At 70.2% G+C, this 57,671-nt stretch carries 37 protein-coding genes, 1 tRNA gene and 3 pseudogenes (2 of these 41 running past the window's edge); 20 read left to right on the top strand and 21 right to left on the bottom strand.

What is annotated here, in order from left to right; translation table 11 throughout:
• Window positions 1-13 (top strand) — tRNA-Thr (locus SGFS_RS18450); it begins 63 nt to the left of the window's first position.
• 46 nt (window positions 14-59) lie between these two features.
• On the opposite strand, the gene SGFS_RS18445 is transcribed toward SGFS_RS18450, so the two are convergent.
• Window positions 60-2,807 (bottom strand): SpoIIE family protein phosphatase, encoded by a 2,748-nt coding sequence (locus SGFS_RS18445; RefSeq protein WP_286251665.1) that lies wholly within the window; start codon window positions 2,805-2,807, stop codon window positions 60-62.
• Between the two features lie 413 nt (window positions 2,808-3,220).
• Here SGFS_RS18445 and SGFS_RS18440 point away from each other — a divergent pair, with 413 nt between their 5' ends.
• From SGFS_RS18440 to SGFS_RS18405, 8 genes are all read left to right on the top strand, one after another.
• Complete coding sequence (locus SGFS_RS18440) at window positions 3,221-8,710, top strand: HAMP domain-containing protein (protein ID WP_286251662.1); 5,490 nt, start codon at window positions 3,221-3,223, stop codon at window positions 8,708-8,710.
• Between the two features lie 297 nt (window positions 8,711-9,007).
• Window positions 9,008-9,691, top strand: coding sequence for a response regulator (locus SGFS_RS18435; protein ID WP_286251660.1), 684 nt, complete (start codon window positions 9,008-9,010; stop codon window positions 9,689-9,691).
• Between the two features lie 147 nt (window positions 9,692-9,838).
• Window positions 9,839-12,559: an FtsK/SpoIIIE family DNA translocase gene (locus SGFS_RS18430; RefSeq protein ID WP_434027408.1), complete on the top strand. Its 2,721-nt coding sequence runs from the start codon at window positions 9,839-9,841 to the stop codon at window positions 12,557-12,559.
• Between the two features lie 269 nt (window positions 12,560-12,828).
• Window positions 12,829-13,698: a helix-turn-helix domain-containing protein gene (locus tag SGFS_RS18425; RefSeq protein ID WP_286251657.1), complete on the top strand. Its 870-nt coding sequence runs from the start codon at window positions 12,829-12,831 to the stop codon at window positions 13,696-13,698.
• A gap of 155 nt (window positions 13,699-13,853) precedes the next feature.
• Window positions 13,854-15,338: a 30S ribosomal protein S12 methylthiotransferase RimO gene (gene rimO / locus SGFS_RS18420; RefSeq protein ID WP_286251655.1), complete on the top strand. Its 1,485-nt coding sequence runs from the start codon at window positions 13,854-13,856 to the stop codon at window positions 15,336-15,338.
• Entirely contained in the window at window positions 15,335-16,165 is an 831-nt protein-coding gene (gene pgsA / locus SGFS_RS18415; protein ID WP_286251653.1) for a CDP-diacylglycerol--glycerol-3-phosphate 3-phosphatidyltransferase, read from the top strand. The genes rimO and pgsA overlap by 4 nt, the downstream gene beginning before the upstream one ends.
• On the top strand, window positions 16,162-16,707 hold the full coding sequence (locus SGFS_RS18410; protein ID WP_286251651.1) for a CinA family protein: 546 nt from the start codon (window positions 16,162-16,164) through the stop codon (window positions 16,705-16,707). The genes pgsA and SGFS_RS18410 overlap by 4 nt, the downstream gene beginning before the upstream one ends.
• 109 nt (window positions 16,708-16,816) lie before the next feature.
• Window positions 16,817-17,191, top strand: coding sequence for a helix-turn-helix domain-containing protein (locus SGFS_RS18405; RefSeq protein ID WP_286251650.1), 375 nt, complete (start codon window positions 16,817-16,819; stop codon window positions 17,189-17,191).
• An 839-nt stretch (window positions 17,192-18,030) separates the two neighbouring features.
• Here the strand turns inward: SGFS_RS18405 and SGFS_RS18400 are convergent.
• The 3 genes from SGFS_RS18400 to SGFS_RS18390 all read right to left on the bottom strand — a co-directional run bounded on the left by SGFS_RS18400 (window position 18,031) and on the right by SGFS_RS18390 (window position 24,864).
• Window positions 18,031-18,795, bottom strand: a complete 765-nt coding sequence (locus tag SGFS_RS18400) for an SDR family NAD(P)-dependent oxidoreductase (protein ID WP_286251647.1) — start codon at window positions 18,793-18,795, stop codon at window positions 18,031-18,033.
• A 70-nt stretch (window positions 18,796-18,865) separates the two neighbouring features.
• Window positions 18,866-19,726: an Fpg/Nei family DNA glycosylase gene (locus SGFS_RS18395; RefSeq protein WP_286251645.1), complete on the bottom strand. Its 861-nt coding sequence runs from the start codon at window positions 19,724-19,726 to the stop codon at window positions 18,866-18,868.
• Window positions 19,727-19,968: 242 nt separating this feature from the next.
• A complete protein-coding gene (locus tag SGFS_RS18390) occupies window positions 19,969-24,864 on the bottom strand; it encodes an ATP-dependent helicase (protein WP_286251643.1) in 4,896 nt (1,631 codons plus the stop codon).
• Between the two features lie 147 nt (window positions 24,865-25,011).
• On the opposite strand from SGFS_RS18390, the pseudogene SGFS_RS18385 reads away from it, so the two are divergent.
• Together SGFS_RS18385 and SGFS_RS18380 are read left to right on the top strand one after the other, a co-directional pair.
• Window positions 25,012-25,529: pseudogene (locus SGFS_RS18385) on the top strand (AraC family ligand binding domain-containing protein); the annotation flags it as partial.
• Window positions 25,530-25,533: 4 nt separating this feature from the next.
• Window positions 25,534-25,656: pseudogene (locus tag SGFS_RS18380) on the top strand (AzlD domain-containing protein); the annotation flags it as partial.
• A gap of 144 nt (window positions 25,657-25,800) precedes the next feature.
• On the opposite strand, the gene SGFS_RS18375 reads toward SGFS_RS18380, so the two are convergent.
• A complete protein-coding gene (locus SGFS_RS18375) occupies window positions 25,801-26,745 on the bottom strand; it encodes a hypothetical protein (RefSeq protein ID WP_286251641.1) in 945 nt (314 codons plus the stop codon).
• 79 nt (window positions 26,746-26,824) lie between these two features.
• Here SGFS_RS18375 and SGFS_RS18370 point away from each other — a divergent pair, with 79 nt between their 5' ends.
• Window positions 26,825-27,019 carry a DUF3046 domain-containing protein gene (locus tag SGFS_RS18370; RefSeq protein ID WP_286259966.1) on the top strand — a complete coding sequence of 65 codons (195 nt, stop codon included), beginning with the start codon at window positions 26,825-26,827 and terminating at the stop codon, window positions 27,017-27,019.
• Between the two features lie 201 nt (window positions 27,020-27,220).
• Complete coding sequence (locus tag SGFS_RS18365) at window positions 27,221-28,420, top strand: AI-2E family transporter (RefSeq protein WP_434028204.1); 1,200 nt, start codon at window positions 27,221-27,223, stop codon at window positions 28,418-28,420.
• Window positions 28,421-28,444: 24 nt separating this feature from the next.
• Here SGFS_RS18365 and SGFS_RS18360 read toward each other — a convergent pair whose 3' ends face one another.
• Window positions 28,445-29,191 carry a hypothetical protein gene (locus SGFS_RS18360; RefSeq protein ID WP_286251638.1) on the bottom strand — a complete coding sequence of 249 codons (747 nt, stop codon included), beginning with the start codon at window positions 29,189-29,191 and terminating at the stop codon, window positions 28,445-28,447.
• 355 nt (window positions 29,192-29,546) lie between these two features.
• Here SGFS_RS18360 and recA point away from each other — a divergent pair, with 355 nt between their 5' ends.
• Genes recA through SGFS_RS18340 form a run of 4 tightly spaced genes read left to right on the top strand, consistent with a single transcriptional unit; the run spans window position 29,547 to window position 32,598 of the window.
• Entirely contained in the window at window positions 29,547-30,674 is a 1,128-nt protein-coding gene (gene recA, locus SGFS_RS18355; protein WP_350284004.1) for a recombinase RecA, read from the top strand.
• Between the two features lie 3 nt (window positions 30,675-30,677).
• A complete protein-coding gene (recX, locus tag SGFS_RS18350; RefSeq protein ID WP_286251636.1) occupies window positions 30,678-31,604 on the top strand; it encodes a recombination regulator RecX in 927 nt (308 codons plus the stop codon).
• Between the two features lie 48 nt (window positions 31,605-31,652).
• Entirely contained in the window at window positions 31,653-32,168 is a 516-nt protein-coding gene (locus SGFS_RS18345; RefSeq protein ID WP_286251634.1) for a hypothetical protein, read from the top strand.
• Between the two features lie 52 nt (window positions 32,169-32,220).
• Window positions 32,221-32,598, top strand: coding sequence for a VOC family protein (locus tag SGFS_RS18340; protein WP_286251633.1), 378 nt, complete (start codon window positions 32,221-32,223; stop codon window positions 32,596-32,598).
• A gap of 63 nt (window positions 32,599-32,661) precedes the next feature.
• Here SGFS_RS18340 and SGFS_RS18335 read toward each other — a convergent pair.
• From SGFS_RS18335 to SGFS_RS18295, 10 genes and pseudogenes are all read right to left on the bottom strand, one after another.
• Window positions 32,662-32,999, bottom strand: a pseudogene (locus tag SGFS_RS18335) (rhodanese-like domain-containing protein); the annotation flags it as partial.
• A gap of 94 nt (window positions 33,000-33,093) precedes the next feature.
• A complete protein-coding gene (locus SGFS_RS18330) occupies window positions 33,094-33,642 on the bottom strand; it encodes a cupin domain-containing protein (RefSeq protein ID WP_286251632.1) in 549 nt (182 codons plus the stop codon).
• 83 nt (window positions 33,643-33,725) lie between these two features.
• Entirely contained in the window at window positions 33,726-33,773 is a 48-nt protein-coding gene (locus SGFS_RS51830) for a hypothetical protein (protein WP_309506048.1), read from the bottom strand.
• A gap of 147 nt (window positions 33,774-33,920) precedes the next feature.
• Window positions 33,921-35,609, bottom strand: a complete 1,689-nt coding sequence (locus SGFS_RS18325) for an FAD-dependent monooxygenase (RefSeq protein ID WP_286251630.1) — start codon at window positions 35,607-35,609, stop codon at window positions 33,921-33,923.
• A gap of 443 nt (window positions 35,610-36,052) precedes the next feature.
• Window positions 36,053-36,412 carry a hypothetical protein gene (locus SGFS_RS18320; RefSeq protein WP_286251629.1) on the bottom strand — a complete coding sequence of 120 codons (360 nt, stop codon included), beginning with the start codon at window positions 36,410-36,412 and terminating at the stop codon, window positions 36,053-36,055.
• Between the two features lie 976 nt (window positions 36,413-37,388).
• Window positions 37,389-38,159: a transposase gene (locus tag SGFS_RS18315; RefSeq protein WP_286251627.1), complete on the bottom strand. Its 771-nt coding sequence runs from the start codon at window positions 38,157-38,159 to the stop codon at window positions 37,389-37,391.
• 848 nt (window positions 38,160-39,007) lie between these two features.
• Entirely contained in the window at window positions 39,008-39,934 is a 927-nt protein-coding gene (locus SGFS_RS18310) for an amino acid ABC transporter permease (RefSeq protein WP_286251626.1), read from the bottom strand.
• The gene (locus SGFS_RS18305) at window positions 39,931-40,608 is read right to left on the bottom strand and encodes an amino acid ABC transporter permease (RefSeq protein ID WP_286251625.1); all 678 of its coding nucleotides are present in this window, start codon (window positions 40,606-40,608) and stop codon (window positions 39,931-39,933) included. Before SGFS_RS18305 ends, SGFS_RS18310 begins: the two co-directional genes overlap by 4 nt.
• Window positions 40,609-40,729: 121 nt before the next feature.
• The gene (locus tag SGFS_RS18300; protein WP_286251624.1) at window positions 40,730-41,584 is read right to left on the bottom strand and encodes a glutamate ABC transporter substrate-binding protein; all 855 of its coding nucleotides are present in this window, start codon (window positions 41,582-41,584) and stop codon (window positions 40,730-40,732) included.
• Window positions 41,585-41,664: 80 nt separating this feature from the next.
• Window positions 41,665-42,441, bottom strand: a complete 777-nt coding sequence (locus SGFS_RS18295) for an amino acid ABC transporter ATP-binding protein (protein WP_286251621.1) — start codon at window positions 42,439-42,441, stop codon at window positions 41,665-41,667.
• Between the two features lie 334 nt (window positions 42,442-42,775).
• On the opposite strand from SGFS_RS18295, the gene SGFS_RS18290 reads away from it, so the two are divergent.
• Both SGFS_RS18290 and SGFS_RS18285 read left to right on the top strand, forming a co-directional pair.
• The gene (locus SGFS_RS18290) at window positions 42,776-43,462 is read left to right on the top strand and encodes a response regulator transcription factor (protein ID WP_286251619.1); all 687 of its coding nucleotides are present in this window, start codon (window positions 42,776-42,778) and stop codon (window positions 43,460-43,462) included.
• A 9-nt stretch (window positions 43,463-43,471) separates the two neighbouring features.
• Complete coding sequence (locus tag SGFS_RS18285) at window positions 43,472-44,884, top strand: sensor histidine kinase (RefSeq protein ID WP_286251618.1); 1,413 nt, start codon at window positions 43,472-43,474, stop codon at window positions 44,882-44,884.
• Window positions 44,885-44,951: 67 nt separating this feature from the next.
• Here the strand turns inward: SGFS_RS18285 and SGFS_RS18280 are convergent, their stop codons facing one another.
• Both SGFS_RS18280 and SGFS_RS18275 read right to left on the bottom strand, forming a co-directional pair.
• Entirely contained in the window at window positions 44,952-45,950 is a 999-nt protein-coding gene (locus SGFS_RS18280) for a TAXI family TRAP transporter solute-binding subunit (protein ID WP_286251616.1), read from the bottom strand.
• Between the two features lie 135 nt (window positions 45,951-46,085).
• Window positions 46,086-47,261: a peptidoglycan recognition protein family protein gene (locus SGFS_RS18275; protein WP_286251615.1), complete on the bottom strand. Its 1,176-nt coding sequence runs from the start codon at window positions 47,259-47,261 to the stop codon at window positions 46,086-46,088.
• Window positions 47,262-47,385: 124 nt separating this feature from the next.
• Here SGFS_RS18275 and SGFS_RS18270 point away from each other — a divergent pair, with 124 nt between their 5' ends.
• Window positions 47,386-47,802: a pyrophosphohydrolase domain-containing protein gene (locus SGFS_RS18270; RefSeq protein ID WP_286251614.1), complete on the top strand. Its 417-nt coding sequence runs from the start codon at window positions 47,386-47,388 to the stop codon at window positions 47,800-47,802.
• A 21-nt stretch (window positions 47,803-47,823) separates the two neighbouring features.
• On the opposite strand, the gene SGFS_RS18265 is transcribed toward SGFS_RS18270, so the two are convergent.
• From SGFS_RS18265 to SGFS_RS18255, 3 genes are all read right to left on the bottom strand, one after another.
• A complete protein-coding gene (locus SGFS_RS18265; RefSeq protein ID WP_286251612.1) occupies window positions 47,824-48,711 on the bottom strand; it encodes a hypothetical protein in 888 nt (295 codons plus the stop codon).
• A gap of 87 nt (window positions 48,712-48,798) precedes the next feature.
• Window positions 48,799-51,468: a right-handed parallel beta-helix repeat-containing protein gene (locus tag SGFS_RS18260; protein WP_286251610.1), complete on the bottom strand. Its 2,670-nt coding sequence runs from the start codon at window positions 51,466-51,468 to the stop codon at window positions 48,799-48,801.
• Window positions 51,465-57,671, bottom strand: partial view of an actin cross-linking domain-containing toxin gene (locus SGFS_RS18255; RefSeq protein WP_286251608.1) — the 3' end only. 7,473 nt of this gene lie beyond the right edge of the window; the window shows 6,207 of its 13,680 coding nt (coding positions 7,474-13,680); the start codon falls outside the window, past its right edge; it ends in the stop codon at window positions 51,465-51,467. The genes SGFS_RS18260 and SGFS_RS18255 overlap by 4 nt, the downstream gene beginning before the upstream one ends.

Here is a 57,671-nt window from a genome sequence, read left to right as displayed (position 1 = left end):
TTTGGGGGCTCCAGCGAAAGGCCCCGCCCATCCGGGCGGGGCCTTTTTCATGCCCTCTTTCAGTCCTTCTGGAGGCCCGGTACCCGCATCGCGAGGATCGCCATGTCGTCGGACGGAGCGTCGGAGGCAAAGCGTTCGACCGCGCGCATCACACGGGCCGCCACTGCGCCCGCCGTCAGGCCCGTACAGGTCGTGAGGACCTCGGTGAGGCCGTCGTCGCCCAACATACGGGTGCCCTCGCGGCGTTCGGTGACGCCGTCCGTGACACAGAGGAGGACGTCACCCGGGGCGAGGGTGACCGTCTGCTCGTACAGCTCCAGGTCCTCCATGACGCCGAGCAGCGGCTGCGGTTCGGCGGCGGGCTCGACCGTGCCGTCCTGGCGGAGGCGGAGGGGTAGCGGGTGCCCGGCGCAGACGACCTTCAGTTCGGCGCTGCCGTCCTCCTGCGGCCACAACTCGCCGTACAGAAGCGTCAGGAAGCGGCTGCGGGCGCCCTCGTCGATGATCGCGGAGTTGAGGCGCTCCAGGACCGCCGGGCCGCCGTAGCCCTCTCGGGCCAGCAGGCGCAGGGCGTGGCGGGCCAGGCCGGTGACCGCGGCGGCCTCCGGGCCCGTGCCGCAGACGTCGCCGATGGCGAAGCCGTACGCGCCGTCGCGGATGGGGAAGAGGTCGTAGAAGTCGCCGCCGACCTCGTTGCCCTCGCCGGCCGCGCGGTAGATGACCTCGACCTCGACGCCGTCGATCTCCGGGAGCTCGGGCGGGAGGAGGCTGCGCTGGAGGGACTGGCTGATGGCCGTGCGCTCCGAGTACAGACGGGCGTTGTCGAGGGCCAGGGCGGCCCGGCGGGAGAGGTCCTCGGCCAACTCCAGGATCTCCTGGCGGAAGTGCTCGTCCGTCGGCTTGCCGAGCGTCAGCATGCCGATGACGCGGTTGCGGGCCACGAGCGGCAGGACGACCGTCTCGCCGCCCACCGCCGAGGCCGTGGCCAGGGTCGTGCCGATGCCCGAGCTGACCGTCGCCGGCTCGCCGAGGCCCAGGCTGCGCATGGACGTGCGCAGGGCCGCGCGGTGGGCCGCCTCGGCGGGGGCCGTCCAGACGCGGGCGCCCGGCGTGGGGATCGGCTCCGGCGGCGGGATCTTGACGAGGAGCGCCTTGAGGCCGTCGATGAGGTCTTCGTCCTCGTGCAGGACGTAGGAGAGGTAAGGATCCGAGGCCTGGTCGGCGATCGTGTAGACCGCGCACCAGGTGGCGAGGGTCGGGATCGTCATCTGGGCCATCAGGGCCAGGGTCTGATCGCGGTCCAGGGTGCCCGCCAGGAGGTCGGAGGCCTCGACGAGGAAGGACAGGGAGCCTCGGCGGAGGCGTTCCAACTCGCCCAGGCGGGCGGATTCGACCGCCAGTGCGATGCGGTCCGCGGCGAACTGGAGGCGAAGCGCTTCTTCGTTCGAGTAGCGGCCCGACGACTCGGCGGCGACGCCCAGGGAGCCCGTGAGGCGGCCCTCGACCTTGAGGGGGACCGTCACGACCGAGCGCATGCCTGTGCCGCTCAGCAGGGGTACGGCGCCGGGGACGGCCGTGAGGTCGTCGTGGACGGCGGGCATGCGGGCCGAGCCGTAGCGGCCGGGGCCCGCCTCCACGGGGACGCGGGCGAAGCGCTGGCGGGCCGAGGGGAGGCCGGTGGAGGCCCTTACCTCCAGTTCCGTCTCGTCGTCGGTCGCGAGGAGCAGGAAGGCGGAGTCGCCGTCGAGCATGTCGCGGGCGCGCTCGACCGTGCGCTGGAGGAGACCGTCGAGGTCGTCCGGGGCCGGGGAGCCGATGAAGACCTCGAAGGGGTCCGTGGCCTGGCCCTCGCCCGAGGACTTCGAGTCGGCGGAGGGGACGCGGATCGGGGTCTGGAGGACAGCTCGTTCGTGGTCCCGTACGAGGAGGCAGACTGTTGACGGCTCGCCGGCCGTGTCGCGTACCCGGAGGTGGGAGGCGTAGACCGGGGTCACGCGGCCGTTGGCGCCGCGGATGCCGTAGCTGCCCTCCCAGCGGGAGAGTTGAAGGGCCTCGGCGACGCCTGTGCCGGTGCCGGGGGTGTGCGGCCAGGCGGCGAGGTCGGCGAGGGGCTTGCCGATGACCTGGTCGGGGCCGTAACCGAAGAGTTCCTCGGCGTCCTCGTTCCACGCGCCGATCGCGCCCGCGCGGTCGATCTGGACGACCGCGACGCGGACCCGGCCGTCGGCGAGCGGGAGCAGGTCGGGGGGAAGGGCCGGGCCGGCCGTGCGCGTGCCCACCGGGCGGTCGGGGAGGTCGAGTTGGAACCAGACCTGCTTGTGCGTCGGCGTGTACTCGACGCCCCAACGGGCCGCCATGGCCGCGCACAGCTGGAGGCCGCGGCCGCCCTCGCGGTCGGGATTGCCCATGTTGACGGGCGTGATCTGCAGGGGGATCTCGCGCTCGGGGTATCTGTCGGCGACCTCGATGCGGACGCCGTCGTCGGCGCGCAGACACAGGACGTCGGCCGAGGTGCCCGCGTGGACCACCGCGTTGGTGACCAGTTCGCTGGTGAGGACCACGGCGTCGTCGACGATGTCGGCGAAGCCCCAGCCCTGGAGGGTGTCGCGGACGAAGGAGCGGGCGATCGCGACGGACCGTGAGACGGGGTCGAAACTGGCGGCCGCGCGCGCGGTGATCACAGAACTCCTCGTCCGGTTCTCGACGTGCGGGGACTCGTGGCCGACCAGCTCCTGCCGAGGCAGTGGCTGGTTCCCCGTCGGCCGAGGATCCTGGGGGACTTCCCCAGGATGCAGTCCGGTCGTCATGGTGCGGCCGCCCCTCCGATGCCTGCCCGCTCGTGCTCGTGCGTCACCGCCCAGGCCGGACCGAACCGGCATGGCTGGACAGCCGCATGCAAGGTTACTTACCTTCGCCGTCCATGCTGATGCCGGTCGTCTGTGATTCCGCCCGGAGGTGTGCGGACCGTGTGCGAAGCTGCCGAACTGTTATGGCCTGGTTCAGGCATGGTGAAACACTGGGCAGGCTTCCGGGAGAAGGTCCCGGCAGCTGAGTGGGCTTCCGAGTGCGCCGCGCGCCGGGGAATGGCACCCGGTGAGCCGAGCAGAAGTATCCGGGTACGCGGCAGTACGAGTGGTACGAGCAGTGTGAGCAGTACGAAGCGTCCGAGTGCGGCGAAATACGCCGGGCAGGAACGGTCGACCCTTGCGGGAGGGACACAGTGGAGTCTGGCGCAGCGACGCGGGGCACTAAGACGCGCGCGAAAGGCGGACAGTCCCTGAACGAGCAGCGCAAACCACGCAAACCGCGCAATGGCACCACCACGGTGGACGCCGCTGCTCTGAGTCGGCTGTTGACGGCCCTTGAGGCGATGCGGGACGGCAACTTCCGCAAGCGGCTGACCGTGTCCGGCGACGGCGTCATGGCCGAGATCGCCGCGGTGTTCAACGAGGTCGCGGACCGTAATCTGCATCTGACCGGTGAGTTGTCTCGGGTGCGGCGCGTGGTCGGGCGTGAGGGCAAGCTCAGCGAGCGGTTGGAGACGGGCGCCTTCGAGGGGGCCTGGGCGACCGCGATCGACAACTCCAACGCGCTGGTCGACGACCTCGTACGGCCTGTCGCCGAGGTCAGCAGGGTGCTGTCCGAGGTCGCGGAGGGCGATCTGTCGCCGCGTATGGAGTTGCGGACGCCGGCGGGGGAGGGGAGCGGGCATCCGCTGCGGGGTGAGTTCCTGAAGGTCGCGCGGACCGTCAACAACCTGGTGGATCAGCTGTCGACGTTCACCGACGAGGTCACGCGGCTGGCCAGCGACGTCGGCACCGAGGGCAAGCTGGGCGGGCAGGCCAAGGTGCGCGGTATGTCCGGTTCGTGGAAGGACCTCACGGACTCGGTCAACACCATGGCGTACCGGCTGACCGCGCAGGTGCGGGACATCGCGCTGGTGACGACGGCGGTGGCGAAGGGTGACTTGTCCCGGAAGGTCACGGTTCATGTGGCCGGCGAGATGCTGGAGCTGAAGGAAACCGTCAACACGATGGTGGACCAGCTCTCCGCGTTCTCCTCCGAGGTGACGCGAGTCGCCCGTGAGGTGGGTACGGAGGGGCAGCTCGGTGGTCAGGCCGAGGTGCCCGGGGTGGCCGGGGTGTGGAAGGAACTCACCGATTCGGTGAACACCATGGCCGGCAATCTCACTCTCCAGGTGCGGGGGATCGCCCAGGTCACCACCGCTGTCGCCAACGGCGATCTGTCGCAGAAGGTGACCGTGCCGGCGCGCGGCGAGGTCGCCAAGCTCGCCGAGACCATCAACCAGATGACCGAGACGCTGCGGATCTTCGCCGACGAGGTCACGCGGGTGGCCAACGAGGTGGGTGCCGAGGGCCGGCTGGGTGGTCAGGCGCAGGTGCCGGGCGCGGCCGGGACCTGGAAGGACCTCACCGATTCGGTGAACACGGTCTTCCGGAACCTGACCATCCAGGTGCGGGACATCGCGGCGGTGACGACGGCGGTGGCCGACGGTGACCTCTCGCAGAAGGTCACCGTGGACGTGGCCGGCGAGATGCTGGAACTGAAGAACACCGTCAACGGAATGGTCGACCAGCTCTCGTACTTCGGTGCCGAGGTCACGCGGGTGGCCAACGAGGTGGGTGCCGAGGGCCGGCTGGGTGGTCAGGCGCAGGTGCCGGGGGCGGCCGGGACCTGGAAGGACCTGACGGACTCCGTCAACACGGCGTTCCGGAATCTCACCGGACAGGTGAGGAACATCGCGGCGGTCACCACCGCCGTGGCCAACGGCGACCTCTCGCAGAAGGTCACCGTCGATGTCGCGGGCGAGATGCTCGAGCTGAAGAACACCGTGAACACGATGGTGGACCAGCTGTCGTCGTTCGCCGACCAGGTGACGCGGATGGCCCGGGACGTGGGCACGGAGGGCCGCCTCGGCGGTCAGGCGCGCGTGGACGGCGTCTCCGGCACCTGGAAGGAACTCACGGACTCCGTCAACTCGATGGCCGGCAACCTCACCTCTCAGGTGCGGAACATCGCGCAGGTGACGACGGCCGTGGCCCGCGGTGACCTCTCCCAGAAGATCGACGTCGACGCGCGCGGCGAGATCCTGGAGTTGAAGAACACCATCAACACGATGGTCGACCAGCTGTCCTCCTTCGCGGACCAGGTGACCCGGGTCGCCCGGGACGTGGGCACGGAGGGCCGGCTCGGCGGTCAGGCGCAGGTGCCCGGCGTCGCCGGTGTGTGGCGCGACCTCACCGAGTCCGTGAACGGCATGGCCGGCAACCTGACCGGCCAGGTGCGGAACATCGCGCAGGTCGCCACGGCGGTGGCCCGCGGTGACCTCTCCCAGAAGATCACCGTGGACGCGCGCGGCGAGATCCTGGAGCTGAAGAACACGCTGAACACGATGGTCGACCAGCTGTCGTCGTTCGCGGAGGAGGTCACCCGGGTGGCCCGCGAGGTGGGTACGGAGGGCCAGCTCGGCGGTCAGGCCGAGGTGCAGGGCGTCTCCGGCACCTGGAAGGACCTCACGCAGTCGGTGAACTTCATGGCGAACAACCTGACGATCCAGGTGCGTCAGATCGCCGAGGTCACCACCGCCGTCGCCAAGGGCGACCTGTCGAAGAAGATCACCGTCGACGCGAAGGGCGAGATCCTCGAACTCGTCACCACCGTCAACACGATGGTCGACCAGCTGTCCTCCTTCGCCGAGCAGGTGACCCGGGTGGCCCGCGAGGTGGGCACCGAGGGCATCCTCGGCGGCCAGGCGCATGTGCCGGGCATCACCGGCATCTGGAAGGACCTCAGCGGCAACGTCAACCTGATGGCCAAGAACCTCACCATGCAGGTGCGGAACATCTCCCAGGTCGCGGCGGCCGTCGCCAACGGTGACCTGACCCGTACGGTGACGATCGAGGCGCGCGGTGAGGTCGCGGAGCTCGCCGACACCTTCAACAGCATGGTGAAGACGCTGAGTTCGTTCGCCGACCAGGTCACCAAGGTAGCCCGCGAGGTGGGCACGGACGGCATCCTCGGCGGCCAGGCGCACGTACCGGGTGTGGCCGGCACCTGGAAGGACCTCACCGAGTCCGTGAACTCGATGGCGTCCAACCTGACCGGCCAGGTCCGCAACATCGCCATGGTGACGACCGCCATCGCCAAGGGCGACCTGACCAAGAAGATCGACATCGACGCGCGCGGCGAGATCCTGGAGCTGAAGACCACCATCAACACGATGGTCGACCAGCTGTCCTCCTTCGCCGAGGAGGTCACCCGGGTCGCCCGCGAGGTGGGCACCGAGGGTCAGTTGGGCGGTCTGGCGCGCGTACGCGACGTCGACGGCACCTGGCGGGACCTCACGGAGTCGGTGAACGAGATGGCCGGGAACCTGACCCGGCAGGTCCGCGCCATCGCGCGCGTGGCCACCGCGGTGACCCGGGGCGACCTGAACCTCAAGATCGACGTCGACGCGTCGGGCGAGATCAAGGAGCTGCAGGACTACATCAACAAGATGATCGCCAACCTGCGCGACACCACGATCGCCAACCAGGAGCAGGACTGGCTCAAGGGCAACCTCGCCCGCATCTCCGCCCTGATGCAGGGCCGCCGGGACCTCGACGACGTGGCCTCGCTGATCATGAGCGAGCTGACGCCGGTGGTGTCCGCGCAGCACGGCGCGTTCTTCCTCGCGCTGCCGCTGGTCGACGGCACGGACCTGGCCCCGGACGGCGAGGACCAGTACGAGCTGCGCATGCTCGGGTCGTACGGCTACTCGATGGGCTCCATGCCGACGTCGTTCCGGCCAGGTGAGGCGCTGGTCGGGACGGCCGCGATGGAGAAGCGCACGATCCTGGTGGAGAACGCGCCGAGCGGCTATCTGAAGATCTCCTCCGGGCTCGGGGAGGCGCCGCCGACGCAGGTCATCGTGCTTCCGGTGCTCTTCGAGGGGAAGGTGCTCGGTGTCATCGAGCTGGCGTCGTTCAACTCGTTCACGCACATCCAGAAGGACTTCCTGAACCAGATCGCCGAGATGATCGCGACGAGCGTCAACACCATCTCTGTCAACACCAAGACCGAGGTGCTGCTGAAGCAGTCGCAGGAGCTGACCGAGCAACTGCGCGAGCGGTCCGACGAGTTGGAGAACCGGCAGAAGGCCCTCCAGGCGTCCAACGCCGAACTGGAGGAGAAGGCCGAGCTGCTGGCCCGGCAGAACCGCGACATCGAGGTCAAGAACACCGAGATCGAGGAGGCTCGGCAGGTCCTGGAGGAGCGTGCCGAGCAGCTCGCGGTGTCGATGCGCTACAAGAGCGAGTTCCTGGCGAACATGTCGCACGAGCTGCGCACCCCGCTCAACTCGCTGCTGATCCTCGCCAAGCTGCTCGCCGACAACGCAGAGTCGAATCTGACGCCCAAGCAGGTCGAGTTCGCCGAGACGATCCACGGGGCGGGCTCCGACCTGCTCCAGCTGATCAACGACATCCTGGACCTGTCGAAGGTCGAGGCGGGCAAGATGGACGTCTCGCCGACCCGTATCGCGCTCGTCCAGCTCGTCGACTACGTGGAGGCCACCTTCCGGCCGCTGACCGCGGAGAAGGGCCTCGACTTCTCCGTACGGGTCTCGCCGGAGCTGCCCGCCACGCTGCACACGGACGAACAGCGCCTGCTCCAGGTGCTGCGGAACCTGCTGTCCAACGCGGTGAAGTTCACCGACTCCGGGGCCGTCGAGCTGGTCATCCGGCCCGCCGGAGCGGACGTACCGGTGGCCATCCGCGAGCAGTTGCTGGAGGCGGGGTCGCTCAGCGATCCGGATGCCCCCATCATCGCGTTCTCGGTGACGGACACCGGCATCGGCATCGCGGCCAGCAAGATGCGGGTGATCTTCGAGGCGTTCAAGCAGGCGGACGGCACCACGAGCCGCAAATACGGCGGTACGGGGCTGGGGCTGTCCATCTCGCGGGAGATCGCCCGGCTGCTCGGCGGCGAGATCCACGCCCAGAGCGAGCCCGGACGCGGTTCCACCTTCACCCTGTATTTGCCGCTGCACCCGAGCGAACTGCCCCCGCAGGGCTACGCGCACAACGCTCCCGCCGCGCTGGAGGCCGGGGAGTTGCTGGCCTCCGAGGCCGAGCTGAGCGAGCGGACCGAGACGCCGGCCGAGGTGAAGTCGTACCACGAGACCCAGAACGGGGCCGCGGCGCTGTTCCGGCGGCGCCGCAGGTCGGTGTCGAACGGCTTCTCCGCCGTGCCCGGGCAGGGCGCTCAGGTGCAGGAGCCGTGGATGCAGGTGCATCAGGAGCCCGTGCCGCAGCCGCGCAGGGTGGGCAGGTTCGACGGCGAGAAGGTGCTCATCGTCGACGACGACATCCGTAACGTCTTCGCGCTCACCAGTGTCCTGGAGCAGCACGGCCTGTCCGTGCTGTACGCCGAGAACGGCCGTGAGGGCATCGAGGTCCTGGAGCAGCACGACGACGTGACGGTCGTGCTGATGGACATCATGATGCCCGAGATGGACGGATACGCGACGACGACGGCGATCCGCCGGATGCCCCAGTTCGCCGGGCTGCCGATCATCGCGCTGACCGCCAAGGCGATGAAGGGCGACCGGGAGAAGGCGATCGACTCCGGGGCCTCCGACTATGTGACGAAGCCGGTCGATCCCGATCATCTGCTGTCTGTCATGGAGCAATGGATGCGAGGCGAGTGACGCGTGGGGCGTTGGATGGTCACAACCCGGTGACCATGCCGAGCAGTTGCTGACTGAGTGTGGCCGAGGCCGTGTAGAAGCGCGGTATTCGGGGAACCTTCTGGTCCCCCGCTGCGTTTCTGCTACGAGCACAGTGACATCACGGTGACAGGGTGTGGCGACGGGCGGGGTGCGGCTACGATGACCGGCACAAGGACGGGCGGCGCAAGGGAGTCGTCCCCTGGGGTGATGCCACTCGGTGTCACCTCGAGTCCTGAGGACAGGGGAGGCCCCAAGCCGGGGCGAGGAGGGCGGGCCATGGTGCAGAAGGCCAAGATCCTCCTGGTCGATGACCGGCCGGAGAATCTGCTGGCGCTGGAGGCCATCCTCTCCGCGCTCGATCAGACGCTGGTGCGGGCATCGTCCGGGGAGGAAGCGCTCAAGGCGCTGCTGACGGACGACTTCGCGGTCATTCTGCTGGACGTCCAGATGCCGGGAATGGACGGTTTCGAAACGGCCGCGCACATCAAGAGGCGCGAACGGACCCGGGACATTCCGATCATCTTCCTCACCGCCATCAACCACGGTCCCCACCACACGTTCCGTGGCTATGCGGCGGGTGCGGTCGACTACATCTCCAAGCCGTTCGACCCGTGGGTGCTGCGTGCGAAGGTCTCGGTCTTCGTCGAGCTGTACATGAAGAACTGCCAGTTGAGGGAGCAGGCGGCCCTGCTGCGGCTGCAGTTGGAGGGCGGCGGCAAGGGCGCGGTGGGCGGCTCCAAGGAGCCCTCCGGCGGCATCCTCGCCGAACTGTCCGCGCGGCTCGCAGCCGTCGAGGAGCAGGCCGAGGCCCTCTCCAAACAGCTCGACGACGACTCGGCGGACGCGGCCGCGGTGGCCACGGCCGCCCATCTGGAGCGCAAACTCACGGGTCTGCGCCGGGCACTGGACGCACTGGAGCCGGGCACGGGCGGCGCGCCTTCGCTGCCGTCGCAGAACTGAGCGGGACCCGGGCGGAGTTGGGTGACAGGCTCTCGGAACGAGGGCCTGTCCGCCCTCGTCAGCTTTGGCGCTCGAGGCGCGCGACACGAACGGGTGAAGCAGTAGGCACACGTGTCCGCTGTCGTCTCCACCGGTAACCTCACCCCCATGGCCTCACGTCAGTCCGCAGCGAAGAAGCCGCCCGCCAAGAAGGCAGCCGCTCCGACGAAGGCTCCGGCGAAGAAGGCCCCCGCGAAGAAAGCCGCAGCCAAGAAGACTGCGGCGAAGAAGACGGCCCCTCCGAAGCCGGCGCCCAATCCGACCGGAGGCGTGTACAGACTCGTACGCGCCGTCTGGCTCGGTGCCGCGCACGCCGTCGGCGCCGTCTTCCGCGGCATAGGGCAGGGTGCGAAGAATCTCGACCCGGCGCACCGCAAGGACGGCGTCGCACTGCTGCTGCTCGCACTCGCACTGATCGTGGCCGCCGGCACCTGGTCCAACCTGCGCGGCCCGGTCGGCGACCTCGTCGAGATGCTCGTGACCGGCGCCTTCGGCCGGCTCGACCTGCTGGTGCCGATCCTGCTCGCGGTCATCGCCTTCCGGTTCATCCGCCACCCCGAGAAGCCGGACGCCAACGGCCGTATCGTCATCGGCCTCTCCGCGCTCGTCATCGGCGTGCTCGGCCAGGTCCACATCGCCTGCGGGGCGCCCGCGCGCAGCGACGGCATGCAGCGGATAAGGGACGCCGGTGGCCTCATCGGCTGGGGCACGGCCACCCCGCTGACGTACACCATGGGCGAGGCGCTCGCCGTGGCGATGCTTGTGCTGCTCACCGTCTTCGGCCTGCTCGTCGTCACCGCCACCCCGGTCAACGCCATCCCGCAGCGGCTACGGCTGCTCGGCCAGAAGCTGGGGATCGTCGCGGACGACGAGGATGAGGAGGCGTACGGCGAGGACGACGCGCGCTACGACGAGCAGTGGCGCGAAGCGCTGCCCGCGCGCTCCCGCAGGCGCGGATCCGCCCCTAAGGACTACGACCCCGACGGTGCCGAGCAGGAGGCCCTCACCCGGCGCCGCCCCCGCCGCTCCGCAGTGCGGCAGCCCGACCCGGACCGGCCCATGGACGCCGTGGACGTGGCGGCTGCCGCCGCTGCCGCGCTCGACGGGGCCGTACTGCACGGCATGCCGCCGTCGCCGGTCGTCGCCGACCTCACCCAGGGGGTGAGCGTGGGGGAGCGGGAGGAGACCACCCCCGTGCCGGCCGCGCGCACGAAGGGGGCCGGGCAGGAGCCCCCGGGGGCCCGGCCGCCCAAGGGTGCCAGGCAGGAAGCCCTGGTGCCCGACCTCACCAAGCAGGCGCCCGACGCACCCCGCGACCTGCCCCCGCGCGCCGAACAGCTCCAGCTCTCCGGCGACATCACCTACTCCCTGCCCTCGCTCGACCTGCTGGAGCGGGGCGGACCCGGCAAGACCCGCAGCGCCGCCAACGACGCCATCGTCGCCTCGCTCACCAACGTCTTCACCGAGTTCAAGGTCGACGCCTCCGTCACCGGCTTCACCCGCGGGCCGACGGTCACGCGCTACGAGGTCGAGTTGGGCCCGGCCGTGAAGGTCGAGCGGATCACCGCACTGACGAAGAACATCGCGTACGCCGTCGCCAGCCCGGACGTACGGATCATCAGCCCGATCCCCGGCAAGTCGGCCGTCGGCATCGAGATCCCCAACACCGACCGCGAGATGGTCAACCTCGGTGACGTACTGCGCCTCGCGGACGCCGCCGAGGACGACCACCCGATGCTGGTGGCGCTCGGAAAGGACGTCGAGGGCGGCTATGTGATGGCCAATCTGGCGAAGATGCCGCATGTGCTCGTCGCGGGTGCGACCGGTTCCGGCAAATCGTCCTGCATCAACTGCCTGATCACGTCGGTCATGGTCCGCGCCACCCCCGAGGACGTCCGCATGGTCCTCGTCGACCCCAAGCGGGTCGAGCTGACCGCGTACGAGGGCATCCCGCACCTGATCACGCCGATCATCACCAACCCCAAGCGGGCCGCCGAGGCGCTGCAGTGGGTCGTGCGCGAGATGGACCTGCGCTACGACGACCTGGCCGCGTTCGGCTTCCGGCACATCGACGACTTCAACGAGGCAATCAGGAACGGCAAGGTCAAGCTGCCCGAGGGCAGTGAGCGCGAACTCCAGCCGTACCCGTATCTGCTGGTCATCGTGGACGAGCTGGCCGACCTGATGATGGTCGCCCCGCGTGATGTCGAGGACGCGATCGTGCGCATCACGCAACTCGCGCGTGCGGCCGGCATCCATCTGGTGCTCGCCACACAGCGGCCGTCGGTCGATGTCGTGACCGGTCTGATCAAGGCGAACGTACCGTCGAGGCTCGCCTTCGCCACCTCCTCGCTCGCCGACTCGCGGGTCATCCTCGACCAGCCCGGCGCCGAGAAGCTCATCGGCAAGGGTGACGGGCTTTTCCTGCCGATGGGGGCCAACAAACCCACCCGTATGCAGGGCGCGTTCGTGACGGAGGACGAGGTCGCGGCGATCGTCCAGCACTGCAAGGACCAGATGGCGCCCGTCTTCCGGGACGACGTCACCGTGGGCACCAAGCAGAAGAAGGAGATCGACGAGGAGATCGGCGACGACCTCGACCTGCTGTGCCAGGCGGCCGAACTCGTCGTCTCCACACAGTTCGGCTCGACGTCCATGCTCCAGCGCAAGCTGCGCGTCGGCTTCGCCAAGGCCGGACGGCTGATGGACCTCATGGAGTCCCGGGGCATCGTCGGGCCGAGCGAGGGCTCCAAGGCACGTGACGTTCTCGTGAAACCCGACGAGCTGGACGGGGTGCTGGCCGTGATCAGGGGGGAGACTGGGGAGTAGCGCGCCTCAGGTTCGGAAGGGCCGAGTGGCACTACGGCATCCGGGTATTCGAACGTGACTCACCCGTAAGGAAATGGTGAGCAACCGTTTCCCTTCGGCGTACGTCAAGTTGGAGGAAGGGACAGCCGTATGTCCCGGCGTCACCGCCATCAGTGTGTCCGGCCATGCTGATGGCGTACAAAGTCCCACCGCCCGGTTGCCCCACCCTTTCGTACCCCCCCTAGACTGAACTCCCAGCACAGGTGGCTACACGCTCGAAAGGCGCCCCCGTGTCCATCGGCAACTCCCCTGACGGCAACTCCCCCGAAGACGAGCGTCCGTTCGAAGACGTGCGTGACGAACGCTCGGCGGATCGTGTCTCGATCGGTCGTGCCCTCCAGCAGGCCCGCATCGCGGCCGGGCTGACCGTCGACGACGTCAGCAACGCCACCCGGGTCCGCATCGCCATCGTGCACGCGATCGAACATGACGACTTCACTCCCTGCGGCGGTGACGTCTACGCGCGCGGTCACATCCGCACCCTCGCGCGTGCGGTGCGCATCGATCCCGCGCCGCTGCTCGCGCAGTACGACGAGGCGCACGGCGGGCGTCCCGCGCCGACTCCGGCGGCACCGCTGTTCGAGGCCGAGCGGATCCGCCCCGAGCGGCGCGGGCCCAACTGGACCGCCGCCATGGTCGCCGCGATCGTCGCGGTGATCGGCTTCGTCGGCTTCACCGCGTTCGACAGCGGCGGCGACAAGGCCGGCAGCAGCTCGCAGGCGGTGGAGGGCTCCACGCCCACCGCCAGCAAGCCCGCCTCGCCGACACCCAAGACCGACAAGCCCGACGCCGACCCGAAGCCCGACCCCACCGACAGCGCGATCGCCGCGGCGCCCCGCGACAAGGTGACCGTCCAGGTCAGCGCCACCGACGGACGCAGCTGGATCTCCGCCAAGGACCACAGCGGCCAGCTGCTCTGGGACGGCCTCCTCAAGCAGGGCCAGTCCAAGACCTTCCAGGACAGCTCCAAGATCGACCTCGTCCTGGGCGACGCCGGCGCCATCCAGCTCTACGTCAACGGCAAGAAGATCGAGGACGACTTCCAGTCCGGCCAGGTCGAGCGACTGACGTACACGAAGGGCGACCCCGAGGTCGGGTGATCGCGCTCTGCGGCCGCGGGTGGCGCAGGACACGCACGAGGGCATGTGCAAGGGCACGTACAAACGGCCCAAAGAGAAACAGGTGCGCGGGGTTGGCCAAGATCGGCCAACCCCGTCGACGTGGGCTGTCAGTGGGACGAAGTAGTCTTGAGCCCATGCCTGAACGCCGTACCGTCGCACTTGTCACTCTTGGCTGCGCCCGTAACGAGGTGGACTCGGAGGAGCTCGCAGGCCGCTTGGAGGCGGACGGCTGGGAGCTCGTCGAGGACGCCGAGGACGCGGACGTCGCGGTCGTCAACACCTGTGGCTTCGTCGAGGCCGCCAAGAAGGACTCCGTCGACGCCCTCCTCGAGGCCAACGACCTCAAGGGCCATGGCAGAACCCAGGCCGTCGTGGCGGTGGGCTGCATGGCCGAGCGCTACGGCAAGGAGCTGGCGGAAGCGCTGCCCGAGGCCGACGGCGTACTCGGCTTCGACGACTACGCGGACATCTCCGACCGCCTCCAGACCATCCTCTCCGGCGGCATCCACGCCGCCCACACCCCGCGCGACCGGCGCAAGCTGCTGCCGATCAGCCCGGCGGAGCGGCAGTCGGGGGCGGAGGACGTGGCCCTGCCCGGGCACGGAGCCCCGGTCGACCTGCCCGAGGGGCTCGCGCCCGACTCCGGGCCCCGCGCCCCCCTGCGCCGCCGGCTCGACGGCTCGCCCGTCGCCTCGGTGAAGCTCGCCTCCGGCTGTGACCGCCGCTGCTCCTTCTGCGCCATCCCCTCGTTCCGCGGCTCCTTCATCTCGCGCCGGCCCTCGGACGTGCTGAACGAGACGCGCTGGCTGGCCGAGCAGGGCGTCAAGGAGATCATGCTGGTCTCCGAGAACAACACGTCGTACGGCAAGGACCTCGGCGACATCCGTCTGCTGGAGTCGCTGCTGCCCGAGCTGGCCGAGGTCGACGGCGTCGAGCGGGTCCGTGTGAGCTATCTCCAGCCCGCCGAGATGCGGCCCGGGCTGATCGACGTGCTCACGTCCACACCCAAGGTCGTGCCCTACTTCGACCTGTCCTTCCAGCACTCCGCCCCCGCGGTGCTGCGCTCGATGCGCCGCTTCGGCGACACCGACCGCTTCCTGGAGCTGCTCGACACCATCCGGAGCAAAGCCCCCGAGGCCGGCGTGCGATCCAACTTCATCGTGGGCTTCCCCGGCGAGACCGAGGCCGACCTCGCCGAGCTGGAGCGCTTCCTGAACGGCGCTCGGCTCGACGCGATCGGCGTCTTCGGGTACTCCGACGAGGAGGGCACCGAAGCGGCCACGTACGAGAACAAGCTGGACGAGGACGTGGTCGCCGAGCGCCTCGCGCGCATCTCGCGGCTGGCCGAGGAACTGGTCTCGCAGCGCGCCGACGAGCGGGTCGGCGAGACCGTCCGCGTGCTCGTCGAGTCGGTCGACGGTGAGGAGGGCGCGTACGGCCGCGCCGCGCACCAGGCACCCGAGACGGACGGGCAGGTGCTGTTCACGAGCGGCGAAGGCCTGAGTGTCGGCCTTATCGTCGAGGCCAAGGTGGTCGGTACGGAAGGTGTCGACCTGGTGGCCGAGCCACTCCCGGGCTCGCTCGGCTCGCCCGCATGTACTGAGGAGGCGGCCAGATGACGGGAGTCCCGGCATCCGCGGCGGGCGGCCCCTCCGGCGCCAAGGGCGCCCCGAGCGCCCCCGGCGTTCCCGGAGCCGCCGGTTCTGCCGCCTCTGTCGGGTCCGTGGATGTCTCTGAGGGTGTCCCTGCGGGCGCCTCCGGGGGTGACTCCGCGGGTACTTCAGGCGGTGCTTCCGTCGGTTCTTCCGAGGGGGCGCGGCCCGTGCGTGGTGGAAAGCTGGGCGCCGCCGCCGTCAACCAGGCCAGCCTCTGGAACATCGCGAACATCCTGACCATGGTCCGGCTGGTCCTCGTACCGGGCTTCGTCATGCTGATGTTCATGGACGGCGGGTACGACCCGGTCTGGCGGGCCTGGGCCTGGGCCGCCTTCGCCGTCGCCATGATCACCGACGTCTTCGACGGCCATCTGGCCCGGACGTACGACCTCGTCACCGACTTCGGGAAGATCGCCGACCCCATCGCCGACAAGGCGATCATGGGCGCGGCGCTGATCTGTCTGTCCTACCTCGGCGATCTGCCGTGGTGGGTGACGGGTGTGATCCTCGGCCGGGAACTGGGGATCACGCTGCTGCGTTTCCTTGTCATCCGGTACGGAGTCATCCCGGCGAGCCGCGGCGGCAAGCTGAAGACCCTCACGCAGGGCACGGCCGTCGGCATGTACGTCCTGGCGCTGACGGGCCCGCTGGCCACTCTGCGGTTCTGGGTGATGGCAGCGGCGGTCATTCTGACCGTCGTCACCGGACTCGACTACATAAGACAGGCCATTGTGCTGCGCAGGCGCGGAATCGCCGAGCGCGAGGCCGCGTCGGAGGGAGCGGAACGGTGACGTCCACGGCCGCCGACGTGCTGCGACTACTGACAGTGAGAGGCGAGACGCTCGCCGTCGCCGAGTCGCTCACCGGTGGTCTGGTGGCCGCCGAGATCACGGCCGTGTCCGGAGCCTCCAAAGCTTTCGTGGGATCGGTCACCACCTACGCCACCGAGCTGAAGCATCGGCTGCTCGGCGTCGACGCCACCCTCCTGGACCAGCGTGGAGCGGTGGATCCGCAGGTCGCGGCCCAGATGGCGGCCGGCGTACGCAAGGCGCTCGATGCGGACTGGGGGATCGCGACCACCGGAGTCGCGGGCCCCGACACCCAGGACGGACACCCCGTCGGCACGGTGTACGTGGCCGTCGACGGGCCCTTCGCCGCGGATTCCGATTCATCTGGTGGCGGAAAAGTGGCCTCGCTGCGGTTGAACGGCGACCGGACGGAAATTCGTATGGAGAGTGTACGGAGCGTACTCGCACTGCTCCTGAAGGAGCTTGCGGGCGAACAGACCGGGAATGAGCGGGCACAGGATACGGAACAGAACGGGGGGACTTGATGTTTGCAGCCCTGAGTGAACACAACAGCGCTCCCCGCACGGCCGCGGCGCAAGGCGGTACGGTGGGGCGTGAAGGATGCGGCTACGCGGTCCGAGGAGGGAGCCACCGATGATTCTGCTCCGTCGCCTGCTGGGTGACGTGCTGCGTCGGCAGCGCCAGCGCCAGGGCCGTACTCTGCGCGAAGTCTCCTCGTCCGCCCGAGTCTCACTCGGCTATCTCTCCGAGGTGGAGCGGGGGCAGAAGGAGGCTTCCTCCGAGCTGCTCTCCGCCATTTGCGACGCGCTGGACGTACGGATGTCCGAGCTCATGCGGGAAGTGAGCGACGAGCTCGCCCTTGCCGAGCTGGCCCAGTCCGCAGCGGTCACCGAACCGGTGCCAGCACCAGTGCGTCGACCCATGCTCAACTCCGTATCGGTGGCCGGTGTGCCACCGGAGCGGGTCACGATCAAGGCGCCCACCGAGGTGGGCGTCGTCGCGGCCTGAGGGTCGTACGGTTCGAGGTTTCGGTTCGAAGATTGTCGGGAGCCCCGGGCGGGGCCTTCCAGGGAGACCTGGGGGGTGTCGGCCGGGGCTCTTGTGTTGTTCGGGTTCGGGTGTGGTTCGGTCTTGGGCGGGTGGGATTTCCGTCGAGGGGTGCGGGGTGGGCTCCCGTTTGCCGGGGTGCTGGTGTGGGGCCATCGTGGAGGGTGCGATCGGGGTACGGGTGAGGCTCGTGCCATGTCCTCCGCCTCGGTTCGGCCGGTGCGCTCATGTGCCGTGTGTGCGCCCTCCCTGTGGATGAGGGCGGGTTCTAGCGTCGGGCTGGAGGTAGGGGCCATGGCGATACCGGCGAGGCGAATAGTGCGCTGGGGGGCGGCGCTGGGCCTTGGTGCGCTGTGGTGGTGGGGAGCTCTGCGGCTTGCGCTGGCGCCGGATGCCGGGATGGTGGAGGGGGCGGTTGTGGCTGGGGGGTGGGGGCTGAGTCTGTTGCCGGTGCATTGTGTGCCGGGGAGAAGAAGGCGGGGGGAGGGCGTGCGGGGGTGTTGAGGGGGGCGGGCGCCTGGTGCCGGTGCTGCAGGGGTGACGCTGCTGCTGTGAGTGGCGCCCGGAGACCGTTGCTGGGCGGGGGTGGGGCGCGCGGCCCGGCGCTTTCGGGGTGTCGCTGAGCCCACGCGCGCCGTCCCCGGCGGCAGGAGTGCTCGCGGACATGTTGGACAGGCGGAGTTCCCGGTGTCGTCTGCTGGGGTGTGTGCGTCGTCCCATGGTGGCGGCTGTGACCAGGGTCAGCCGGGGTGGGCCCCGCGGTGACAGGAGTGGGGGGTGGCGGGTGTTCCGGTGGGTTGTCACCAGGGCATGGCGACGCCGCCGTTCGGGCGGAGGATCTGGCCTGTGGTAAAGGCCGCGGCGTCGGAGGCGAGGTGGAGTACGGCGTGGGCGATGTCGTCGGGTTCGCCGACCCGGCCCAGTGGTGACAGCCGTGACATGTGCGACTCCGTGCGGGCCTGCGCCTCGTCGTCGTGGCGGTCGGTCATGGGCGTTCGGATCCAGCCGGGGGCGACCGCGTTGACGCGGATGCCGTGCGGGCCGACCTCTGTCGCGAGAGTCTTCGTCAGCTGGACCACGGCCGCCTTGGTCACGCCGTAGCAGAGCAGACCGGGGCCGCCGGTGTCGACCGCGCCGGACGCCATGGTGACGATGCTGCCCCTGGTGGCGTGGGCGATCATCAGGCGGGCCGCCTCCTGACAGGCGTACAACACCCCCTTGAAGTTGACGCTCCACACCCGGTCGAGGTCCTCGTCGCGGGTGTCCAGCACCGGGCTGCTGTGCATGATCCCGGCGATCGCGGCCATGACGTGGAGTCGCCCGCAGGCCGCCACGGCTTCCCGGAGGCGGGTGCGGTCGGTGACGTCGAGGTGGTGGGTGTGGGCGCTGCCGCCCTCGGCCTTGATCAAGGCCGCGGTCCCGTGCAGGCCCTGTGCGTCGCGGTCCGCGCAGTGCACGTCGGCTCCCGCCTCGGCGAGGAGGACGGCCGTGGCCCTGCCGATGCCGCCGCCGGCGCCGGTGACGAACGCGGTGCGGCCGGTGAGGTCGTACGCGGTGACGGGCATGAAAGGACCGTACGAGTGTTTCTGACGGAGCGTCAATTGGTCGTACGGGAGTTGGGGTCGGGGGTGTTGCTCAGGTGGGGCGGGGCCGCGTGGGTGTGCCCGGGCGGGGGCGTGGGGACCGGGAGGCGCCCGGGGCCGGGGCGGGGCCCGTCTGGCAGGTCGGGCACCAGTAGGTGGGGCGTTCGCGGGAGCCGTCGCCCTGGTCGGCGTTGCGGATCGAGGTGTGGCAGCGCAGGCAGGGGCGGGGAGCGCGGCCGTAGACGAAGAGGTTCTGGTCGCGGTGGCCGGTGGTGGTGCGGGGGGCCGGGCGGTCGCGGTTGGCTTCGAGGAGCTTCTTGGCGAGGGCGGGGAGTCGAGCTGCCATGTCCTGCGGGAGTTCGCCGACGGGGAGCCAGGGGGTGACCCGGAGGAGGAAGCAGAGTTCGCTCTTGTAGACATTGCCGATGCCGGCGAGGTTGCGCTGGTCGAGGAGGGCCTCGCCGAGGGGGCGCGCGGGGTCGCTCAGGAGGTTGGCCAGGGCGAGGTCGGGGTCCCAGTCCGGGCCGAGGAGGTCGGGGCCGAGGTGGCCCACGGCGCGGTGCTCGTCGGTGGTGCGGAGGAGTTCGAGGACGGGGAGACGGTAGCCGACGGCCGTGCGGTCGGGGGTGCCGAGGATCGCGCGGATCTGGTGGGCCGGGCCGCCGGTCCATCGCTGGTCGTTTGCGTATACCTTCCAGGAACCGTCCATCCGCAGGTGCGAGTGGAGCGTCAGGCCGCCTTCGATGCGGGTCAGGAGGTGCTTGCCGCGGGGGGTGACGTCCAGGACGGTGCGGCCGGTGAGGTCGGCCGTGGCGTACTTCGGTACGCGCAGGTCGGAGCGGGTCAGCACCTTGCCCGCGAGGGCGTTGTGCAGGCGTTTCGCGGTCTGCCAGACGGTGTCTCCTTCGGGCATGGGTCAAGGGTGGCATGGGGGTGGGGTCGGCTGCGCTGAGATCGGTGGGTGCGGGTGCGGGTGCGGGTGCGGGTGCGGGTGGGGGTGCGGGTGGGGGTGCGGGTGGGGGTGCGGGTGGGGGTGCGGGTGGGGTCGGGGTTTGGGTTTGGGTTTGGGTTTGGTTGAGGGTGGGGGCGGCTGGGCTTGCGGTTCGCCGCGCCGCTGTCGGGGCGCAGCCCCTCCCCGGGGCGGAGGGCGAGTGCTCAGGCCCGGATGCGCAAGCCACGGGGGGTCGCGATGAAACCCGCTCCTTCCAGGAGAGTGCCGTACGGGGAGGTGAGGGCGGAGGTGCCGTTCACCCGTTCCACAGTGACCGTGCCGAGGGAGCCCGCCCGGGCTGCTGACGCCAGGGCTTCGGCGGCCGGGCGGAGGCGTGGGTCGTCCATGGGGCTGTCGTCCGGGGCGGCGGGCCAGGCCAGCAGGGTCTTTCCGCCACGCTCCATGTAGAGGGTCAGTTCACCGTCGACCAGGACGACCAGGGAGCCTGCCTTGCGGCCCGGTTTGTGTCCGGCCTCGGTGGGCGGCTCGGGCCAGGGGAGGGCAGCGCCGTAGGCGTTCGCCGGGTCCGCGGCGGCCAGGACGACGGCTCGGGGGGAGGGGGTGGGGCGGGGGCGCGTACGGCTGCCTTGGCGGCCGTACGAGTCGTGATCGCCGTAGCTGCCGTAGCTGCCGTAGCTGCCGTCGGGGGTGGAGGCAGGGGTGGAGGTGGTCGGAGTGTCGAAGCCCGAGGGGTCGGGGCTGTGGAGGTCAGGGGCGTCGGGGAAGGCGTCCCAGGCAGCCGGAGACGGGGTCGGGTTCGGCGCTGAGCCATGGCCCCCGGCGAGGCCGTTCGAACTTACGATCGACAGAGGCTCGCCCCGCTCGCGTGCGTTGGCCACCGCTCGCAGTCGGTCCACCGCGCCGTCCATCGCGAACTGTGCCGCGCCAAGCCCTTCGACCACATAGCCGCGCCGTGCCTGGCCGCTCTCCTCGAAGACGGACAGGACGCGGTATGTCGCGGAGAAGCCCCCTTCCACGCCCTCGGCGGCCACGGCGCCTCGGGTGACGACGCCGTGCCGGTCCAGGAGTGTGCGGGCGAGAGCGTGGGCACGGACGGTGGGGTCGGGCTCGTTGGCCGGCAGCAGGGACCAGCGGCCCGCGACGGTGGGTGGGCCGGTACGGGACTGGGGGCGCGCGGCGGCGGTCAGGGAGCCGTACCGGCCGCGCGGGATCGTGCGCTTGGCGCGGTGGGCCGTGGAGCCGGCCGTGCGGCCCGAGCCGAGCAGGGAACGCATGGGGGTGAGCGTGTCGTTGGTGAGTCGGCCCGACCAGGCCAGGTCCCAGATGGCGTCGGCGAGTTGGGGGTCGGTGACCTCGGGGTGTGTGGTGGCCCGGATCTGGTCGGCGATCTGACGGAAGAACAGGCCGTAGCCCCCGGAGAGGGTGTCGAGGACGGACTGGTGGAGGGCCGTCAGTTCGAGCGGATGCGGGGGCGGGAGGAGCACTGGGGCCGCGTCCGCCAGGTACAGCGAGACCCAGCCGTCCTTGCCGGGGAGGGCTCCGGCGCCCGCCCACACGACCTCGCCGGTGGCCGTGAGTTCGTCGAGCATCGACGGCGTGTAGTTGGCGACCCTGGACGGCAGGACCAGCTTCTCCAGAGCGGACGCGGGCACCGAGGCACCCTGGAGCTGTTCGATCGCGCGCACCAGACCGTCGATGCCACGCAGCCCGTGGCCGCTGCCCACGTGCTGCCATTGGGGAAGGAACTGTGCGAGCGCGGCGGGCGACACCGGCTCCAGCTCGTGCCGCAGGGCCGCCAGGGAGCGGCGGCGCAGACGGCGCAGCACGGCGGCGTCGCACCACTCCTGGCCGATGCCCGCAGGGTGGAACTCACCCTGGACGACTCGGCCGCTCGCCGCCAGCCGATGGAGCGCGCCTTCGGTGACGGCCGTGCCGAGGCCGAAGCGGGCGGCCGCCGCGACCGAGGTGAACGGGCCGTGCGTGCGTGCGTATCGGGCGAGGAGGTCGCCGAGCGGGTCCTTGACCGGCTCGGTGAACGCCTCCGGGACACCGACGGGCAGGGCCGTACCGAGCGCGTCGCGCAGGCGGCCCGCGTCCTCGATCGCCGCCCAGTGGTCGGTGCCGGCGATCCGGACCCGGATGGCGCGGCGGGCCCCGGCCAGTTCCCCGGCCCACTGCGGCTCGGCGCCGCGCTCGGCCAACTCGGTGTCAGTGAGGGGGCCCAGAAGCCGCAGCAGGTCGGCGACACCCTCCATGTCCTTGACCCGCCGGTCCTCGGTGAGCCATCGCAGCTCCCGCTCCAACTCGACGAGCACCTCGGCGTCGAGCAGCTCGCGCAGCTCCGCCTGGCCCAGCAGCTCCGCGAGCAGCCGGGAGTCCAGCGACAGGGCGGCGGCGCGGCGCTCGGCGAGCGGGGAGTCGCCCTCGTACAGGAACTGGGCGACGTAGCCGAAGAGTAGGGAGCGGGCGAAGGGGGAGGGCTCCGGGGTGGTGACCTCGACGAGGCGGACCTTGCGGGACTCGATGTCGCCCATCAGCTCAGCGAGGCCGGGGACGTCGAAGACGTCCTGGAGGCATTCGCGGACCGCCTCCAGGACGATCGGGAAAGAGCCGAATTCGCTGGCCACCTGGAGCAGATGGGCCGCCCGCTGCCGCTGCTGCCACAAGGGCGTGCGCTTGCCTGGACTACGGCGGGGGAGCAGTAGCGCGCGGGCGGCGCACTCACGGAAGCGGGACGCGAACAGCGCGGAGCCACCGACCTGGTCGGTGACGATCTGGTCGACCTCTCCCTTGTCGAAGGCGACGTCGGCCGCGCCGACCGGGGCCTGTTCGGCGTCGTACTCCATGCCCGCCTTCATGGGCTCCTGGTCGAGCAGGTCCAGGCCCATCAGGTCGGCGTCGGGCAGGCGCAGCACGATGCCGTCGTCGGCGTGCATGACCTGGGCGTCCATGCCGTAACGCTCGGAGAGGCGGGCGCCCAGCGCGAGTGCCCACGGGGCGTGGACCTGGGCGCCGAACGGGGAGTGGACGACGACCCGCCAGTCACCCAGCTCGTCGCGGAAGCGTTCGACGACGATGGTGCGGTCGTCGGGGACGTGGCCGCAGGCCTCGCGCTGTTCGGCCAGGTAGGACAGGACGTTGTCCGCGGCCCAGGCGTCAAGGCCTGCCGCCACCAGACGCAGACGGGCGTCCTCCTGGGACAGGGAGCCCACCTCGCGCAGGAACGCGCCCAGCGCACGGCCCAGTTCGAGCGGCCGTCCGAGCTGGTCGCCCTTCCAGAAGGGGAGTCGGCCCGGGACACCCGGCGCGGGGGAGACCAGCACCCGGTCGCGTGTGATGTCCTCGATGCGCCACGAACTGGTGCCCAGGGTGAAGACGTCCCCGACCCGGGACTCGTACACCATCTCCTCGTCCAGCTCGCCGACGCGGCCACCGCCCTTCTTGGGGTCGGCACCGGCGAGGAAGACCCCGAAGAGGCCGCGGTCCGGGATCGTGCCCCCGGACGTGACCGCCAGGCGTTGGGCGCCGGGACGCCCGGTGATCGTGCCGGCGATCCGATCCCACACCACGCGCGGGCGCAGCTCCGCGAAGGCGTCGGACGGATAGCGGCCCGCGAGCATGTCGAGGACGGCCGTGAACGCGGACTCCGGGAGCGAGGCGAAGGGCGCGGCGCGGCGGACGGCGGCGAGCAGGTCGTCCACCTGCCAGGTGTCCATCGAGGTCATGGCGACGAGCTGCTGTGCCAGCACGTCCAGGGGGTTGGCGGGGACCCTGAGGGACTCGATGGAGCCGCTGCGCATCCGCTCGGTGACGACCGCGGCCTGGACCAGATCGCCGCGGTACTTGGGGAACACCACGCCCGTGGAGACCGCGCCCACCTGGTGTCCCGCGCGGCCCACGCGCTGGAGCCCGGAGGCCACGGAGGGCGGGGACTCGACCTGGATGACGAGGTCCACCGCGCCCATGTCGATGCCCAGTTCGAGGCTGGAGGTGGCGACCACGGCCGGCAGCCGGCCCGCCTTGAGATCCTCCTCGACCAGGGCGCGCTGCTCCTTGGAGACCGAGCCGTGGTGGGCCCGGGCGAGCACCGGGGGCGCGCCCTGTGCCGCGCCCGAGCCGCCCATCAGCTCCGCCGGGGCGTGGTGCTCGTCCAGGGGCTCGCCGGTGGCCCGCTCGTACGCGATCTCGTTGAGCCGGTTGCACAGGCGCTCCGCGAGGCGGCGGGAGTTGGCGAACACGATCGTGGAGCGGTGTGCCTGCACGAGATCGGCGATCCGCTCCTCGACGTGCGGCCAGATCGACGGTCGCTCCGCGCCCTCGTTGCCCTCGGCGACCGGGGAGCCGCCCAGCTCGCCCAGGTCCTCGACCGGGACGACCACCGAGAGGTCGAACTCCTTGCCGGACGGGGGCTGCACGATCTCCACCTTGCGCTGCGGCGAGAGATAGCGCGCGATCTCGTCGACGGGACGCACGGTTGCGGAGAGGCCGATGCGGCGCGCGGGCCTGGGCAGGAGCTCGTCGAGCCGCTCCAGGGAGAGGGCGAGGTGCGCGCCACGCTTGGTGCCGGCGACCGCGTGCACCTCGTCCAGGATCACCGTCTCCAGGCCTGTGAGCGCGTCGCGCGTGGCCGACGTCAGCATCAGGAACAGCGACTCCGGGGTGGTGATCAGGATGTCCGGGGGGCGCGTGGACAGCGCGCGGCGCTCGGCGGCCGGGGTGTCACCGGAGCGGATGCCCACCTTCACCTCGGGCTCGGGCAGCCCAAGGCGTACGGACTCCTGACGGATGCCGGTGAGCGGACTGCGCAGGTTCCGCTCCACGTCCACCGCGAGGGCCTTCAACGGTGACACGTACAGCACCCGGCAGCGCTTCCTCGGGTCGGCCGGGGGAGGGCTCGACGTCAGCTGGTCCAGCGCGGCGAGGAACGCGGCCAGGGTCTTGCCGGAACCGGTCGGGGCGACCACCAGCACGTCCGAGCCCTCGCCGATGGCTCGCCACGCCCCGGCCTGGGCCGCGGTGGGCGCGGAGAACGCCCCCGTGAACCAGCCGCGGGTCGCGGGCGAGAAGCCCTCGAGGGCTCGATGTGCGGAGCTGACCATGCCCCCATCCTGCACCCGACCACTGACAATGGGCCTGAGCTGCGGAAACGTACGTCTTCCCGGCACCAACACCGGCCCGGCCCGGCCCCGCAACCTGACCCGGCTTCGCGCAGCGACCCGCACGGCCCGCGACGCAGAAGGGGTCGCATGGCAGGTTCGGCGGAGCGAGCACGGCATTGGCGGTACGCGGAGTTGCCGGGTGTCGATCTGGTGCGGGCCCGCTGTGTCGAGATGCCGAGAAGAGGTTCGTGCGGCACACCCACGAGAACTTCGTGATCGCGGCCATCGCCGACGAGGTCGAGGTCTTCCACCACGGCGGCTCCGAACAGTACGCGGGCCCGGGCACCCTGGCTCTGGTCAACCCCGACACCGCGCGCACGGGCCGCGCGGGTGTACCCGAGGGGCGGCGGTACGGGGCGGTCCACTCGGCGCCGGACCTGGTGGCCGAGACAGCCGCCGAGACCACCAGGATCCGTGGCATCCCCGGCTTCATCAGCCCCGTACTCGACGACCCGTACGCCGCCCGTCCGGTCCACCAGGTGCTGCGGGCCGCCGACGAGGGCAACGCGCTCGCCGCCGGCACCCTGCTCCGCGTCGCCGTGACCCGGCTGCTGCGCCTCAATGGCGGGCCGCAGCCGCAGCGCGGCGCCGTCCAGACGGTCGGCGTCGGTCATCCACGCGAGGGCCGCGGGGCTCGCGGCCGCCACCGTCGCGCTGCTGCGCGCCCCGTTCCTGGTCGTCGTGGCCGCGGCGGTGATCGTGACGGCCGGGGTGCGGGCGCTAACCGGCTGAGAGGTGGCCTGACAGCCGTACGCACACGCGAGCGTGCCCCTGCGGCCGTACACGCGCGAGCCTGCCCTGCGGGCGTACGGCGGACGTACACACGCGACCCACGTGTGTGCCCGGCCGCCGTACGCCCGCAGGGCACAGCCGCGTTCAGTCGATCGGCCGCCCGTACGCGCGCAGGGTGCGCAGCGCCCCGATCGTCACGATGGGGCGGCTCTCCAGGGCCGTGCCGGGGGCCCACTGGCGCCAGCGGATCGGCCAGCCGCCGTCCTCCTGCTGCTCGCTCGTCAGATGGTCCAGTGAGCGGGCCATCTCCTCGTCGGTGAACCACGCGCGCGCGAGGGACTCCGGAGTGCGCGCGAAGTCGTACGGGAAGTGGTGCTCCCCGGGCGCGTAACCGGCGGACACCGGGTACTCCTCCGGCCGACCCGGGTCCAGCACGGCCAGCCGGTGCTCGCGCACCAGGCGGCCCAGCCGGTCGGCGGCCACCCGCGCGCGCGGGCGGTCGGGCACGGAGTCGAGGAACGCCACCGCGGCCTGCACCTCGTAGGGGTGCGACTTCTCCAGGGACTCGACCGCCTGCCAGCAGAAGTCGGTGGCCCGGAACAGCCACGCGTGCCACACCGCGTTGCGGTGCAGCAGGCCCACCACCGGACCGGTGGCCAGCAGATCACTGGGCGGATCGTCGACGATCGGCACGAACGGTGCCGCCGGATAGCCGCGCTGGCTGGGACGCACCGCGGGCAGAGCGCCGTCGGAGGTCGACACTGAGGTCAGATAGCGGCACACGCGTTCCACCCGCTGCCCGCCGCAGCGCCCGATCGAGTCCAGGACGCGCAGCGCGTGCCCGGTGTGCAGGGGCTGGCTCACCGGACCGCGCAGATCGGGTTCGAGCGCGTGGCCGTACCCCTCGTCCGTGTTCCGATAGGCGGCCAGCGCGGTCTCCACCGCGTCGGCGTTCCCGTCGAGGAAGTGGTACGCGAAGCGGCGCTGCTCCAGCACGCGCGCGGTCAGCCAGATGAACTGCTCGGCGCGGGAGAGCGGGGGCTGCGCCGAGGGCGTCGGGGGGAGTGGGGATGCTCCAGTTTCGGCCATGCGTCAGACCGTAGGGCGGAAAGCGGTCTCGGCAAGCCGTCACGGCAAGGCCCACCCCCTGGGGCGGGATACTGGAGTCATGCGGTTGACGGTCTTCTGGCAGCGGATGGCGGATCACTTCGGCGAGGCGTACGCCGACACCTTCGCGCGCGATCATGTGATGTCCGAGCTCGGCGGACGCACCATCCACCAGGCGCTGGACGCCGGCTGGGAGGCGAAGGACGTGTGGAGAGCGGTGTGCGCGAGCATGGACGTTCCCTCCGAAAGCCGCTGAAACGCAACGGACTTCGGGTGACGCCGCCGAGCGCCGGGCATGAAGACCCGGGGGCGGGGGCCGATTGTCAGCGGCGTGGGCGAAACTTGGTCCGTGGCCCCCACTGACGAGACCGCGGAAGTCGATCACCAGCCGTCCCCGTTCGGCACGACGCCGCCCACCGGACCTCCGGTCGGGCCCGGCGCCGAGCCGAGCGGGCGCATGCCACGCTGGCTGCCGCGCGCCATGGTGCTGGCACTCGCGCTGGTGGCCGTCTTCCAACTGGGCAGCTGGGCGTTCCACCAGCTCATCGGGCTGCTTATAAACATCCTCATCGCGTTCTTCCTGGCGCTCGCGATAGAGCCCGCGGTGAGCTGGATGGCGTCGAAGGGCCTGCGCAGAGGGTTCGCCACGTTCCTGGTCTTCCTGATCACGCTGATCGCGGTCGCCGGATTCGTCACCCTGCTCGGCTCGATGCTCGCCGGCCAGATCATCAAGATGGTCGAGGACTTCCCGGCGTACCTCGACTCCGTCATCAGCTGGATCAACACGACCTTCCACACCGAGCTGAAGCGCGTCGACATCCAGGAGGGGCTGCTCCGCTCCGACTGGCTGAAGAAGTACGTGCAGAACAGCGCCACGGGCGTCCTGGACGTCTCCGCGCAGGTCCTGGGCGGCCTCTTCCAACTGCTGACGATCGCCCTGTTCTCGTTCTACTTCGCCGCAGACGGGCCCCGACTGCGACGCGCCCTGTGTTCCGTGCTTCCGCCCGCCCGGCAGGCCGAGGTGCTGCGCGCGTGGGAGATCGCCGTCGACAAGACCGGCGGCTATCTGTACTCGCGCGGCCTGATGGCACTGATCTCCGGCATAGCGCACTACATCCTGCTGGAGTACCTGGACGTGCCCTACGCGCCCGCGCTGGCGGTCTGGGTCGGCCTGGTCTCGCAGTTCATCCCCACCATCGGTACCTACCTCGCCGGTGCCCTGCCGATGCTGATCGCCTTCACGATCAACCCCTGGTACGCGCTGTGGGTCCTCGTCTTCGTGGTGGTCTACCAGCAGTTCGAGAACTACATGCTCCAGCCCAAGCTGACCGCGAAGACCGTGGACATCCACCCGGCCGTCGCCTTCGGCTCGGTCATCGCGGGCACCGCGCTCCTCGGCGCGGTCGGCGCCCTCATCGCCATCCCCGCGATCGCCACACTCCAGGCCTTCCTGGGGGCATACGTGAAGCGGTACGACGTCACCGACGATCCCCGGGTGCACGGCCACCGCAGTCGCGGCTCGGGGAACCTCCTCGCGCGCGTGCGCAGGCGGCTGGAGGAGCAGGTGCAGCAGTTCGAGCGGAAGCGGGGCGCGAAGCCGACGGACGACTCCGCGAAGCGGGACCGGGGCCAGGGGCCCGACGACGGCACCTCGTAGCCCGCCGCTCGTCGGGAGCACCGTTCAACGACCCACGACCGCCCACACCCCGGCGCCGAGCACGGCCACCGCGTAACAGGCGACCGCGGCGCGCGTCAGTCGCAGCTTGGCGGCGTCGCTCCAGGAGGTCCCGGACAGCGAGCGGGCCAGCAGCGGCAGTACCAGCACGGCATGCAGACTCACCCCGTGCAGGGGCTTGAGCGGGGCTGTCGAGTGGTACGCCGCCTCCTGGTGACCGGTCCGGGCGAGGACCACACCGCGCGCGATCATCGCCACCCCCGACGCCAGGGCCACGAGCAGGATCGCGAAGCCGGAGCGCAGCGCGAGCGGCATCCCCGGCGGACCGGAGGGCCGGCGCCGGAACGAGGCGACGGCGAACACCGTGAGCAGTATCACGAGAACACCGCCACCCACGGCGAGCGTCATGGACACCGTCGTGTCGAAGGCCGTCTCCATGTCCAGGTGCGAGGGCACCCCGCGCCACGCCTGAAGGGTGATCCCGCCGACCTCCGTCACACAGTCGACGGCGAACACCACGAGCAGGGCGTCACGCGGCCGTGCACCGATCCGCAGGTACGACGTGACCCACGTGACCGCGATCAGCGTGAGTCCGAAGGAGAGCCCGAAGGTGACGGGCTTGCGCCAGGAGACGGGCCCGTCCCAGGGACCGCCGTCGATGGCGAACACCATCAGGTGCGCGAGCCCGGAGAGCACCAGGACGGCACCGGTCGCATGGCAGAGGCGCTCGGTTCTGCTGTTGTGGCTGAGCATGGGTTCAGCGTCGAGGGCCGGGGCCGCGTGGTCGTCGTACGGGCGAAGACACCTGCCGTACGACGTGGGAAGCAGGCCTGCCGGGCGCCGGGCCGGGGCGCCGGGGCCCGGCATCCGGCCGTTGTCAGTGCGCGAACGTAGTCTCGTGGGAGCCGAGTGGTGCGCTTGACACGAAAATCGAACATCCATTCTTATGGAGGCTCCGGCGGGACCTGAGGCGGCTTTTTCCACAGGGTTTTCGTGGAGAAGTGCCCGAGTTATCCACAGGCTGGGCGGGCGTCGGGGCCCATTGTCAGTGGCAGGCGTTAGCGTCTTTCACGTGAAGCGATCGACTCAAGCAAATCGGGTGGAACCCATGGCAGGAACCGACCGCGAGAAGGCGCTCGACGCCGCGCTCGCACAGATTGAAAGGCAGTTCGGCAAAGGCGCGGTGATGCGTCTTGGCGAGCGGCCGAACGAGCCCATCGAGGTCATCCCCACCGGATCGACCGCCCTCGACGTCGCCCTTGGTGTCGGCGGTCTGCCGCGCGGCCGAGTGGTGGAGGTCTACGGCCCGGAGTCCTCCGGCAAGACGACCCTGACCCTGCACGCGGTGGCGAACGCGCAGAAGGCCGGCGGTCAGGTGGCCTTCGTGGACGCGGAGCACGCCCTCGATCCCGAGTACGCGAAGAAGCTCGGCGTCGACATCGACAACCTGATCCTGTCCCAGCCGGACAACGGCGAGCAGGCCCTGGAGATCGTGGACATGCTGGTCCGCTCCGGCGCCCTCGACCTCATCGTCATCGACTCCGTCGCCGCGCTCGTCCCGCGTGCGGAGATCGAGGGCGAGATGGGTGACAGCCACGTCGGTCTGCAGGCCCGTCTGATGAGCCAGGCCCTGCGGAAGATCACCAGCGCGCTCAACCAGTCCAAGACCACCGCGATCTTCATCAACCAGCTCCGCGAGAAGATCGGCGTGATGTTCGGCTCCCCGGAGACCACGACGGGTGGCCGGGCGCTGAAGTTCTACGCCTCGGTGCGACTCGACATCCGCCGAATCGAGACCCTGAAGGACGGCACGGACGCGGTCGGCAACCGTACCCGCGTCAAGGTCGTCAAGAACAAGGTCGCGCCGCCCTTCAAGCAGGCCGAGTTCGACATCCTCTACGGCCAGGGCATCAGTCGCGAGGGCGGCCTGATCGACATGGGCGTGGAGCACGGCTTCGTCCGCAAGGCCGGCGCCTGGTACACGTACGAGGGTGACCAGCTCGGCCAGGGCAAGGAGAACGCGCGCAACTTCCTGAAGGACAACCCCGACCTGGCCAACGAGATCGAGAAGAAGATCAAGGAGAAGCTGGGCGTCGGCGTACGACCGGAGGAGCCCACCGTCGAGGCGGGCGCCGACGCGGCGGTCTCGGCCGCGCCGGCGGACGACGCCTCGAAGACGGTGCCCGCCTCCGCTGCCAAGACACTCAAGACCAAGGCCGCGGCGACCAAGAGCTGATCCGTGACACGCAGAACGGACTGGGCGGAGTACGCCTACCCCAGTGCCCCTGAAGGCAGGGGGCGCGGGGGTGCGGGGCGGCCCGCCGAGGGCGAATACGGGCCGTACGACGACGCGGCGGGGTACGGCACGGACGGGCCCTACGGCGGCGAACCGTACGGCGACGGCCGACCGGAGGAAGGCCGGCCGGAGTGGGCTCGGCCCGACGACGGCTCGCGCCCGGGCGAGGGGGTGCCCGGCGGTGGCCGACGACGGGGCGGCGGAGTCTCGCGCGGGGGCGCGGGCGGTGACGGGCGTCGCGGCAGCGGGGGTCGCGGCGGTCGCCGACGCGGCTTCGGGGGGTCGGACGACGGCCCGGAGGCCGAGGGCGGGGGGTCGGAGAACGGGGGTTCGTCTTTCTCGTCGAGGGCCGAGAAAGGGGAACCCTCAGGGGACCCGGCTGAGCGGGCACGGGCGATCTGTCTGCGCCTGCTCACCGGGACCCCGCGCACCCGGAAGCAACTCGCCGACGCCCTGCGTAAACGCGAGATCCCCGAGGACGTGGCGGACGAGGTGCTGTCACGGTTCGAGGAGGTCGGGCTGATCAACGACAGCGCGTTCGCGGACGCCTGGGTGGAGTCCCGGCATCACGGCCGGGGCCTGGCCAGGCGGGCCCTCGCCCAGGAGCTGCGGACCAAGGGCGTGGACTCGGCGCTGATCGAGGAGGCCGTCGCCCAGCTCGACACCGAGCAGGAGGAGGCCACCGCCCGCGACCTGGTCGCCCGCAAACTCCGCTCGACGAGAGGGCTCGACCGCGACAAACGCCTCCGCCGCCTCGCGGGCATGCTCGCCCGCAAGGGCTACTCCGAAGGCATGGCTCTGCGGGTGGTCCGGCAGGCACTGGAGGAGGAGGGGGAGGAAACGGAGGGGCTGGAGGAGGGGGCCTACTGACGACAGAAGGAGGCGGGGTGCATCCAGGCCCTTGGGCATGCTGGACGGGTGCGGGTGCGGGTGCGGGTGCGGGTGCGGGTGCGGGTGCGGGTGCGGGTGCGGGTGCGGGTGCGGGTTCGAGGTGTCTGGAGCGATGTGCCTGTGCACGGTGATGACCAGGTTGATGAGGGCGTTTCCGCGGAGCTCGCGGCGCTGCTGCGCGGTGCCGTCGACGACCGGCCGGTGAAGATCTCTTCGTGCGTGTGCGGTGACTGTGCCGGACGCGTCTTCTCCCTGCGGTTCGACGACGTCGAGGGCGGTGCCGAACGGGAGTGTTCCGGCTGCGGGGCCCAGGCGTTTATCGCGGACAGCGCGGAGTACTGGGAGGAAGCGGATCCTTGCGTGCTCGAGTGCCCATGTGGAAGCGAGGAGTTCGAGGTGGCCGTCGCGTTCACGTTGTCCGCCGACGGGTCGGTCCGTTGGGTGACGGTGGGTGCGCGATGCCCGGAGGACGGGGCCCCGGGAGTCTGTGCGGACTGGAAGATCAACTACATACCCACGGATCATCTGCTGAGCATGGTCTAGGTTCGGGCAGGATCACCGGAGCGGTCGTGTGGCCGCGCCCTAGGATCCGACCATGATCGCTGATCTGCAGTGTGTGGTGTTGGACTGTGCTGATCCGAGGCAGCTGGCCGAGTTCTACCGGTCGTTGCTCGGTGGCACCGTCGACCGGCCGGACCGGCGTTGGGCGCTCGGTGACGGTTGGGCGACGTTGCACTCGCCGTCCGGTCTTGTGCTCGCCTTCCAACGGGTGGCGGACTATCGCCCGCCGCAGTGGCCGGACCCCGCCCGGCCCCAGCAGTTCCATCTGGACTTCGGGGTCGAGGACCTGGACCGGGCGCAGGAGGCCGTGCTGGATGCCGGTGCGACACTGCTCGACGGCGGCTCCGACGGGCGGAGTTGGCGGATCTACGCGGACCCGGCGGGGCATCCTTTCTGCCTGGTCCGTCACTGACCGCCGACGACCCACGACTGGCAACTGGGGCCGCCGAGATCCATCAGAAGGGCACTGGGCCATCACCGGCAAGCCGGCCGCTCTCCACGCCTGGAAGCCGCCCGTCAGGTCGGTCGCCCGGTGCGGGCCCAGTTGGCGCAGGGAGGAGGCCGCGAGGCTGGAGGCGTAGCCCTCGTCGCAGATGACGACGACGCGCAGGTCGTGGTCGGTGGCTTCGAGGACACGGTGTCTTCGGGGACACGGTGGCTGCCCTGGGGGTCGAGGCGCCATTCCAGTTCGTTGCGTTCGACGACGAGGGTGCCGGGGACGAGGCCGTCGCGGTCGCGCAGGGCCGCGTAACGGATGTCCACGAGGAGGGCCTCGCCCGCCTGCGCGGCGTCGTGGGCCTCCTTCGGCTCCATACGGTCCAGGTCCGCGCGGACCCGCTCCAGCGACTCGTCGATGCTCACCGGCCGCTCGGGTCGCTCGGTAGGCCCGGCTCGTTCCGGACCGCGCTCACTGCCAGTCGTCCGGACGCTCCACGTGCTCCAGGTGCAGCACCTGGCCCGTACGGCTGTAGCGGCGGATGCGGGGCAGCGGTGGGTAGTAGGCGTGGACGGAGATCGCGTGTTCCTCGGTGGACTCGTTGAACACCTCGTGCACGTGGTGCTGTCCGAAGGCGCGGCCCTTGCCGGCGGGCAGGCGACGCTCACGGTCGACGCCGTCGGCGAGTTCGAGGGTCTTCCAGCCGTCCGTGGGGAGGCGGGCGGCGAGGGAGTTCTCCTTGAGTTCGCCGGAGGCCGTGACGAAGGCGCCCACCGAGTCGGCGTGGTCGTGCCAGCCGGTTCCGGTGCCGGGCGGCCAGCCGATGAGCCAGGCCTCACTGCCGCCGGGGCCCTCGAGCCGTACCCAGGTACGGCCCTCGGGGTCGAGCGGGAGCGAGGCGATCACCTCGGCGTCGGCGGCCGTCCGGCGGACGAAGTCGAGGAGGTCGGCCTGTGTGGGGGCGGCGACGGGCGACGTCGAGGCGGCCGGGGCGGAAGAGACAGCGGGGGACACAGACACGGGTACCGTCCTGAAGTGCGTTCGCGTGGGAGCGCGCGGCGGCTCGGAGGCGGCGCGGCGCGCAGAAAAAGGGGGATGCGAATTCAGCAGGACGGACGACACACGCAGCCCGCGTAGCGGACGAGGTCCATATGGACCCTCCGCCACAGGCGCGTAGAGGTGTCGGTCACGATCCGGAGTAGACCACGGTCTCGCGGACCGGTCAACCGACCGTCACTATGTGGACACACAGTGACGGTCGGCTGATCCGGCGAGGGGACGTCAAGGGTTCCCGGCACTCATCGCGAGGTCGCGGTGGCTTCCGTCGTCACCGGCTGCTGCTCGGCTCCGCCCAGTGTCGCCTCCGCCGCCGCGTACAGGTCGGCCGGGCGGACGCCGGTCAGGGCGGTGACGAGGTGGCCGTCGGGGCGGATGAGGAGAACGTTGTGGGCGGCGGCGCCCGGGTAGGTCTCGGCCACCAGGAGTTCGGCGGTGTGGGGCAGGGCGGAGACGGCGGCCGCGAGCCGGGGCATGAGGCCCGCGCTCACCCAGTGCTTGCGCTCCCAGACCCCCGTGCCCGGCGCGATCAGCACCACCAGCAGTGCCCCACGGCCGAGACGGTCCCGTAGCTGCACGAAGGAGCCGTCCTCGGCGGTGACCCGTACGTCGACGACCTGGGCGCCGGGCAGGGTGTCGACCGGCGCCTCCGAGTCGGCGCGGGGAGGCATGAGGGGGGAGTTGGTGTACGCCCCCGGCGCGCCCAGAGCGCCGCGCCCCAGGTGGCCGTCGGAGAGCAGTGCGTCATGGCCCCGGGACGAGCCGGGGACGTACGAGCGCAGGCCCTTGCCGCCGCGCAGCAGGGGGAGTGCCTGGTCGGCGGCGCGCAGTCGGGCGGCGACGACGGCGCGCCGCTCCGACTGGTAGCTGTCGAGCAGGGCCTCGTGCGAGCCGTGGTGCCAGGCCAGCGCCAGTTTCCAGGCGAGGTTGTCGGCGTCCCGCAGCCCCTCGTCGAGGCCCTGGGTACCGAGCGCGCCGAGGAGGTGGGCCGCGTCCCCGGCGAGGAACACCCGGCCGACCCGCCAGCGCCGCGCGAGCCGGTGGTGGACGGTGTGCACACCGGTGTCCAGCAGTTCGTACGGCGGTGTGGAACCGCCCGTCCAGCCCGCGAGGGTCTCGCGGACGCGGGCCACGAGGAGGTCGGGGGTCACCAGGTCCTTGCCCGGGGGCAGCAGCCAGTCCAGGCGCCACACGTCGTCGTCGAGCGGGCGCGCGGTCACTTCACCGCCGGAGGGGCCCGACGACCGCCACGGTGGTGTGCGGTGCAGCAACGCTTCGCCTTGCCAGGGGAGTTCGGTGCGCAGCGCGGCCACCGCGTGCCGTTCCACCGCCGTACGGCCGGGGAAGCGGATGTCCTGGAGTTTGCGGACCGTCGAGCGCGGGCCGTCGCAGCCCACGAGGTAGCTGCCGCGCCACCAGGTGCTCTTGGGGCCGCGGGTGTGGGCCGTGACGCCGGACGGTTCCTGTTCGATCGCGTCCAGCCGGCTCTCGACCACGACCTTGACGAGGTGTTCCTCGCCGATGGCCTCGCGCAGGGCGGTGGTCAGGACGTGCTGGGCGATGTGGAGCGGGGGGAGGTCGGCGGAGCCCTCGACGGTCTCCTCGGGGCCGCTGAGGGGCCTCCCCACGCCATGGGTGTCGACCTGAGGATCCGTTTCGCCTGGTTCCTGGAACCGGACGTGACGCATCACCTGCCTGCGCCGCATCGACCGCCATCCGGCCCAACGGAACCCGGCCTCGGAGAGCGGGAACCCGGTCAGCCGTTCCATCAGAGCGGCCGTGTCCTCGTGCAGGACGACGGTCCGCGCAAGCCGCTGCTCGTCCTTGCCGGGGCCTTCGTCGAGGACCACGGACGGGACCTCCTGGCGCGCCAGCGCAAGGGCGAGCGTGAGCCCCACGGGCCCCGCGCCGACGATGATCACCGGGTCCACGGCGCGGCGCCCCCTGCCCGGAGTGAAGTCCTGACGGACGTGGGTGAACAGGAAGTTGGAGCAGGGTGCACGATCACAGAACGTATGCAACCCATTGCCGGTGCTTGCGTCAAGTGACGGCGGGCGGTGGTGGTCGGGCTGCGGTCTCCGAGTTGTTCACCCTTACCTGGATCGTGTTTCCAACAGTCGCGCAGCGCGCGAGCCATGCAGCATGAACGGTGCGGACGCGGTTGGGTGCGCCCAGCGGACGTGGAGTTATCCCTCGGATTACCCAGGAAAGACCTGTTCGGTAAGCCGCCAGTAGCTCATGCGCTCGGCATTCGTCAGTAGCCCCAGTGCGGCCACCGCATCTTCAGGGGTCCTGACAACCCACGATGATCACACGGTGGCCGCACCCGTTCCTAACCGGGGCTCATCACAGAAGCCTGAAACAGGACGCAGTACTAACTGGTTGACTTTGTGATGATGCCGCCACTGATGTTCAAGGTGAGCGGCGGGCAGTAAACGATGGAAAGCCCCTTGGACTTCCAAACCGCCGGATAGCGAACGATGAGTGGCCCGCCCCCGTCAGGCTTACACGTCACGGTTGCTCTGTAGCGTCCACCATTGCTGTCGGTGCACTTGGCCGCCCAGCCGTCCTCGTACTTGCCGTTGGAGCACCCTGTTGGCCAGGCCGTTATGGACATTTCAGTCGAAGCTGACGTGTCTTCCGCGCGGGCCGCATTGGCTGAGCCTTGGAGTCCCAGAATGAAACAGGCTGCCATACCCGTGGCGGTGAGCACCTTCGAATACTTCTTCTTCATGCGCCTCTGATCCTTTCCTGCCTGCCGGTCGTTTTCTAGACGCGAGTCTCGATGCCCGCGGAAACGGGTTTTGAGTCTCCCTGGCAGTACGCTCGGGAATCTGCCGTCTGCTTCCATGGGCCCTCGTAGGCGCGCACCTTTCCTTCCGGGTACTTGCACCTGACGAGGGCTCGGTAGGAGCCGCCATTGTGGTTTTGGCAGTTGGCGACCGAGCCCCAGTAGCCCCAGACCTCATAGTGACAATTGGTGGGCCGCGCCATGATGCTGGCATCGGACGCTGATGCGGGTGCCCCCGAGCCGAGCGAGAGGATGCCAGCCAGCAGCATTCCAAGTGCCGGGGTGGTGACGGTCCGTCGATGGCGGAAATTCTTCATCAACCTTCTTCGCCTACTTCCTTTGCGGTCAAATCGTGACGTTTTACCTGACGGGAAGCAGGGGGCGTGGCGTTGGTCTGGACGTCACGCCTCCCCCTGTGCACGGAGAGGAATTTAGCTCTCTGTGCGGCCATTAAAAATTCCAGATCTGGCAATGGGAGGCAAGTGCGGTATCAATCTTCTGAGGATTATTTGAGCTTTGCATTCCTGGAGATTGGAAGAAATGGGGCAAGGTCGACGCGGTGCCCTCAAGGTAACTGAGGGGATTAATTCCGGATGCGGCGGGCTGGAATCGGATGGGGGATTTCTGGCCGGGTGATGACTGAAAATCGAGGAGTCTACTTCGGTCGTTTTATGGCTGGAATCCATCGGTCGATTCCGTGGCGCACACGGTCTGTAGGCAATCCGACCTGGCGGTTTGTCTTGCGGACGGGCTTGCTTTGGTCGTCGCGACGGAGCGGAGACATCGGCCGGGCAAAGCCTGTCACCTGAGAAGCGGCGCCCAGAAAGATGGGACGCCGCTCGGCGACTCGTAGAGCGCGGTACTAAGCGTTGTCCCGTAAATGATCTACGACGTGTTTGTTGACCTGCCTGCTTCTGCGTCAGCCGGCGAGGGTGAGGTTGTGCAGGCGGGCGATGCCGAGCATGGCGTGGTGGACGCCGTCGCCCTTGAGTCGGCAGTCGCGGAGGATCTTCCAGGTCTTCATGCGGGCGAAGGCGTGCTCGACGCGGGCACGGACCTTGCGGTGGGAGGTGTTGTGTTCCTCTTTCCAGGTGGGGAGTTCGGTCTGGCCGGGTTCGCGGCGGTGCGGGATGATCAGGCCGGTGCCCCGGTAGCCGCCGTCCGCGATCACCGTGGCGCGGCCGACGGCGTCCTTCGCGCCGGACAACTCCCATGCCTTGCAGTCGTTGCGGTTGCCCGGCAACGGCCGTCCAACTGCTACGACCAGCCGGGTATCGGCGTCGATGACGACCTGGTGGTTGGTCGAGTACCGATAGTTCTTCGACTGCTCGGCGACCGTGTGGTCGCGAGTGGGGACGAGGGTGCCGTCAACGATCAGCACGGCGTCACGGCGGAACCGTTTACGTGGCTGCAGTGCCAGCGCCGGGCCGAGGTGATCGACGATCCGGTCGGCCGCGGACTTGGACACCCCGAACAACGGCGCCAGTTGGCGCAGGGTCAGGTTGGTCCGCCAGTACGCGGCGACCAGCAGGACCCGGTCCTCCAGAGGCAGGCTCCACGGGCGGCCCCTGCGGACCGGATCCGCGCTTTCGCGCCGCAGCGCGGTGATTAGCTTGCCGAACTGACGCGGGCTCAGCCCGGTGAACGGGGCTATCCAGGACGGCTCCGACGCCGTGATCACACCAGACACGACAAGATCATCTCATCCGTGACCAGCAGTTACGGGACAGCCCTTAGACAAGTCCCATCGTTGCAGGTCAGGAGCACTCTCCGCTTATTTGATCAAGCCTCGGACACCCCGCCTCGTGAAAGCGCGAGGCTAGTGCGGTGATCGAGAGGCGGCGAAACACCGCGGCTGGCGACTCTGGTCGCCACTCCTTTGCGCGTGATTAGCGATCGGGGTGCCAGCCAGGGGGGGGTAAAGGTGGCAGTTGCAACCGCGTCGTCCTGTTTGGTATCGCTGCTGACCTGATCCGTGCCCTTCCCGTTCTCTTGCTCGTGGCTGGACGTCGAGTCGCCTACGGCGAGTGGAGTGTACTGTTGGTGATCTATTGAGCGAGTCAGTGGGCCACTGCCGATTTCCACGATTTGGGTCGGCCTTCTTTGCGACACGGCCCTGAGCGCCGTCAGTGTGGTCCCCCAGGGTTTTCGGGGCCCGGTCGGCACCGTAGACGGCATCGGTCTTCATGGCAGTGAGCGCATCGGCGAACGTTTTGACCATCGGGAGCGGCAGACCGGGATTCGCGAGCGTCGACATCTCGAAGATCGGCTGGTGACCGTTCGTTTACGCGGACCTCATCCCGACGCTGGATCAATGCCCCTGATCAGGTCGAACCCGCTCTCAGGAGTCCCCGTAACTGTTGCCTCCCAGGTGTGGTTGAACGGATCCCACCCTGCAATGTCAGTCAGTGACAGACCGACAGCACGCTTGCCCTTCGTGGAGGATGTATAAAACGGCGGAGGCAGTGGCGATCACGCCACTGCCTCCGTACGGCCTGATTCGGCGGACCCTGAGTGCAGACGCCGCCCGACCGCCCGTCAGTTGCCGCTGTCCCCGCCGCCACCGACAACACCGCCGGGGAGGAGGCCGCCGCCTGCGCCAGTGGAGGCGGTGCCTTCGACTGCCGCCGGGCCGAGCACCGCACCCGTCGACTTCTTGCCCCGCCGCAACCTGCCCTCCAGCCAGCTCGCGAAGCTGGTGATGAGGAAGTTCAGGATGATGAAGATGATCGCCACCACGATGAAACTCGGGACGACGTTGGCGTAGTTGGCCGCCAGGGTGCCGCGGGAGTTGAGCAGCTCGGGGAAGGTCAGCATCACGCCGCCGAGCGCCGTGTCCTTCACGATGACGACTAGCTGGCTGACGATGGCCGGCAGCATGACGGTGACCGCCTGCGGCAACAGGATGGTGGACATCGTCTGTCCCTTGCGCAGACCGATCGCCTGGGCGGCCTCTGTCTGGCCCTTGGGCAGGGCCAGGATTCCGGCGCGTACGACTTCGGCGAGGACCGAGGCGTTGTAGAGCACCAGACCGGTGACGACCGCGTAAAGCGGCCGGTACTCGGTGCTGAGGCCGGTGGAACGGACGTAGAACTGGAAGGCGAACAGCATCAGGAGCAGTACGGGGATCGCCCGGAAGAACTCGACCACCGCACCGGCGGGGATGCGGATCCAGCGGTGGTCGGAGAGGCGCGCGATGCCGAAGAACGCGCCCAGCGGGAGGGCGATCACCATGGCGAGGCCTGCGGCCTTGAGAGTATTGGCGAGGCCGGGGAGCAGATACGTGTCCCAGGCCTGGGACGTGATGAACGGCTCCCAGAGCTTCCACTCCAGCTGCCCCTTGTCGTCCAGCACTCGCCAGATCCACCACAGGAGCAGGGCGAGCATGACGACGAAGGCCACCGTTAGGATCGTGTTGCGCCGTTTGGCCCGAGGGCCGGGGGCGTCGTAGAGGACGGAACTCATCGCTTCACCGCCAGTCGCTTGCTCAACCAGCCGAGGAACAGGCCGGTGGGCAGGGTCAGTACTACGAATCCGAAGGCGAAGATCGCGGCAATGAGCACCGTCTGCGCCTCCTTCTCGATCATCGACTTCATCAGGAGGGCGGCCTCGCCTACACCGATCGCCGCTGCCACGGTCGTGTTCTTGGTCAGCGCGATCAGCACGTTGGCCAGCGGGCCGATGACGGCGCGGAACGCTTGCGGAAGCACGATGAGTCTGAGTACCTGGCTGAAGTTCAGCCCGATGGCGCGTGCTGCTTCGGCCTGGCCGACGGGCACCGTGTTGATGCCGGAACGCAGCGCCTCGCAGACGAAAGCGGCGGTGTAGGCGACGAAGCCCAGGATGGCGAGCCGGAAGCCCTGGAGCTTGAAATCGTCCGGCGCGCCCATCGTCATGCCGAAGATGTCGGCGAGGCCGAGCGACGTGAAGACGATGATGACGGTCAGCGGGATGTTCCGCACGACGTTCACATAGACGGTGCCGAAACCGCGCATCAGGGGTACGGGGCTGACCCGCATGCCGGCCAGCAGCGTTCCCCAGATCAGGGAGCCTACGGCTGAGAACAGGGTGAGTTGGATCGTCACCCAGAAGGCGCCCAACAGGGTCGGGTCGTTATATTTTGAAAGGAAGTCGAACACTGTCTCCCGCGCTTCCGGGTGTGTGGCGTACGTGGCAGGCGCGGCGCACCGCCGCCCTCACCTCGCCTTGCGGCGGGCGGCGGCGCGCCTGCGAATCCCCGCGCTGGTTGCGGATACCCGCTTACTTGACGATGTCGCCGATCTTCGGGGCCGGCTCGTTCTTGTAGCCGGCCGGGCCGAAGTTCTCCTTGACCGCGGTCTCCCAGGCGCCGTCGCTGACCATCTTCTCCAGCGCCTTGTTGATCTTGTCCACGGTCGCAGTGTCGCCCTTCTTGACGCCGATGCCGTAGTTCTCGTTGCTGAGCTTCAGACCCGCGAGCTTGAACTGACCCTTGTAGTTCGCCTGGGAGGCGAAGCCCGCGAGGATCGAGTCGTCGGTGGTGACCGCGTCGACGGCGCCGCTCTGCAGGCCGGCGATGCACTCCGAGTACGTGCCGTACTCCTTCAGCTGGGCCTTCGGGGCGATCGACTCCTTGACGTTCTGCGCCGAGGTGGAGCCGGTCACCGAGCAGAGCTTCTTGCCGTTGAGGTCCGTGCCCTTGGAGATGTCCGAGTCGGCCTTGATCAGCAGGTCCTGGTGGGCCAGCAGGTACGGGCCGGCGAAGTCGACCAGCTTCGCGCGCTCGTCGTTGATCGAGTAGGTGGCCGCGATGAACTTGACATCGCCGCGGTCCAGCGCGTTCTCACGGTCGGCGCTCTTGGTCTCGACGAACTCGATCTGCTTGGGGTCGTAGCCGAGCTCCTTGGCGACGTAGGTCGCCACGTCGACGTCGAAGCCGGAGAAGGTGCCGTCGGGCTCCTTCAGGCCGAGACCGGGCTGGTCGTACTTGATGCCGATCTTGATCTTGTCGCCGCCGCCGGAACCGGAGCCGGTGTCCGACCCGTTGTCGTCGCCGTTGTCGCCGCCACAGGCGGTGGCCGTCAGGGCGAGGACGAGGGCGGTGGCCGCCGCGGCGGAGACCTTGCGAAGCTTCATGGTGAACATCCTTTGGCTGATGAAGAGATGCGGACCGTCGTGGTGCGGGTGGCGTCGGCCGTGGTCGGGCCGGTGGGGCGTCAGTGGTGCAGGATCTTCGAGAGGAAGTCCTTGGCCCGGTCGCTGCGGGGGTTGCTGAAGAACTGGTCCGGCACAGCCTCTTCGACGATGCGGCCGTCAGCCATGAAGACCACCCGGTTGGCGGCCGAACGGGCGAAGCCCATCTCGTGGGTGACCACGACCATGGTCATGCCGTCGCGGGCGAGCTGCTGCATGACCTCCAGGACCTCATTGATCATCTCGGGGTCGAGTGCCGAGGTCGGCTCGTCGAAGAGCATGACCTTCGGATCCATGGCCAGGGCCCGGGCGATCGCCACCCGCTGCTGCTGGCCACCGGAGAGTTGCGCCGGGTACTTGTCGGCCTGCGTGCCCACGCCGACCCGGTCCAGCAGGCTCCGCGCCTTCTCCTCGGCCTGCCTCTTGTCGGTCTTGCGGACCTTCAGCTGTCCCAGCATCACGTTCTCCAGCACGGTCTTGTGTGCGAAGAGATTGAACGACTGGAACACCATGCCGACGTCGGCCCGCAGCCGGGCGAGCGACTTGCCCTCGGCGGGCAGCGGCTTGCCGTCGATCAGGATGTCGCCGGAGTCGATCGACTCCAGCCGGTTGATGGTGCGGCACAGGGTGGACTTGCCGGACCCGGAGGGCCCGATCACCACGACGACCTCACCCCTGGCGATTGTCAGATCGATGTCCTGCAGTACGTGCAACGCGCCGAAGTGCTTGTTGACGCTCTTCAGGACGACCAGGTCGTCGGTCGCGGGTACCGCGTCCTTGACCACCGGAACTTCGGTCATCGCTTTCTGGCTCCGTCCAGCTCGGTTTCGGAGGACAGTAGTGACCGGCGGCGACCAGCGTCATTACATCTGAGCGAGAATTGAGCATAACGAATTGGTGACCGGGCAGGCACTGCCCGTAGTGGCCCCGTGACGGGCCCGGAGCGAGTGGACGACGGTACCCGTGGGGAACCCCTACGACCTTGACGGCGTCCTCACTCTTCAGTGTGACCCCGCCCCGGGGGCGCGTAAGGTGTGCCAGCCGAGACCGTACATATGACCGACCGGCGTATCACGACGGCGTATCGCCGACGATGTACGACCGGCGACGAACGATGAACCGGAGGGGGCCGGAATGAGGCTGCTCCTCGTCGAGGACGACAACCACGTCGCCGCCGCCCTGTCCGCGGTCCTGGCGCGGCACGGTTTCGACGTCACACATGCCCGCAGTGGTGAGGAGGCCCTCCAGGCACTTGTGCCCGAGGGGGCCGGCTTCGGTGTCGTCCTGCTCGATCTGGGCCTGCCCGACCAGGACGGCTACGAGGTCTGCGGGAAGATCCGCAAGCGCACCAGCATCCCCGTGATCATGGTGACGGCCCGCTCCGACGTGCGCTCCCGGATCCACGGGCTCAACCTCGGCGCCGACGACTACGTGGTCAAGCCGTACGACACCGGCGAGCTGCTCGCCCGGATCCATGCCGTCGCCCGCCGCCGGGCCCCCGACGAGGCCGCGGCCCCCGGCGACACCGGGCTGCGGCTCGGGCCCGTGCACATCGAGCTGCCCACGCGGAAGGTCAGCGTGGACGGGGCGGTCGTACAGCTGACCCGCAAGGAGTTCGATCTGCTCGCGCTGCTGGCCCAGCGGCCGGGGGTGGTGTTCCGCCGGGAGCAGATCATCAGCGAGGTGTGGCGGACGAGCTGGGAGGGGACCGGGCGCACCCTGGAAGTGCATGTCGCCTCCCTGCGCTCCAAGCTGCGGATGCCTGCCCTGATCGAGACGGTGCGCGGGGTCGGGTACCGACTGGTCGCCCCGACGCCGTAGCGTGCCCGCGTGCGCACTCGACTTCTTCCGCTGCTCATCGTCCTGATGGCCGCCGTACTGCTGGCCCTCGGAATCCCGCTCGCGGTGAGCCTGGCTGCGGCACGGCAGCAGGAGGTGGTCGTCGACCGCATCGACGACACGGCGCGCTTCGCGGCGCTCGCGCAGTACGTCACCGACCCCCCGGGGGGTTCGCGAGTGAACACTGCGAACGGGCGTCGCGAGACCCTCCAGCGAGAACTCGATCAGTACAACCTCGTGTACGGGATCAAGGCCGGCGTCTTCTACCGCGAGAACAAGCAGCCGCCCATGGCCAACGCGCCCTTGGACTGGGGTGTCCCCACCGAGGGTGAGGGCCTGGAGGCGTTCAGGGAGGCGCTCCTCGGGCGGCGGCCGCACAACCCCGAGCAGGTGTGGCCCTGGCAGGACGGCAGGCTCGTCGTCGCCTCCCCGGTCATTCGCGATGGCGACGTCATCGCCGTCGTCGTCACGGACTCGCCCACCGACCAGATGCGGTCGAAGACCCTGCGCGGCTGGTTCGTCATCGCCGCCGGCGAGGCCGCCGCGATGCTCGTCGCGCTCGCCGCCGCGCTGAGCCTTACCGGCTGGGTCCTCAAGCCCGTACGGGTGCTCGACGTCACCACCCACGCCATCGCCTCCGGGCGGCTGAAGTCCCGGGTCGCGGTGGCCAGCGGGCCGCCCGAACTCAGGCGACTGGCCCGGTCGTTCAACGAGATGGCCGACAACGTCGAGGACGTCCTGGAGCAGCAGCGCGCCTTCGTCGCCGACGCCTCGCACCAACTGCGCAATCCGCTGGCCGCGTTGCTCCTGCGGATCGAGCTGCTCGCCCTCGAACTGCCGGAGGGCAACCAGGAGATCGCCGCCGTGCGCACCGAGGGCAAGCGTCTCGCCCAGGTCCTCGACGACCTGCTCGACCTGGCGCTCGCCGAGCACGTGGAAGCGGATCTGCGGCTCACCGACATAGGGGAGCTGGCCGCCGAGCGCGTGGCGTCGTGGTCGCCGCTGGCCGACGACAAGGGTGTGACGCTGGTCGGCGACTGTCCGGCCACCACGGCCTGGGCCGATCCGGTGGCCCTGTCCAGCGCCCTGGACGCGGTCATCGACAACGCGCTGAAGTTCACGCCGGCCGGGGAGGAGGTGCGGGTGGAGGTCGCCTCGAACGGCGCGTTCTCCACGGTCGTCGTCAGCGACCGCGGGCCGGGCCTCGGCGACGAGGAGCTGGAGCGTGTCGGCGACCGCTTCTGGCGCAGCACCGCGCACCAGAACATCAAGGGCTCCGGCCTCGGCCTCTCCATCTCCCGGGCCCTCCTCGCGGCGGGCGGCGGATCCATCTCGTACGGCCGTCACGAGCCGCACGGCCTTCAGGTGACGGTGACGGTACCGAGGGCCCGCCCGGTGGCCTGACGGGCCTTTCAGGAGGCCGGGAGGGCCGGCCAGAGCCGTCGGCCCGGGGCGGGCGCGCTGGTGCCCGCTACGGCTTGACCGACCGGTAGTACCGTCGCGCGCCGTCGTGCAGGCGCAGGGGGTCCGTGTAGATCGCGGTGCGCAGGTCCACCAGCTGGGCCGCGTGGACGTTGCGGCCGATCTCGTCCCTGCTCTTGATGACCGTGCGGGTCAGCCACTCGACGAGCCGGGGGTCCATGTCGGCGCGGGTGATGAGCACGTTCGCGACGGTGAGTGTCGGCACGGTGGTGCCGTCGGGGATCGCCTTGTAGGCGTCGGAGGGCATCACGGCGGCCCGGTAGTGGCTGAAGGCGTTGTCCGCGTCGTGCAGCTTCGCCACGAGGCCGGGGCTGATCGGGACGAAGCGGAACTGGTACTTCGTGGCCGCGAGCTTGACCACTCCCTGCGTGGGCAGGCCGCCGGACCAGAAGAAGGCGTCGATCTTCTTCTCGCGGAGGGCGTCGGGGGCCGTGCCGATGGTGTCGTCGTGCGCGACGATGTCCTTGTCGATGTCGAGCCCGGCCGCAGCCAGGACACGATCCGCTATCAGCCGTACGCCCGAGCCCTTGGGGCCGACGGACACCCGCTTGCCCTCGAGGTCCGAGACGCTCTGGATGTCCGACCCGGAGGGGACGACCAGCTGCACGTAGTCGTCGTACAGCCGGGCCAGGCCGCGCAGTTCGCCGGCACCGCGACCGCCCGCGTCCTGGTACGCCTGTACGGCGTCGGCGGCGGCGATGGCGAAGTCGGCCCCGCCGGTGGCGACACGCTTGACGTTCATCTGGGAGCCGGCGCTGGTCTTCAGCTTCACCTTCAGGCCCGGCATGTCCTTGGCTATCGCGTTCCGCAGACGCTTGCCGTACTCCTGGTAGACGCCTGTCTCGGCTCCCGTGCTGATGATGATGGTGCCGCTCGGGGGTTTCTCGGTCGGCCACAGCCACCAGGTCAGCAGCCCGAGGACCACCAGTGTGGCTGCCGAGCCCAGGAGCGCGCGGCGCGTGCCGATGCGTGGGGGTACCTGGAACATGCGCGAGATCCTGCCAGGTCAGCGTCTGTGGCGGCCAGACGCGGGGCGATCCGGTGCCGGATGGTGACACGGGGGAGAGGAGGGAAGGTGGCGCCGGGGCCGGGGAGGTGGGCCCGGCGCCAGGGGGCGGAACGGTCAGCGGCCCTCGGCCACGGTTCTGCGGAGGCGGTTCAGTTCCTGGTACATGACCTCGCCCGGGCACCGCGTCGCCATCCAGTCCCGATGGCCGCTGATCTCCGGGACCTCCCTCTGTGTGCCGTTGATCGGGTGCGTGTACGTCACGCGGGCCCGCGGGTCGACGCCGTGCAGCCGTACCAGCGCCCGGACCAGGCCGGTGAGGGCCGTGTGGGCGGCCTTCTTCGGGCTCTGTTCGGTGAAGGTGCCCAGCAGGGCGATGCCCAGGTTGCCCGGGTTGTGGCCGCCGACGTGGAAGGCGGTCACCAGCCTGCCGTCGGGGTCGTGCGCGGGCAGGCCGTCGGCACCGGAGTAGCGGCCCTCGTAGACGCGGCCCTCCTCGTCGACGAGGAAGTGGTAGCCGATGTCGCCCCAGTCGTTGGTGACGGTGTGCAGCTGGTAGATCGCGCGGACCGTGGCGGCGGGGTCCGGGTCGTTGTTGGCCATGGCCGTGTGGTGCACGGTGATCGTCTGGAAGGGGTGGTACTCCGTCGGTGAGTTCTCCGAGCCGTCCGCCTTGAAGCGGAGCGACTCGTCGGCGCCCCAGGCCGCCCGCGAGACATAGGCGACGCCGCGTACGCGGGTGGGCTCGGACGGCACGGCCGTCCTCCGGCCCGGTCCGTGCCGGGTGTCGAGCGCCAGCGAACGCAGGCCGGTGGCTCCCTCCGGTGCCTTGAGCTCGTAGCCGGACCCAAGGCCGGCCGGGAGCAGGAGACCGCCGCCGTTGGCGAGCGAGCAGCCGCAGCCGTCCTCGCCGAACGGCTGCCACTCGCCCGGGCCACGGTCGGTGTCGTGCAGCCGGATCGCACCGCCGGCGGTTGTGTCGGTGCCGTCCCAGCGGACGCTCACGTGACCGATCGGGAAGGCGGCCTCGACGGGGGTCTCGCCGGTCGCCGACTTGGTGCGGGTGCTGGGGAAGGTCGCGGTTGTCGTACCGGGCAGGGAGGCGTCCGTTCCGGTGGGGGTGGTGTCGGGGGCGGCCGTCGCGTCGGGGGTGTCGGGCGCGGCCGACGCGGTCGGCGTGAGCGCGGCGCCGGCGGCCATGGTGCTCGCCGCGGCGATCACGGTGCGCCGGGGCAGCCGGGCCTCGGCCTGGGGCGCGGGGGTGCTCGCGGGGGTGGTGGGGGGAACGGTCACGGTGAGGTCCTCGGTCGTTGGAACGTCGGTTCATGGGTGGTCGTGCCACTGACTCGAACGGGGAAGTGGGGGGTCGAGTCACACGTCTGCCTGGGTGGCGTGGCCGTCCCGGTAGGGTCGTCGGATGCCTTCCTCGACCGACTCCGCCGCCGTTTCCCCCGCCGACCTGGTTCGCGAGTTCCATCTGGCCTTCGGACTCGACGCCCGGACCGCGCCGACCGAGGTCTCGCCCGAACTGGCAGCTCATCGCGGCGAACTGCTCGCCGAGGAGGCCGCCGAAGTCGCCGAGGTGGCCGTCGACGGACCACTCGACCGGCTCGCGCACGAACTGGCCGACGTCGTGTACGTGGCGTACGGCACCGCGCTCGTCCACGGCATCGACCTCGACGCGGTGATCGCCGAGATCCACCGCTCCAACATGACGAAACTGGGCCCCGACGGGCGGGTGGCCCGCCGGGCCGACGGCAAGGTGCTCAAGGGGGACCACTACCGGGCACCCGATGTCTCCGCGGTGCTGCGCGAGCAGGGGTGGACCGGGTGAGCGCCCTGACCGGGCGGGTGCTCAGAAGCGGCCGGACAGGAACTTGTCCTCCGAGTCGGAGGCGACGGCGGTGACGGTGTAGAGGTCACGGCCCGCGTCGCGCCTGCCCTGGTCGTGGTTGTACTGGACCTTGAAGACATAGGTGCCGGGGTCGAGCGTGACACCCGACTTCAGCGTGATGACGTACCCCAACTGGTCGCTGGTGGAGTTCTGGCCCACGGCCACCTTGTCACCCAGGGAGGTCCAGACGCCCGTGCTCGACACACCACCGGTCTGGATGATGCGGACGACGACCTTGAGCGAGGTCAGCGGCTTGGTGGACTTGACGGTGACGATGCTCTGGTCCCAGTAGTCGTTGGAGTCCGCCTCCACGCTGCCGTCGGACCACAGATAGCCGGTCGTCGTCTGGGACTTGGTGTCCGAGGTGGTCGAGCCCTGCTTCTCCTCGCTGCTGCCGGTCGTGCCGGTGGTTCCCCCGCCGTCGTCGTCCGAGCCGGAGTTCGCGTCCGAATCCGGCGTCGACGCGGCGCCCTCGCCCGCTCCCGACCCGCCGGACACCGGGACGTAGACGACCTCGGGGCCCTTCTTGCCGGGCTTCCGCTCCTTCGGGGTCGGCTCCGACTCCGCCTTCTTGGTGTCGCCGGTGGAGGCCTTCTCCTTGGTGGCCTCGTCCGCCGCCGTGGTCACCTTGTCGGAGGAGCCGCCGCCCCAGTCGATCGCGGCGACGGCCGTGGCGGAACCCGCGATCACCAGGACCGCGGCCGCGGAGCCGCCGACCGCGTTCCAGACCCGGCGGCCGGGCAGGAAGCCGCGGAGCGGAGTGCGGGTCCTCCGGGCGAACAGGTCGGCGAACTCGCCTTCTCTGTGGTCGCTGTCCAGGTCGTCGGAGTGAGTGGGAGTGTGCGGCATGGGGGCGGTCCTCACGGGCTTGTCTCGCGCCAGGGTTGGTGAATCGAACGGGCTGGGTTGGTGAATCGGGTCGATCGAGTTGGCAGATCAAACTGACTGGGGGATGTCCTCCGGCTTCAGCGTCATCACGTCCGACTCCGACGCCTCCGCCAGTTCGGCGACGCGGTACGCCTGGCGTTCCGTCATCGCCTGGAACAACTGGCGTGCCGTACGGCCGTTGCCGAAGCCGCGGTCGCGGGGCATGGCGTCGAAGCGGGCGGTGAGGGCCTCGCGGGCGGCCGGGCCGAGTTCGTACTGGTGCTGTGCGGCCTGGTGCTCGACGATGCTGACGAGTTCGGCGCTGCCGTAGTCCTCGAAGAGCAGGGTGCGGTTGAAGCGGGAGGCGAGGCCGGGGTTGGAACCGACGAACACCTCCATCTCCTTGAGGTAGCCGGCGACGATCACCACCACGTCGTCGCGGTGGTCCTCCATCAGCTTCAGCAGAGTGGCGATCGCCTCCTGGCCGAAGTCGTTGGACCCGGCGTACTGGGTGAGGGAGTACGCCTCGTCGATGAACAGCACGCCGCCCCGGGCCTGCTGGAAGACGCGGGTGGTCTTCGGGCCGGTGTGACCGACGTACTCGCCGACCAGGGCCGAGCGGTCGGCCTCGACCAGGTGGCCGCGCTCCAGCAGGCCGACGGCGGCCAGGATGCGGCCGTAGAGCCGGGCGACGGTCGTCTTGCCGGTGCCGGGGTTGCCGGTGAAGACGAGGTGGCGGCTGAGCGGGGGCGGGGCGAGGCCCATCTCCTCGCGGCGCCGGACCATCCGCATCAGCTTGACCAGCGACGAGACGTCCTGCTTGACGCGGTCCAGGCCGGCCAGCCCGTCGAGCTCGGCGAGGAGGTCCTCGATGGTGTCCTCGGGGGGTGCCTCCGTCTCGCGGGCTGTGGTCTGCGGGTCCGTTCCCGGGCTTCCGGCGGCCGTCAGCGACTGTTCCGCGCCGCCGGTCGGCAGGGAGGGGTTCTTGACGTCCCGCGACAGGCAGTCGTCGAACACCGGGCGGGCGCCCTTCTCCAGGGCCACGTCCTCCTCGGAGTCGCGGACCAGGCAGCCGCGCAGCACGGGCGCGCCCCCGGCCGACACATGCAGCGCCGGGAAGGCCGTGCCGTCGCCGCCCGCGCCGGCGAAGACGCAGTCCTCGAAGGTGCCGCGGGCCTTCTCGCCGACGAACAGGCTGTTCTTGCCGGTCCGCGCCACCGTGACGGACCTGACCCGGGGTTCGGCCTGCGGGCCCACGACCAGGCCGGAGCCCGCCGCGTCCCGTATCGTGCAGCCCTCGACGCTGGGCGTGGCGCGCTCGCCGATCACCAGGCCGGCCGTGCCGGTGCCGCTGATCCGGCAGTCCCGCAGCACCGGAGTCGTCCCCGTGCCGCAGGAGATCCCGGCGCGCTCGGCGTCCGAGACGTCGCACTCCTCCAGGACGACCGTGCCGGTCGACTCGGTGGTGATGCCGGCCCGGCCGCGTACCACGGAGAGGCCGCGCAGCCGGGCCTCGGCCGCGCTGTCGATCTGCACGCCGGTCAGCCCGCAGTCGGTGATCCTGCCGCCCTCGACGGTGAGCCCGGCCCGGTCGGTGGCCCGGATGCCGTGCTCAGCCGTCGATCCGATCCGGCAGGAGGTGAGCGTCACCCGGGAGTCGTCGCAGGCGTGGACCGCGCTGAACGAGCACGCCGTCATGTCGCTGGTGGCCATCCGCACCTCGGAGCGGTCGCCCGCGAGCAGCCCGTTGGCCCGGCTCCCGGTCACCGACGTGCTCTCGGCGGTCAGCCGGGCGGAACCCCGGGCCACCAGACCGGAGCCGTGCGCCCGGTCGACCTGGCAGTCCACCAGCTCCGCCCGGCTCTCGCCCTCCGCGCTCACGCCCGGCCCCGAGCCGTCCCGCAGCCGGCAGCCCCGCAGCAGCACGTCCCCGCTGCCCGAGACGGCGACCCCGTCCGCGCCGGTGCGCAGGATCTCGCAGTGGGTGAGGAGCACACCACCGTCCCCGCCGTCGGCGCGGGGCGAACTGCCCAGCACCCGTACGCCCTCGGTCGCCGTCTCCTCCACGCGGCAGTCCAGCGCGGCGACGGCCGCCCCGTCCTCCACCAGCAGCCCGCTGCGGCCCGGCCCGGAGACGCGGCACTCGCGCAGTACGGCCCGCGCATTGCCCCGTACACGGACGCCGGACCCGGTGACCCGGCGTACCGTCAGCTCCGTGGCCTCGGCGGTCGTGCGGGAGCCGATGACGACTCCGGTGCCCTCGACGTCCTCGACCACGACCCGGGTCAGCCGGGCCGAGCCGGTGGTGTTGAGGTGCACGGCGGCCAGTTCGGCGCGGGAGACCCGGCAGTCCGTCATCAGCAGCGACGCGTCCCCGCCCGCCTCGACCCGGCCGCCGGAGATCACGCACGCGTCCAGCTCCAGGTCGCCGGAGCCGACGAGGACGGTGGGCAGGGCCGGGTCCTGGCCGGTCAGGGCGATGCCCTCGACGCGTACGCCGGGGGCGGCGACCTCCAGCACGGGCCGGCCCGGGGACGCGGCCAGCAGACGTACGGCGTGGTCGGGGCCGTCCTCCGGGAGCAGGCGTACCGCGCGGTCGAGGAGCAGCTGTTCGACGTACTCGCCCGGGGCGATCCGGATCTCGTCGCCGTCGCGGGCCGCCCGCAGGGCCGAGGCGATGCTGCGGTGCGTGCCGCGGCCCTTGGGGGCGACCCGGTGCACGGTGGCGGTGGGGGTCACGTGAGTTCCAATCCCTCGATGGGCGAGTCGGACGAGTCGGCTGTGGAGGCGGCCGGTTGCTGCGGCGCCGAGGTGGACGGGGGCGGGGTCGTCTTGGGCGCGGCCGGGAACGACCGGCCGGGGCTGGGCAGATTGTTGCCGTTCTTCTTGTCCTCCTCAGTGATCACGTAGGTGAGATACCGGGACAGCGCGGACTCCGCCCAGCCCATCCCCAGATCGCCGAGGCCGCCCTTGTGGAAGACACGGGCGCCGGTGCTCAGATGCCAGATGTTCCGCGCCAGACCGGTGCTGACACCGCTGAACGCGGACGCGCCGGCGCCCCACAGACCGGCCAGCAGCGCGTCCGCGCCCTTGACCTCGTGGCCGTTGACGCCGAAGACCGACGCGCTGATGGCGTTGCTGACGAAGCCGCTGAGTGCGCTGGTGGTGATGCCGACGGTGTTGGCGTAGGTGGCGGTGCGCCAGCGGGTGACCTTCTCCTGGGCGGCGAACTCGGTCGCCCAGTCGTCGGTCTGGGTGGCGGTGGTCTGGTTGGGGTGCCCACCCCAGTCCCGCGTGCCCATGCTGGTCTTCAGCCAGCCCAGCCGGGTCTGGTTGTACAGCACGTTGAGCCCGCTGCTGAAGGTGCCGCCGACCCCGCCGGACAGCAGCGCACGGTAGACGTCGACCTTTGTGACGTCGCCGTCGTTGACCGCGGCGGTGATGGCCAGGTTCGCGGTGAAGTCGGTCACGAAGCCGGTGGTGAACGAGGTCAGCGCGCTGCGGAGTTCGCGCTGCCACATGGGCATCTCGACGGACACCCCGTTCTTGACGTCCTGGAACACCCCGTGCCACACGTCCTGGACCTCCCGCAGATGGCCCATGATCTCGGCGTCCATGCCGCGGAAGTCGAACTCGCGGCCGATCAGCGTCCAGCCGTGGCTGCCGGGCAGACCGACCTCGCCGCCCACCCGGGGCAGGGCCCCGTTCAGGAACTCGGGGAGCTTGGCCGGCCCCGAGGTGCTCCACCGGCCGAACGCGTCGGTCGACCAGACCCGTCCGGTGTACGTGCGCTGTTCGACCAGGTGGCCGTTCTGGAACTCCCGCCACTGGCCCCACTGCTTGTCGGTCTCGCGGTGGCGGACGGTGTCGCCGTCGACCTTGACCCGGTCGCGGAAGACCTTGCCCGCGTCGTACTCCTTCCAGACCTCCGGGTCGACGCGGACCGTGGCGCGCGGCTCGAAGTGCTGGGCGGCGTCGGCGAGCAGGTCGCGCAGCGACACCCTCTGCTGGACGCCCTCGGGGCGTACCGGCGGCTCGGGGGTGACGATCTCGTACGCGTACTCGCGGACCCGGCCGCCGTCCCGCTGCCGGACCACCTGGTCGTCCACGAGGTCCCGCCAGTGGCCCCGCCCGATGTCGTCGTAGACACGGGTGCCCTCGGAGTGGACCGTGCCGTCGGCCGAGGTCTTCGTCCACTTCCAGGTGCCGTCGGCCTGCTTCACCGTGTCGACCCAGGAGCTTCCGGTGTCGGTGGCGTTGCGCTCACGGACGAGGTTGCCGGCGGCGTCGAAGTCCTGGAACGAGTCGTCCCAGGGCCGCGAGTAGAGCGAGCCGCGGTTCTGTGTGCGGACCCCTTCGCCCAGCACGGTGTCGGGGGCGCTCGGGTCGTACGACTTCCAGGTCCACCGGCTGCGGTAGGGGCTGCCGGACGACTCCACGATCGTCCCGTCCACCAGGTCGCGGCGGCCGGAGATGTGCTGCTGGGCGTTCTTGTCGACCCAGGTGCCCGCGTTGTCGTCGAGACGGAGTTCCGCGGTGGTGGGTGCGTCGAACAGGTACTCCCGTGCCCCCTCGCCCTGGCTGCGCAGCCGTACCCGTTCGACGCCCTGGTCGTCGGTGAAGAGGTCCCGCCACCGGCCGTTGCCGTCGACGTGCCGGGTGCCGGTCTGGCCGCTCGTCGTGTCCCGCCAGTGCAGCTCGTACGAGCCGCCCTTGCGGAACTCCGGCACGGGTGCCCAGCGGGTGGGGTCCTCCAGGCTGCGGCCGATCTCGACGAGGTCGCCGTTCTCCAGCTTCCGGCTCTCGCGCACGACGCGGCCGAACTGGTCGACGTCGACCCAGTTGGCGCCGGTCGGGTTGAGCCGGACGCCGGTCACCCTGGTGCCGTCGGCGGCGATTTCGGTCCAGTGGCTGACGCGGTTCAGGGACTTGCCGGCGAACAGGTCGCGGAAGAAGCCCCTGAACGGGCTCTCGCCCGCCGCGCTCTTCCAGAGGAAGGCGGGCGGACGCATGTCGGCGAACCGCCGCACGAACAGGCTGCCGCCGTCGGACAACGCCTCCAGCCGCTCGATCTGGACGTTCAACGGGGAGAAGCCGGTGTGGTCGCCGGGGTCGATCCGACCGCCGGCGGGGGCGTGACCGAGCACCAGAGCATGCTCGTCGTACGTCCGGGAGCCGTGCACGACACCGCCGAAAGGCCAGGTCTGGCCGCGGCTCTGGGCGACCCGCTCCACGCCGGTGGCCGGGTCGAGGAAGGTGTCCTTGAAGCCGACGTGGTTCCAGCTCCAGTGGCGGGTGCCGGACAGCGCCTCGGTTCCGCCCCCGTCGAAGCGCTGCCACGTCCAGTGACCGTCCGCGCCCTTCTCGGCACGGACGATGCCGCCGTCGACGGCCTTCGTGTACGTCCGTACGTCAGAGGTGTTGAGCACGCGCCAGGAGCCGGTGGGCACGTCGTGGTACGTGCGCTGGTCCACGTCCCCGATCCGCTCGCCGTGCCGGAACCGGTTGCCGGAGGTGTCGAACTCGGTCCACCGGGCGTGGCCGAAGCGGTCCCGGGCGATGTGCAGGGTGTTGCCGTTCTTGAGCAGTTCGCGCTCGAAGAGGGTCACCTTGGCCGGGCCGGCGCCGGTCAGCTTGAACTGACCCGTGCCGGACCTCTCCACCGTGGCGGTGTCGAAGCGGCCGGTGAACGGGGTGCCGGAGGCGTCGGTGCGCAGGGCCTTGCCGGCCGCGTGGTCGATGGTCCAGTACTCGCCGGTGGGCTTGCCGCTCGTGCCGCGGATGGCGACGGTCTCCTCCAGCAGCGTGCCGCCGCTCGCCTCGAACACCGTTCGCTCCAGCGGCTGCGAGCCCTTTCCGGTGGGGATCAGGGCGATCCGGCCGTCGTCCAGGAACTCCACGCGTACGCCGGTGAGTTGCTGACCCGCCGAGTCCAGCACCTGCGGTACGCCGCCGGGGGCGTCGGCGTCGAAACGCAGGACGCCCCGATCGCCGGGCAGCCGCACATCCCGCAGGACGTGCACGCCCTCGGGGCCGTAGTGCCAGCTCGTGGTGGATGCCGCGTCGGTGATGGTGAAGCCGCCGCGCGGGTTCGGGGTCGCGTCGAAGAGGTTGTCGGCGGAGCGCGTGCCGACGAAGTCGATCGAGACGGGCGTCCACGGTCCGCCGTCCGCCGAGCGGCCGGTGATCCCGAGCTTCAGCCCGTCCAGGTCGCCCGGGCCGCCCCTGAGGAAGACCTCCTGGTAGGCGAGTTCACGGTTCGGGCCGAAGCCCAGTGTCACGTCCGACGGGGTGTGGTGCACGGTGTAGCGGCTGCCGCCGGGCCCGCCGTGCGGTGTGGGCGTGACGGTGAAGTCGCCGAGGACGCGGCCGGCTTGGGACCGGATGTCGTCGAGGCGGGTCGCCAGGGGCAGGCTGAGGTAGTCGCCGAGGGTGGTGACGGCGTGCTGTCGCAGAGTCTGCCGAGCCTGTCCGGTCATGTGCCGCAGCTGGTCGTTCAGCAGCTCCGGGCGCAGACCGAACCGGTCGAGCGACACGGCGGCGTCGTCGGCCAGCCGCTGGATCCCGGGCAGGTCCAGCCCGTGGAAGGCGCCCGAGTCGGGCGCGGCGTGCAGGAAGTCCATGGCTCCGGCGATGTCGGACATGTTCGCCGGGGCGCCCTCCGGCGCCGAACGCAGGACCGACGCCTCATCGAGCGTACTGTCGAACATGCGGGCGAGATCGGCGTCGTCCAGAGCGCCGCCGAATTCGCCGAGCTCGTCCAGCCGTACGGGTGCCGCGTCGGGCCCGGCGCCCTCGGTGAAGCGCAGGAATCCGGAACCGTCCGGGGCCGGCAGGTCGCGGAAGGCGAGGCGGCCCGTGTGGTCGAAGTGGAAACGCGACCCGGTCACCGTGTCGCTGAGGGTGAAACCGCCGGACAGCCGCCCGGACAGCTCGCCGCTCAGCGGAGCGAGCCGGACGGAACCGGCGGTGCCGGTGGGGGCGAGCACATCGACCATGACCCGCCCGGTGCCGTCCATCGCCGGGTCGATCCTCACCTGGAGCCGTAGCCCCTCCGGCAGTCCGTCGAACGCGAGAGCGGTCTCCCGCCCGAGGAAGGTGCCCTCCGGCCCGAACGTGAACCGGGTGGTGCCGGTCGGATCGACGACGGCGAACCTGCCACTGTCGTCGAGCAGTTCGACGGTGAAGTCCGACGCACGCAGCTGTCCGGTCCCGCCGGGGGCGCGGTCGGTCAGTTCGAGCCGGTACGAGCCTTGCGGTGCCGTGTCGGTCGCCGGGAGGCGGGTCACCTGCAGGTCGAGGTCCGCCAGTTCGTCGACGCCGGACAGCGGCACACGGAGCGGTTCGGCCACACCCTGGGGTTCACCGTCCATCCGCCGCAGGTTGTCGAGGCGCGCCTGGAGAGCCTCCAGATCGGCGTCCGACAGGTCGCCGAGTTCCGAGAGCGAGTCGGTGCGCGGCGAGTCGGGGCCCATGACGCGGTTCATTTCGTCGGCGTTCAGCGGCCGTACGTCCCGGACCAGGTCGTTCCAGAGGTCGTCGACGAGTGCTCGTTCCTCCGGGCCGAGACGGTCCGGTCCCGGGAACCCGTCGGTGCGCGGCGCCTCGGGGCCCGTGAGGCGGTTGAGGTCGTCGAGGGGGCCCCGCACGCCGCCCGCCTCGTCGAGCGTACGGTCGAAGATGCGCGCCACATCACCCAGGTCACCGGCGAAGTCACCGAGATCGCCGAGTTCGTCGAGCCGGACCGGCGGGGTGCCGGGCGCGGCGCCCTCGGTGAAGCGGAGGAAGCCGGAGCCGTCCCGGGCGGGTACGTCCCGTAGCGCGAGGCGGCCGTCCGCGTCGAAGTGGAAGCGGGCGCCGGTGACGGTGTCGGTGACCGTGAAGCCATTCGACAGCCGCCCGGCGAGCGAGCCGTCCATCGGGCCCAGCCGGAAGGAACCGGTGAGGTTCGACGGCCCGCTCAGTTCGAGGACCCTGGTCACGGTGCCGCCCGTTCCGGGGGCGATCGTCACCTTGACGCCCAGGCCGGCCGGGCCGTCGATGCCCGCCAGCGTGAGCGGCAGCTCCTGTTGGCGCAGGGTGCCGCCGGGTTCGAACCGCCACACCGCCGTGAGCCCGTCCGTGTCCGGTACGGGCACCCGCACCGTCAGCTCGCTCAGCGCACCGGACGCGTCCCTGACCGGCGTGAGCGTCGCACCCTGGACGGGCACCCCGTCCGGGCCGACCACCCTCGGCATCGGGTTCAGGGCGTCGTCGGTGAAGCGCAGTGCCAAGTCGGTGCCGGTCAGCGGCAGGTCCCGGTGCTCCAGATGCCCGAGCGCGTCGAACTGCCAGCGCACACCGCCCTGCGGACCGGTGGCGGTGAATCCGCCGCTCTCACGCACGGTGACCGAGGTGTCCGGCAGACGCACCGGGCCGCCCTGGGCGGTGAAGTCCAGCACCTCGATCCGGACCGACGCCGGGACGGTGTCGGTCGCCGGAATCTCCGTGATGCGCAGCCGCAGCCCCGTTACGTCGTCCAGCCCGGACAGTGGCACCTCCCGCACCGAGGAGACCGGAGCGACTGGGGAGTCGAGGGACTGCCTCAGGACGGTGGGGCCACTCAGGTCCAAGACCGGCCCCTGCATGATCCGCGGCAGGTCGACGCTCGGCACATTCGGGCCGCCGACGCCGACGCCGACGCCGGCCACCGGCACGTCCGGGCCGCCTGTGCCGGCCACCGGCCGCCCCAGCTCGTTGGGCAGTGGCCCTGTGCCGACATGCGGGGCCACCGGCGGGGCGGAGGATACGGCGGAAGCAGGGGGCATGACGACCGCGGGCCTCGTGGTGATGTCCTGCCACGTCCGCGGGTGCTGCACGCTGATCCACTCGGCCTTGTGACGGGCTGCCGCCATCCTGAGGATCGAGTCGGTGCTCTTGTTCTGGTAGATCCGCTCGGCGTC

The organism is Streptomyces graminofaciens, from assembly GCF_030294945.1.
Lineage (GTDB): Bacteria > Actinomycetota > Actinomycetes > Streptomycetales > Streptomycetaceae > Streptomyces > Streptomyces graminofaciens.
The sequence above is the reverse complement of the archived record's forward strand: the minus strand, read 5'-3'. Positions and strand labels throughout refer to the sequence as shown.

Bases quoted from the DNA above. Each gene is read 5' to 3' on its own strand.
- SGFS_RS18395 (WP_286251645.1), bottom strand. From the start codon at position 19,726: ATGCCCGAAGGAGACACCGTCTGGCAGACCGCGAAACGCCTGCACAAC.
- SGFS_RS18320 (WP_286251629.1), bottom strand. From the start codon at position 36,412: ATGAAGAAGAAGTATTCGAAGGTGCTCACCGCCACGGGTATGGCAGCC.
- SGFS_RS18310 (WP_286251626.1), bottom strand. From the start codon at position 39,934: ATGAGTTCCGTCCTCTACGACGCCCCCGGCCCTCGGGCCAAACGGCGC.
- SGFS_RS18445 (WP_286251665.1), bottom strand. From the start codon at position 2,807: ATGACGACCGGACTGCATCCTGGGGAAGTCCCCCAGGATCCTCGGCCG.
- SGFS_RS18265 (WP_286251612.1), bottom strand. From the start codon at position 48,711: ATGCCGCACACTCCCACTCACTCCGACGACCTGGACAGCGACCACAGA.
- SGFS_RS18280 (WP_286251616.1), bottom strand. From the start codon at position 45,950: ATGTTCCAGGTACCCCCACGCATCGGCACGCGCCGCGCGCTCCTGGGC.
- SGFS_RS18430 (WP_434027408.1), top strand. From the start codon at position 9,839: ATGGCCTCACGTCAGTCCGCAGCGAAGAAGCCGCCCGCCAAGAAGGCA.
- SGFS_RS18375 (WP_286251641.1), bottom strand. From the start codon at position 26,745: ATGGCCGAAACTGGAGCATCCCCACTCCCCCCGACGCCCTCGGCGCAG.
- SGFS_RS18290 (WP_286251619.1), top strand. From the start codon at position 42,776: ATGAGGCTGCTCCTCGTCGAGGACGACAACCACGTCGCCGCCGCCCTG.
- SGFS_RS18295 (WP_286251621.1), bottom strand. From the start codon at position 42,441: ATGACCGAAGTTCCGGTGGTCAAGGACGCGGTACCCGCGACCGACGAC.
- SGFS_RS18365 (WP_434028204.1), top strand. From the start codon at position 27,221: ATGCCACGCTGGCTGCCGCGCGCCATGGTGCTGGCACTCGCGCTGGTG.
- SGFS_RS18270 (WP_286251614.1), top strand. From the start codon at position 47,386: ATGCCTTCCTCGACCGACTCCGCCGCCGTTTCCCCCGCCGACCTGGTT.
- rimO (WP_286251655.1), top strand. From the start codon at position 13,854: ATGCCTGAACGCCGTACCGTCGCACTTGTCACTCTTGGCTGCGCCCGT.
- SGFS_RS18360 (WP_286251638.1), bottom strand. From the start codon at position 29,191: ATGCTCAGCCACAACAGCAGAACCGAGCGCCTCTGCCATGCGACCGGT.
- SGFS_RS18370 (WP_286259966.1), top strand. From the start codon at position 26,825: ATGCGGTTGACGGTCTTCTGGCAGCGGATGGCGGATCACTTCGGCGAG.
- SGFS_RS18400 (WP_286251647.1), bottom strand. From the start codon at position 18,795: ATGCCCGTCACCGCGTACGACCTCACCGGCCGCACCGCGTTCGTCACC.
- SGFS_RS18390 (WP_286251643.1), bottom strand. From the start codon at position 24,864: ATGGTCAGCTCCGCACATCGAGCCCTCGAGGGCTTCTCGCCCGCGACC.
- recA (WP_350284004.1), top strand. From the start codon at position 29,547: ATGGCAGGAACCGACCGCGAGAAGGCGCTCGACGCCGCGCTCGCACAG.
- SGFS_RS18405 (WP_286251650.1), top strand. From the start codon at position 16,817: ATGATTCTGCTCCGTCGCCTGCTGGGTGACGTGCTGCGTCGGCAGCGC.
- pgsA (WP_286251653.1), top strand. From the start codon at position 15,335: ATGACGGGAGTCCCGGCATCCGCGGCGGGCGGCCCCTCCGGCGCCAAG.
- SGFS_RS18300 (WP_286251624.1), bottom strand. From the start codon at position 41,584: ATGAAGCTTCGCAAGGTCTCCGCCGCGGCGGCCACCGCCCTCGTCCTC.
- SGFS_RS18340 (WP_286251633.1), top strand. From the start codon at position 32,221: ATGATCGCTGATCTGCAGTGTGTGGTGTTGGACTGTGCTGATCCGAGG.
- SGFS_RS18435 (WP_286251660.1), top strand. From the start codon at position 9,008: ATGGTGCAGAAGGCCAAGATCCTCCTGGTCGATGACCGGCCGGAGAAT.